This window comes from Streptosporangium sp. NPDC000095, assembly GCF_042899335.1.
Lineage (GTDB): Bacteria > Actinomycetota > Actinomycetes > Streptosporangiales > Streptosporangiaceae > Streptosporangium.
The window spans coordinates 112,565-170,235 of sequence record NZ_JBIAZS010000008.1; the positions used below are offsets into that span (position 1 = coordinate 112,565).

46 protein-coding genes and 1 pseudogene (2 of these 47 running past the window's edge) are annotated in these 57,671 nt (G+C 69.5%); 21 read left to right on the top strand and 26 right to left on the bottom strand.

Annotated elements, in window-relative coordinates; translation table 11 throughout:
- The 6 genes from murF to ACFY3V_RS19400 form a co-directional block, all read right to left on the bottom strand.
- On the bottom strand, positions 1-1,378 hold the 5' portion of the coding sequence (murF, locus tag ACFY3V_RS19375) for a UDP-N-acetylmuramoyl-tripeptide--D-alanyl-D-alanine ligase (protein WP_362907590.1). The gene continues 2 nt to the left of window position 1, outside the view; 1,378 of the gene's 1,380 nt are visible here — the first part of the coding sequence; its start codon is at positions 1,376-1,378; only part of the stop codon is in view: it crosses the left edge, with 1 base visible at position 1.
- Positions 1,375-2,331 carry a D-alanine--D-alanine ligase family protein gene (locus ACFY3V_RS19380; protein ID WP_362907588.1) on the bottom strand — a complete coding sequence of 319 codons (957 nt, stop codon included), beginning with the start codon at positions 2,329-2,331 and terminating at the stop codon, positions 1,375-1,377. The genes murF and ACFY3V_RS19380 overlap by 4 nt, the downstream gene beginning before the upstream one ends.
- A 246-nt stretch (positions 2,332-2,577) precedes the next feature.
- A complete protein-coding gene (vanY-N, locus tag ACFY3V_RS19385) occupies positions 2,578-3,150 on the bottom strand; it encodes a D,D-peptidase/D,D-carboxypeptidase VanY-N (RefSeq protein WP_389774938.1) in 573 nt (190 codons plus the stop codon).
- A 498-nt stretch (positions 3,151-3,648) separates the two neighbouring features.
- Positions 3,649-3,843 carry a ferredoxin gene (locus ACFY3V_RS19390; RefSeq protein WP_362907584.1) on the bottom strand — a complete coding sequence of 65 codons (195 nt, stop codon included), beginning with the start codon at positions 3,841-3,843 and terminating at the stop codon, positions 3,649-3,651.
- Positions 3,844-3,881: 38 nt separating this feature from the next.
- Complete coding sequence (locus ACFY3V_RS19395) at positions 3,882-5,087, bottom strand: cytochrome P450 (RefSeq protein ID WP_389774942.1); 1,206 nt, start codon at positions 5,085-5,087, stop codon at positions 3,882-3,884.
- A 160-nt stretch (positions 5,088-5,247) separates the two neighbouring features.
- Complete coding sequence (locus tag ACFY3V_RS19400) at positions 5,248-6,213, bottom strand: ketopantoate reductase family protein (RefSeq protein ID WP_389774945.1); 966 nt, start codon at positions 6,211-6,213, stop codon at positions 5,248-5,250.
- 92 nt (positions 6,214-6,305) lie between these two features.
- Between ACFY3V_RS19400 and ACFY3V_RS19405 the strand changes: the two genes are divergently transcribed.
- Positions 6,306-6,875, top strand: a complete 570-nt coding sequence (locus ACFY3V_RS19405) for a TetR/AcrR family transcriptional regulator (RefSeq protein WP_389774948.1) — start codon at positions 6,306-6,308, stop codon at positions 6,873-6,875.
- A gap of 99 nt (positions 6,876-6,974) precedes the next feature.
- On the opposite strand, the gene ACFY3V_RS19410 is transcribed toward ACFY3V_RS19405, so the two are convergent.
- A complete protein-coding gene (locus ACFY3V_RS19410; protein ID WP_362907341.1) occupies positions 6,975-7,553 on the bottom strand; it encodes a TetR family transcriptional regulator in 579 nt (192 codons plus the stop codon).
- A 94-nt stretch (positions 7,554-7,647) separates the two neighbouring features.
- Here ACFY3V_RS19410 and ACFY3V_RS19415 point away from each other — a divergent pair, with 94 nt between their 5' ends.
- Positions 7,648-8,700 (top strand): NAD(P)-dependent alcohol dehydrogenase, encoded by a 1,053-nt coding sequence (locus tag ACFY3V_RS19415; protein WP_362907339.1) that lies wholly within the window; start codon positions 7,648-7,650, stop codon positions 8,698-8,700.
- Between the two features lie 205 nt (positions 8,701-8,905).
- Here the strand turns inward: ACFY3V_RS19415 and ACFY3V_RS19420 are convergent, their stop codons facing one another.
- The 3 genes from ACFY3V_RS19420 to ACFY3V_RS19430 all read right to left on the bottom strand — a co-directional run bounded on the left by ACFY3V_RS19420 (position 8,906) and on the right by ACFY3V_RS19430 (position 15,269).
- On the bottom strand, positions 8,906-12,484 hold the full coding sequence (locus ACFY3V_RS19420; protein ID WP_389774953.1) for a condensation domain-containing protein: 3,579 nt from the start codon (positions 12,482-12,484) through the stop codon (positions 8,906-8,908).
- Positions 12,481-14,988: an amino acid adenylation domain-containing protein gene (locus tag ACFY3V_RS19425; RefSeq protein ID WP_389774956.1), complete on the bottom strand. Its 2,508-nt coding sequence runs from the start codon at positions 14,986-14,988 to the stop codon at positions 12,481-12,483. Before ACFY3V_RS19425 ends, ACFY3V_RS19420 begins: the two co-directional genes overlap by 4 nt.
- Before the next feature lie 68 nt (positions 14,989-15,056).
- Positions 15,057-15,269 carry an MbtH family NRPS accessory protein gene (locus tag ACFY3V_RS19430; protein ID WP_350950330.1) on the bottom strand — a complete coding sequence of 71 codons (213 nt, stop codon included), beginning with the start codon at positions 15,267-15,269 and terminating at the stop codon, positions 15,057-15,059.
- A 118-nt stretch (positions 15,270-15,387) separates the two neighbouring features.
- Here ACFY3V_RS19430 and purF point away from each other — a divergent pair, with 118 nt between their 5' ends.
- The 4 genes from purF to ACFY3V_RS19450 are packed head-to-tail and all read left to right on the top strand — an operon-like array spanning position 15,388 to position 19,973.
- Positions 15,388-16,938: an amidophosphoribosyltransferase gene (gene purF / locus ACFY3V_RS19435; RefSeq protein ID WP_389774959.1), complete on the top strand. Its 1,551-nt coding sequence runs from the start codon at positions 15,388-15,390 to the stop codon at positions 16,936-16,938.
- 32 nt (positions 16,939-16,970) lie between these two features.
- Positions 16,971-17,690, top strand: coding sequence for a methyltransferase domain-containing protein (locus ACFY3V_RS19440; protein WP_389774961.1), 720 nt, complete (start codon positions 16,971-16,973; stop codon positions 17,688-17,690).
- Entirely contained in the window at positions 17,687-18,904 is a 1,218-nt protein-coding gene (locus ACFY3V_RS19445) for a DegT/DnrJ/EryC1/StrS family aminotransferase (protein WP_389774964.1), read from the top strand. Before ACFY3V_RS19440 ends, ACFY3V_RS19445 begins: the two co-directional genes overlap by 4 nt.
- Positions 18,905-18,956: 52 nt before the next feature.
- Positions 18,957-19,973, top strand: a complete 1,017-nt coding sequence (locus ACFY3V_RS19450) for a hypothetical protein (RefSeq protein WP_389774967.1) — start codon at positions 18,957-18,959, stop codon at positions 19,971-19,973.
- Positions 19,974-20,136: 163 nt separating this feature from the next.
- On the opposite strand, the gene ACFY3V_RS19455 is transcribed toward ACFY3V_RS19450, so the two are convergent.
- Complete coding sequence (locus ACFY3V_RS19455; RefSeq protein ID WP_389774970.1) at positions 20,137-21,561, bottom strand: cation:proton antiporter; 1,425 nt, start codon at positions 21,559-21,561, stop codon at positions 20,137-20,139.
- A gap of 274 nt (positions 21,562-21,835) precedes the next feature.
- Here ACFY3V_RS19455 and ACFY3V_RS19460 point away from each other — a divergent pair, with 274 nt between their 5' ends.
- From ACFY3V_RS19460 to ACFY3V_RS19470, 3 genes are read left to right on the top strand one after another with little or no spacing between them, the layout of a single operon-like run.
- The gene (locus ACFY3V_RS19460; protein WP_350950324.1) at positions 21,836-22,552 is read left to right on the top strand and encodes an LmbU family transcriptional regulator; all 717 of its coding nucleotides are present in this window, start codon (positions 21,836-21,838) and stop codon (positions 22,550-22,552) included.
- A gap of 14 nt (positions 22,553-22,566) precedes the next feature.
- Positions 22,567-24,339, top strand: coding sequence for a non-ribosomal peptide synthetase (locus ACFY3V_RS19465; RefSeq protein WP_389774973.1), 1,773 nt, complete (start codon positions 22,567-22,569; stop codon positions 24,337-24,339).
- Positions 24,336-25,091, top strand: coding sequence for a thioesterase II family protein (locus ACFY3V_RS19470; protein WP_389774975.1), 756 nt, complete (start codon positions 24,336-24,338; stop codon positions 25,089-25,091). Before ACFY3V_RS19465 ends, ACFY3V_RS19470 begins: the two co-directional genes overlap by 4 nt.
- 19 nt (positions 25,092-25,110) lie before the next feature.
- On the opposite strand, the gene ACFY3V_RS19475 is transcribed toward ACFY3V_RS19470, so the two are convergent.
- Together ACFY3V_RS19475 and ACFY3V_RS19480 are read right to left on the bottom strand one after the other, a co-directional pair.
- Entirely contained in the window at positions 25,111-26,469 is a 1,359-nt protein-coding gene (locus ACFY3V_RS19475) for an MFS transporter (RefSeq protein WP_362907319.1), read from the bottom strand.
- A 25-nt stretch (positions 26,470-26,494) separates the two neighbouring features.
- A complete protein-coding gene (locus ACFY3V_RS19480; RefSeq protein WP_362907317.1) occupies positions 26,495-26,689 on the bottom strand; it encodes a hypothetical protein in 195 nt (64 codons plus the stop codon).
- 36 nt (positions 26,690-26,725) lie between these two features.
- On the opposite strand from ACFY3V_RS19480, the gene ACFY3V_RS19485 reads away from it, so the two are divergent.
- From ACFY3V_RS19485 to ACFY3V_RS19495, 3 genes are read left to right on the top strand one after another with little or no spacing between them, the layout of a single operon-like run.
- Positions 26,726-27,349, top strand: a complete 624-nt coding sequence (locus ACFY3V_RS19485; RefSeq protein ID WP_362907315.1) for an FkbM family methyltransferase — start codon at positions 26,726-26,728, stop codon at positions 27,347-27,349.
- On the top strand, positions 27,346-28,578 hold the full coding sequence (locus ACFY3V_RS19490; RefSeq protein ID WP_389774980.1) for a cytochrome P450: 1,233 nt from the start codon (positions 27,346-27,348) through the stop codon (positions 28,576-28,578). Before ACFY3V_RS19485 ends, ACFY3V_RS19490 begins: the two co-directional genes overlap by 4 nt.
- A 12-nt stretch (positions 28,579-28,590) precedes the next feature.
- The gene (locus tag ACFY3V_RS19495; protein WP_389774983.1) at positions 28,591-31,956 is read left to right on the top strand and encodes an amino acid adenylation domain-containing protein; all 3,366 of its coding nucleotides are present in this window, start codon (positions 28,591-28,593) and stop codon (positions 31,954-31,956) included.
- Positions 31,957-32,227: 271 nt separating this feature from the next.
- Here ACFY3V_RS19495 and ACFY3V_RS19500 read toward each other — a convergent pair whose 3' ends face one another.
- Positions 32,228-34,165 carry a B12-binding domain-containing radical SAM protein gene (locus ACFY3V_RS19500; RefSeq protein ID WP_389774986.1) on the bottom strand — a complete coding sequence of 646 codons (1,938 nt, stop codon included), beginning with the start codon at positions 34,163-34,165 and terminating at the stop codon, positions 32,228-32,230.
- Positions 34,166-34,339: 174 nt separating this feature from the next.
- On the opposite strand from ACFY3V_RS19500, the gene ACFY3V_RS19505 reads away from it, so the two are divergent.
- A complete protein-coding gene (locus ACFY3V_RS19505; RefSeq protein WP_362901508.1) occupies positions 34,340-35,107 on the top strand; it encodes a hypothetical protein in 768 nt (255 codons plus the stop codon).
- Positions 35,108-35,413: 306 nt separating this feature from the next.
- On the opposite strand, the gene ACFY3V_RS19510 is transcribed toward ACFY3V_RS19505, so the two are convergent.
- Together ACFY3V_RS19510 and ACFY3V_RS19515 are read right to left on the bottom strand one after the other, a co-directional pair.
- Positions 35,414-35,635, bottom strand: a complete 222-nt coding sequence (locus ACFY3V_RS19510) for a DUF6203 family protein (protein WP_389774990.1) — start codon at positions 35,633-35,635, stop codon at positions 35,414-35,416.
- Positions 35,628-36,419, bottom strand: coding sequence for a TetR/AcrR family transcriptional regulator (locus ACFY3V_RS19515; RefSeq protein WP_362901504.1), 792 nt, complete (start codon positions 36,417-36,419; stop codon positions 35,628-35,630). The genes ACFY3V_RS19510 and ACFY3V_RS19515 overlap by 8 nt, the downstream gene beginning before the upstream one ends.
- 76 nt (positions 36,420-36,495) lie before the next feature.
- Here ACFY3V_RS19515 and ACFY3V_RS19520 point away from each other — a divergent pair, with 76 nt between their 5' ends.
- The gene (locus tag ACFY3V_RS19520; RefSeq protein WP_389775287.1) at positions 36,496-38,868 is read left to right on the top strand and encodes an ATP-binding cassette domain-containing protein; all 2,373 of its coding nucleotides are present in this window, start codon (positions 36,496-36,498) and stop codon (positions 38,866-38,868) included.
- Positions 38,869-39,098: 230 nt separating this feature from the next.
- On the opposite strand, the gene ACFY3V_RS19525 is transcribed toward ACFY3V_RS19520, so the two are convergent.
- On the bottom strand, positions 39,099-39,869 hold the full coding sequence (locus tag ACFY3V_RS19525) for a hypothetical protein (protein ID WP_389774994.1): 771 nt from the start codon (positions 39,867-39,869) through the stop codon (positions 39,099-39,101).
- 455 nt (positions 39,870-40,324) lie between these two features.
- On the opposite strand from ACFY3V_RS19525, the gene ACFY3V_RS19530 reads away from it, so the two are divergent.
- The gene (locus ACFY3V_RS19530) at positions 40,325-41,554 is read left to right on the top strand and encodes a cytochrome P450 (RefSeq protein WP_362901500.1); all 1,230 of its coding nucleotides are present in this window, start codon (positions 40,325-40,327) and stop codon (positions 41,552-41,554) included.
- Positions 41,555-41,830: 276 nt separating this feature from the next.
- On the opposite strand, the gene ACFY3V_RS19535 is transcribed toward ACFY3V_RS19530, so the two are convergent.
- On the bottom strand, positions 41,831-42,262 hold the full coding sequence (locus tag ACFY3V_RS19535) for a DUF397 domain-containing protein (RefSeq protein WP_362901498.1): 432 nt from the start codon (positions 42,260-42,262) through the stop codon (positions 41,831-41,833).
- Entirely contained in the window at positions 42,262-43,101 is an 840-nt protein-coding gene (locus ACFY3V_RS19540) for a helix-turn-helix transcriptional regulator (RefSeq protein ID WP_362925592.1), read from the bottom strand. Before ACFY3V_RS19540 ends, ACFY3V_RS19535 begins: the two co-directional genes overlap by 1 nt.
- Positions 43,102-43,319: 218 nt before the next feature.
- Between ACFY3V_RS19540 and ACFY3V_RS19545 the strand changes: the two genes are divergently transcribed.
- On the top strand, positions 43,320-43,850 hold the full coding sequence (locus tag ACFY3V_RS19545; RefSeq protein ID WP_389774999.1) for an ATP-binding protein: 531 nt from the start codon (positions 43,320-43,322) through the stop codon (positions 43,848-43,850).
- A 133-nt stretch (positions 43,851-43,983) separates the two neighbouring features.
- Here ACFY3V_RS19545 and ACFY3V_RS19550 read toward each other — a convergent pair whose 3' ends face one another.
- Positions 43,984-45,354 (bottom strand): PHB depolymerase family esterase, encoded by a 1,371-nt coding sequence (locus ACFY3V_RS19550; protein WP_362901522.1) that lies wholly within the window; start codon positions 45,352-45,354, stop codon positions 43,984-43,986.
- Between the two features lie 953 nt (positions 45,355-46,307).
- On the opposite strand from ACFY3V_RS19550, the gene ACFY3V_RS19555 reads away from it, so the two are divergent.
- Positions 46,308-48,203, top strand: a complete 1,896-nt coding sequence (locus ACFY3V_RS19555; RefSeq protein WP_389775002.1) for a ricin-type beta-trefoil lectin domain protein — start codon at positions 46,308-46,310, stop codon at positions 48,201-48,203.
- A gap of 399 nt (positions 48,204-48,602) precedes the next feature.
- On the opposite strand, the gene ACFY3V_RS19560 is transcribed toward ACFY3V_RS19555, so the two are convergent.
- Both ACFY3V_RS19560 and ACFY3V_RS19565 read right to left on the bottom strand, forming a co-directional pair.
- Positions 48,603-48,773, bottom strand: a complete 171-nt coding sequence (locus tag ACFY3V_RS19560; RefSeq protein WP_389775005.1) for a hypothetical protein — start codon at positions 48,771-48,773, stop codon at positions 48,603-48,605.
- Positions 48,773-48,919 carry a transposase gene (locus ACFY3V_RS19565; RefSeq protein ID WP_389775008.1) on the bottom strand — a complete coding sequence of 49 codons (147 nt, stop codon included), beginning with the start codon at positions 48,917-48,919 and terminating at the stop codon, positions 48,773-48,775. The genes ACFY3V_RS19560 and ACFY3V_RS19565 overlap by 1 nt, the downstream gene beginning before the upstream one ends.
- Before the next feature lie 101 nt (positions 48,920-49,020).
- Here ACFY3V_RS19565 and ACFY3V_RS19570 point away from each other — a divergent pair, with 101 nt between their 5' ends.
- From ACFY3V_RS19570 to ACFY3V_RS19580, 3 genes and pseudogenes are all read left to right on the top strand, one after another.
- Positions 49,021-49,623: a hypothetical protein gene (locus ACFY3V_RS19570; protein ID WP_389775011.1), complete on the top strand. Its 603-nt coding sequence runs from the start codon at positions 49,021-49,023 to the stop codon at positions 49,621-49,623.
- Between the two features lie 299 nt (positions 49,624-49,922).
- Positions 49,923-50,834 (top strand): annotated as a pseudogene (locus tag ACFY3V_RS19575) (ankyrin repeat domain-containing protein); the annotation flags it as partial.
- A 303-nt stretch (positions 50,835-51,137) separates the two neighbouring features.
- Positions 51,138-51,899 carry a Mut7-C RNAse domain-containing protein gene (locus ACFY3V_RS19580; protein ID WP_389775014.1) on the top strand — a complete coding sequence of 254 codons (762 nt, stop codon included), beginning with the start codon at positions 51,138-51,140 and terminating at the stop codon, positions 51,897-51,899.
- 215 nt (positions 51,900-52,114) lie between these two features.
- On the opposite strand, the gene ACFY3V_RS19585 is transcribed toward ACFY3V_RS19580, so the two are convergent.
- From ACFY3V_RS19585 to ACFY3V_RS19600, 4 genes are all read right to left on the bottom strand, one after another.
- The gene (locus ACFY3V_RS19585) at positions 52,115-53,476 is read right to left on the bottom strand and encodes a family 16 glycosylhydrolase (RefSeq protein ID WP_389775017.1); all 1,362 of its coding nucleotides are present in this window, start codon (positions 53,474-53,476) and stop codon (positions 52,115-52,117) included.
- Positions 53,477-53,857: 381 nt separating this feature from the next.
- Positions 53,858-55,162 carry an aspartate--tRNA(Asn) ligase gene (gene aspS, locus ACFY3V_RS19590; RefSeq protein ID WP_389775020.1) on the bottom strand — a complete coding sequence of 435 codons (1,305 nt, stop codon included), beginning with the start codon at positions 55,160-55,162 and terminating at the stop codon, positions 53,858-53,860.
- Positions 55,163-55,495: 333 nt separating this feature from the next.
- Entirely contained in the window at positions 55,496-56,653 is a 1,158-nt protein-coding gene (locus ACFY3V_RS19595; protein ID WP_389775023.1) for an acyltransferase, read from the bottom strand.
- On the bottom strand, positions 56,650-57,291 hold the full coding sequence (locus tag ACFY3V_RS19600; RefSeq protein ID WP_389775026.1) for a TetR/AcrR family transcriptional regulator: 642 nt from the start codon (positions 57,289-57,291) through the stop codon (positions 56,650-56,652). The genes ACFY3V_RS19595 and ACFY3V_RS19600 overlap by 4 nt, the downstream gene beginning before the upstream one ends.
- A 110-nt stretch (positions 57,292-57,401) precedes the next feature.
- On the opposite strand from ACFY3V_RS19600, the gene ACFY3V_RS19605 reads away from it, so the two are divergent.
- Positions 57,402-57,671, top strand: the 5' portion of a protein-coding gene (locus tag ACFY3V_RS19605; RefSeq protein ID WP_362901475.1) for an MFS transporter. 1,383 nt of this gene lie beyond the right edge of the window; 270 of the gene's 1,653 nt are visible here — the first part of the coding sequence; the start codon lies at positions 57,402-57,404; the stop codon falls past the right edge of the window.

Consider the following 57,671-nt stretch of genomic DNA (forward strand, 5'->3'; position numbering starts at 1 on the left):
AGGCTCCGGCCAGTGCACGGGCGCAGGCACCGAGCCCGATCTCGCTGGAGGCCTTGACGAACACCACGTCTCCCGGTTCGAGAAGCGCGGTGGCCAGTCCGAGTGCCTCGGTCACGTCCTGGGCGGTGTGGACGGCCACGCCCTGTTTCGAGGACTCCGCCGCCTCCGCGATCGCGAGCGGATCCCCCGGTCCGACCGCGATCAGCACGTCGAAGCGGAGGTCGGCGACGAGTCGGCCGATCTCCGCGTGCCGGGTACGGGAGGCGCCGGCCTGCTGTCCCATCGCGCCGAGCACGGCGACGGTACGGCGGGTGCCGGCCAGGGCCTTCACCGCCCGCAGCCCGGCCCGCATGGATTCGGGGCTGGCGTTGTAGGCGTCGTCGACGACGGTGACGCCGTCAGGTCGTTCGACGATCTCCAACCGGCCCGCGGAGCGCCGCCGTGCGGCGTTCAGCCCGTCGGCGATCTCGGCGACGCCCAGGCCGAGTACGGTGGCGACGGCGGCGGCCGCCAGGGCGTTGCCCACCTGGTGCTCACCGATGAGGCCGAGCTCGACCGGGGCGCGTCCTGAGGGCGTGACCAGCTCGAACGCGGTTCGCGCACGGTCTGCCATCCGCACGTTCTCGGCTCGCACCCGCGCCTGTGCCGACCCGCCGTACAGCAGGACCTGGGCCCTGGTACGGCCGGCCATGCCCATGACGTACGGGTCGTCGGCGTTGAGCAGGGCGGACCCGTCCGCCGGGAGTGCCTCGACCAGTTCGCCCTTGGCCTCGGCCACGTCGGCCGGCCCGGCTCCCATGCGCTCCACATGCGCGCTGCCGACATTGAGCACCAGCCCGACGCGGGGCGGTGCGATCCCGGTGAGATACCTCAGGTCGCCCTTGCGGCCCGCCCCCATCTCCAGCACCAGGTATCGGGTGGTGGCATCGGCACGCAGCACGGTGAGCGGCAGCCCGAGCTCGTTGTTGAACGACCTGTCGGTGGCGACCGTCGCGGCGTGCCGTTCGAGCACCTGGGCCAGCAGGTCCTTGGTCGTGGTCTTGCCCACGGAGCCGGTGATACCGATCACGGTCGGGCTGATGCGTTCGAGCAGGTGCCTGGCCAGCAGGCCGATCGCGAGCTGGACGTCCTCGACCACGAGGGCGGGCACGCCGACGGGTCTTGAGGCCAGCACGGCGACGGCGCCGCCCGCGACGGCGGCGGCCGCGTGGTCGTGACCGTCGACGCGGGCGCCTGCCGTCGCGACGAACAGGCCGCCGGGCACCACCTCGCGGGAGTCGACCGCGGAGGGCGCCGTCACCGGTGCCTGCGGGTCGCGCACGTCGTGCAGGCTCGCGCCGACGACCCGCGCGATTTCGTGCAGCGTGATGGGGATCATGAGCCGCTCCTCGCGAACGCGAGGTCGATGAGGCGGCGCAGCAGATCCGGGTACGGGACACCGCTCGCGGCCCACGCCCTGGAGTAGACGGAACGTGACGTGAAGCCGGGCATGGTGTTGATCTCCAGTACGTACAGGCGTCCCGTGTCCTCCTCGTAGAGGAAGTCGACACGGGACAGGCCGTAGCCGCCGATCGCCCGGAAGGCGCGCAGGGCCAGTTCCCGCACGTCACCGACCACCCGGTCCGGCAGCACCGCGGGGATGGTGACGATCTCGGCCTGGCTGAGGTATTTGGCCTCGTAGTCGAGCCAGTCGCCGGGCACGATGAGCTCGCCGGGCACCGAGGCGTCCGGAGTGTCATGGCCACCGAGCACGCCGCAGACGACCTCGCGCGCGTTCACGCCCTGCTCGACGACGACCACCCGACCGTAGGCGAGCGCCAGATCCACGCCCGCGCGCAACTCCTCCATGGAGGTGACACGTGAGATGCCGATGGAGGAGCCCATGCCGGCCGGTTTGACGTACATCGGCCAGTCGAGCGACTTCACCAGCTCCCAGTGGTCGGTGGCGGTGACCCATTCGTGCTCGGTGAACCACACATGCGGCGTGACCGGAATGTCCTCTGCCAGGAACGCGCGCCGCATCGCGACCTTGTTCATGGCCACGGCGGAGGCCATGACACCGCAGCCCACGTACGGGATGCCCAACGTCTCCAGGTGACCCTGCACGACGCCGTCCTCGCCGAACGGCCCGTGCAGCGCGGGGAAGACCACGTCCACCAGACCGCGTCGCAACTCCACCGGCCACCTGCCCCTCCGGTCGATGATGACCGCGACGGGCTCGTACAGATCCCTCGGCAGAGCGTTGAGCACGGCCTGCGCCGACTGCAGCGACACCTCGTGCTCGGCGGACGGCCCACCGGCCAGCACGGCCACGCGTACGCGTTCGGTCACGATCGATCAGCCTTCCTCGACGGCACGGAGAGAGCCGGCTCCCCCCTGGAGAGCGGGCCCCATCCACTGTCGGGCGACCGTGTCCCCGCCTCGTCAGCGCCATGTCATGGTCGTGTCACGGCCGGCGGCCTTGGGTCCCGATGCGGGACGAGCCGGCCGTCCCCCGCTGACCATCGGGGTCCGTGCCCGCCGGACCGACCGGTTCGACTTCCCCGAATCGCCCTCCATGCGCTGACCAGGACCGGACTACAGCCGGTCCGTGCGCTCGCCGGCGTACCCCACGCCGGGGTGGGGCAGTCGCCGTGGCGGCCCGCCACCGCTGTCCGGGCGGTACTCGAAGTGCCACCACTCGTTGTCGTAAATTCGGTACAGGTCGTAGCGGGCGCCGTGTTCCTCCAGCCAGCGCGCGCCCTCGTGGGGGCGCACGTCCAACGCGACGCCCCTGACGTGGCCGGACTCCGCAGGTGGCAGCACGAGCATGCGCGCCAGCGCCGGGGAGCCCGCGCGGCGCACCTCCTCGTCGAACATCCGTTGCTGCACACGGGGATCGCGGTATCCCGAGGTGAGGCCGATGAGCCGGCCGTGACGCCAGAGCGCCCGGGTGCGTGCCGCGGTGAACGCCGCCAGGGCACCCTCGGTGAGCCCGGTGAGGTCCTCGGCGGGGAATCGCATCCGCAACGCCCAGCGGCAGGCCAGTTCACGGGCGCGGCCGGGGCCGCGGACGAACGCCGCGGGCAGCAGGAGCACGGCGAGCACCAGCGTGACCACGGCGTACAGCCGGTCACGGGGCCGAGTCGGGATCATGCGTGGCTCGTTCATGACGCACCACGATCGGCGCCGAATGTGCCCGCGTTGCCCGCCGCACGTCACCGTTCGTCGACGACGGCGACCGTCGGCGCGACCGTCTGCATGGCCGTGACACGACCATGACGCGGCGAGGACGAGGCGGGCACACGGCCGGTCGACAGTGGACGCGACGTTCCGTCCGCCGATCGGAACGTCGCGTCGAAGGTGACCAAGAAAAGGAGAAGGTTGTGGCTGACAACGGAGCATGGGACCGGCGTTCGCTGTCGCGGGGCGCCGCCGTGGTGGCCGGTGCCGTCGCGACCGCGCCACTGCTGGGCTCGGCGGCCACGGCACACGCCGGCGGCGGTGACGGGTATCGGCCTGCCGCTGCTCTCCGAGAACGGCCGCCGCCTGCTCCTGGCTCACCGGCTCTCGCGCGGCCACTGCCCTGTTCGAGCGGAGACGCGCCGTTCGGCGTCCCACACCGATCAGCGTGATCCTTTCAGGCTGTACGGCCATCCACGGATTGCCTCACTCCTCCAGGGAGAGTGCCTGGCCAGGGCACAGGTGCACCGCTTCGCGGGCCTTCTGGACCAGCTCGCCCTCCGGTGTCTCGTTCAGCACGATGACTGTGGCGTCGTCCTCGCTCTGGTCGAACAGCGCGGGCTCAGTGAGCACGCACTGTCCGGCACCGACGCACCTGTCGGTGTCCGCGATGATTTTCATGGCCCTCTCCTCCTGAGACGGGGATGGCGGTTCGTCCGCTACCAGGTCACCGGGAGCTGGTACAGGCCATAGATGTTCGCGTCGTCCTTGAACGGCAGCTCGTCGACATCCATCGCCAGCTCCAGCGTGGGGACGCGGCGGAACAGCGTGTCGAACACGATCTGCAGCTCCATCCGAGCCAGGTTCTGGCCCAGACACTGGTGCGGCCCGAACCCGAACGCAACGTGGTGGCGCGCGCCGCGCTCGATGTCGAGCTCGTCCGGGTTCTCGAACGCCCGCGGGTCCCGGTTGGCCGAATACCCGAGCGCCAGCACTCCTTCGCCGGCGCGGATCAGCTGCCCGCCGACCTCGACGTCCTCGACGCACAGCCGGGCCGTCGCCACGTCGATGATCGTGAAGTAGCGCAGCATCTCCTCGACCGCGTTGAGCGTTCTGCCCGGGTCAGCCTTGATCATCGCGAGCTGCTCCGGGTCGCGCAGGAACGCCACGGTCGACAGCGAGATCATGTTCGCCGTCGTCTCGTGGCCGGCCACGAGCAGCAGCAAGCCCATGCGGGCCAGTGCCGTCCGCCGGTAGGTGCCGTCCGCGCGCAGCTTGACGATCTGCCGCCCGAGCAGGTCGTCCGGCGGGTTCTCCTCCTTCTGCGCGATGAGGTCGGTCATGTAGCCCTGGATGGCCATCATGGCCGCCCCCCGCTCCTCGGGCGGCGTCGACTGCTTGATCACCTTCACCGTGTGCTCCTGGAAGAACTCATGGTCGGCGTAGGGCACGCCCAGCATCTCGCAGATCACCAGTGACGGGACCGGCAGCGACAGCGATTCCACCAGGTCACCGGGCCGCGGCCCGGCCAGCAGCGCGTCGATCTGCCCGTCGACGATCTCCTGGATCCGCGGCCGCAGCGCCTCCAACCGGCGCACCGTGAACTCGCCGAGTACGGCCTTGCGCGCCGGCCCGTGCTCGGGCGCGTCCATCGAGATCAGGAAGCGCTCCTCGTCCGGCCGCCGGAACGCCGCCTCGCCCTTGACCAGTGACGGGAAGTCCGGATGTTCCCGGTCGGCGCTGAACCGCCGGTCGTTCAACACGGTTCGCACGTCCTCGTGGCGGCTGACCACCCAGGCCCACCCGCCGTCGGGCAGACGAACCCGCGAGACCGGCTCTCCTTCGCGGATCTCCTCGTACGCCGGCGGCGGCGCGAACGGGCACGTACGGGCCATGGGGAACTCGTGCTTCTCTGCGGTGGTCATGACTTTCCTTCCACGACGTCACGGACGGGCGATAGAGGCTGGACAACGAAAAGCCGCATGTGAACGGCGGTTGGTCGACCGGTGCAACCGGGTTCGGCCCTGGGATGCGACGGACCAAGGAGCCGCAATGGACCACCGGGACCGACAGATATCGGTGGATTCAGACTCGTCCCGCCCCCTCGCGGGCGAAGTGCGGTTCCGCCGCTTCCAGTCGCGGTACCGAGATGCCCAACCGTCGTGCTTCGGCCAGGGTGTCCCGGCAGACCTCACGCGGCTCCTCGGCGTCGGGATCGGAGTGCGCCGTGAAACTCACGCGCGCGAGCGCGACATGAGCGGTCAGCCAGGCGAGCACGGGGGCCGTCAGCCAGGTGGGCACACGGAACAGCAGCACACCGCCCCGGTGACGTCGCAGGTCGACACCGCGCGCCTGCAGGAGCGGCAGAAGCTCCCGGCCGGCCAGCAGCCCTTCGCGCAGGTCGCCCCTTGTCCCGGCCAGCTTGGACAGGGAACCCAGCCGCAGGCCCTGTGAGAGCAGGCCGGCACCCGACGCGAAATGGACCCACAGCCAGCCGCGGAAGTCGGGCCGCTCCTTGAGCCGGAGTCCGGCCTCGCGAAACGCCTGGCGTACGGCCCGCTCCCGGTCGGTCGGGGGCGGGCCGAGGGTGCCGAAGACGACCGACGGCAGCAACGTCCCGCGGAGGACGCCGTCCGCGCCGAAGCCCCCACCGGCCTGAGGAAAGCCCCAGGCGACCTGCTCGGAGGGGAGGTCGCCGATCGCGGTCAGCGGCTCGGTCCAGACGTTGCCGAAGACCAGCACCGTGGCCCGGCCGACGCGCGGGGTCAGGAAGGCCGCCGCCTCGGCGAGGCGGTGGTGCGACACGCTGAGCACGATCAGGTCGAAGTCGTGGTCGGGCTCCAGCGTCTCGCGCAAGCGCACCGGCCACCTCTCGACGACGCGCTCCCCCCACGGCCGCCGTCGTGCGTCGAGCAGGTCGAGGTCTATCGCTTCGCCGTACGTCGCCGCGCGGCCGGGCCGGACGTAGAACTCGACGTCGTGGCCGGCCCGTTCCAGGGCCCAGCCGTAGATGGTGGCGATCACGCCTCGGCCGAACATCAGGATCTTCACGCTGCACCTCATGGGGTACGATTGATTTGGAGGTCATCTCCACTTATTTGAAGATATGGAGGCCATCTCCACTTGTCAACGCGAGGGAACGCATGACCGCCGACAAGCCACTGCGCGCCGACGCCCGGCGCAACCGCGAGGCCCTGATCGCCAAGGCCCGGGAGATCTTCGACACCGGAGACTTCTTCGACCTGCGCTTCGACGACTTCGCCCAGCTGGCCGGCGTGGGCACCGGCACGCTGTACCGCCACTTCCCCACCCGGGAGGCACTGGCCGAGGCGGTCTACCACGGAGAGGTCGCCGCACTGTGCGACCGCGCCCGCCGACTGCAGGCCACGCTGCCCGCGGCGGAGGCATTGGCGACCTTCCTACGCGGCATGGTCGACCACATAGACGCCCACGAGGGCCTGGCCCGGACATTGGCCACGCTCATGGCCGATCGCTCGAGTGCCCTCGCCGAGGGCAGCAGGGCACTGGAGCAGGCCGTCACCGACCTGGTGACCGCCGCCGTGCGAGACGGCGCCGTCCGCGACGACGTGGATCCCGGCTCCCTGATGATGGTGCTGCACGGCATCGGCGCGGCCCATGACCGCCCCGATTGGCGGGCCGAGGCCGACGGTGTCATCACCCTTGTGCTGGACGGGCTGCGCCGCCCGCTATGACAAGGTGCGACGCGAGGTCGCATGCCGCGAGCGAAGGATCCGGTCAGTGGTACGGCGGCGAAGATGCGGTCCGGGGCGGTCACCCGGGTCGCGGGCCGGTCAGGGAGTAACGGCGCGTGCGACGCAGTCGTGCAGCAGAGCGCGGCGGCGGTCGTGGTCGGCGGCGGGCTCGCCGGCCGTGGCGGCGTAGAAGGCGCTGACCGGTGACCACGCGCACGCCATGGCGATGATCAGGCCCATCAGGTCGGCGGGGTCGCCATCGCGCACGCGCCCGGCCGCTTGGGCGGCGGTGATGGCGGCGATCTTCGGGCCGTCGGCGGGGCTGTCGGTCAGGCGGCCGGTCGGGCGGCGCTCCAGCCGCAGCCAGGTCATGAGGCGCACCAGTTCCGGATGGCGCAGGTTCTCGTCGTACATGCCGACGGCCCAGCCGGGCAGGTCGTCGGCGTTGAGGGGGACCGCGGTCATGAGCCGGCTGGACAGGTCGGCGATGACCGCGTCGAACAGGCCGTCCTTGCTGCCGAAGTAGCCGTAGAGCTGAGCCTTGTTCGTGCGCGCCGCCGCGGTGATGCGGTCGATCCGGGCTCCGGCGATGCCGTACTGCGCGAATTCCTCGGCGGCCGCGTCGAGGATGCGGCGACTGGTCGCAGCGCCACGCGGGGTGGTGGGCAGTTCAGGCACGGGAGCACGATATCAGACAGACCAGTTGGTTTGCTTTCGCGACCAGAATAGGTACGGTGAGGCAGACCGAATGGTTTGTTTTTTTGGAGGATTCATGCGCACCACCATCGGCTGGCAGAGCACCGGCGACGGTTCCACGACGCTGGAACGGGTCGCGATCGAGCGCCGGGATCTACGCGATGACGACATCGCCGTGCGCATCGACTTCTGCGGTGTCTGCCACAGCGACCTGCACCGGATCACCGGCGCCCTGGGCGAGGGCGTCCTGGTGCCCGGTCACGAGTTCACCGGCACGGTCACCGCCGCCGGAGCCGCCGTCACCGGCTTCGCCCTCGGCGACCGGGTCGCGGTCGGTACCGTCGTCGACTCCTGCGAGGCCTGCGCGATGTGCCAGGCTGGGCAGGAGAACTACTGCTACGAGCGGCCCACCACCACCTACGGCGGGCTCGACCGCGTCGACGGCACCAAGACACAGGGCGCCTACAGCCGCGAGTACGTGCTGCGCGAGACGTTCGCCTACCGGCTGCCCGACACATTGGACGCGGCCGGCGCCGCACCGCTGATGTGCGCCGGGATCACCATGTGGGAACCGCTACGCGCGGCCGGGATCGGGCCGGGCAGTCGGGTCGCCGTGGCCGGCCTCGGCGGCCTGGGGCACCTGGGCGTGAAACTGGCCGCCGCGCTCGGCGCCGAGGTCACCGTCCTCAGCCGAACTCCGGGAAAAGCCGACGACGCCCGCAAACTCGGCGCCGCCGACGTACTGGTGACCACCGACGACGCGCGGCTCGCGGCGGCGCGCGGACGGTTCGACCTCATCCTCGATACCATCCCCGCCCCGCACGACCTGTCCCCGCTGCTGCGCATGGCGGTCATGGACGGCACGGTAGCCGTGCTCGGCTACCCGCTCCCCACCACCGTGTCGGTCATGGACCTGATCCAGGGCCGCAAGAAGCTCACGGCTTCCGGCACCGGCGGCCGCCGCCACACCGCCGAACTGCTGGGCTTCTGCGCCGAGCACCAGATCACCGCCGATGTCGAGGTGCTCCCCTCCACCCTCAACCAGGAAGCGCTCACCCGGCTCGGCCAGGGCGACATCCGCTACCGCTTCGTCCTGGACCTGTCCGACCTCGACCAACCCGCATCCTGACCACCCCCGACGCAACGGGCCGGTGGGTCACGACGGGGCCCGTCATCACCGGCCGGTGCGTCGCCGCTCAAAGCCCGTGACGCTCCCGTGGAGGACGAAGGACGGGGAACGTCGGGATTGGCGGGTTTCCCGACAACCCAATAGTGGGAAACCCGCCCCGATGAGGCGACCCCGCGAAGGAAGGTCGCCTCACCAAGGGGGTCGGTCAGCCGAGCAGCTCCGAGAGCCTGGTGTCCGGCTCCGCCACGGCGCGGGTGAGCAGCGCCGCCACCCGCGACAGGCGCTCCTCGACCTCCTTACGGTCCCACAGCTCGACGGCGTACTCCAGGTCGAGCACCACCTGCTCCCCCGCCATCCCGGCGTACATCTCCAGCTCGTAGCGGTTCGCCCTGGTGTGTACGTAGTCGAACCCCACCTCACACCCGGCCAGCTCGGGGATCGCCGGTCCGTCGCCGGCCCAGTCGGACGTCACCTGGAACAGCGGCATCCTGCGCGGGTCCGGGTGGATCTTCAAGGCCCGCACCACCTCGTTGAACGGGGTGCTCTGGTGGGCGTACGCCTCCAGCACGGTCCTGCGCACCCGCCCGGCCAGCTCGGTGAAGGTGGGGTCGCCGCCGCAGTCGACGCGCAGCGCCACCATGTTGACGAAGCAGCCGACCACGCCCTCCAGGCCGGGCAGCGGCCGGTTGTCGGCGGTGGTGCCGATCACCACGTCGTCCTGGCCGCTCCACTGGGCGAGCATCGCCGCGAACGCGGCCGTTACCAGCATGTAGGGGGTGGCTCTGTTCTGCCTGGCCAGCGCGAGCAGCCGCCGTGACTCCGCGTGCGGCAGGCGGTGGGCGATCATCTCGGTGTCGCGGCTCTCGCGTCGCCCGCCGCGGGTCCTGGGCAGGACCAGTTCCGGCGCCTCGCGCAGCCGCTCGCGCCAGAAGCGTTCCGAGGCCGCAGCCTCGGGGCCGCCGAGCCAGGCCTGTTCCCAGGCGACATAGTCGGCGAAGCGCAGGTGCGGAGCGGCGGGGGTGGCGTCCCGCTCGGAGTACAGGCGGCCCAGCTCGCCCACGAGCAGCCCGATGGACACGCCGTCGGTGACCAGGTGGTGCTGAACGAGCGCGAGGACGTGGTCGTTCTCGCCGAGCCGGTAGAGGGTGGCCCTCACCAAGGGCGCGGCCGACAGGTCGAAGCCGCGGTCGGCGTCGCTCGCGGTGCGGCGGGCCGCCTCCGGCGCGCGTTCCTGCTCCGGCAGGCCGGTGAGGTCCTCGACGGGCACCTCGACGCGTACGCCGGGGTCGAAGCGCAGCACCGGCACGTCGCCGACGAGCGCCACACGGGCGCGCAGGTTCTCGTGTCGCGCGACCAGCGCGTCGAACGCGCCGCGCAGGGCGTCCACGTCGAGCGGGCCGCGCACCCGGTAGGTGACGGCGGCGATGAAGTCGCGGGCGTCGCCGCCCGCGAGCTGCTCGTTGATCCAGATCTGCAGCTGCGCGGTGGACAGCGCGCTGGTGTCGGGCTCCTCGCCGTCCCGCTCGATCTCCCCGACGTCCTCGGTCTCCCCGACGGGGAGCGGACGGCTCGCGCGGCCCGCGTCGCCGAGGGTGTGCTCCAGTGTGGGATGCCTCGCCGCCATGTAGTCGGCGAGGTCGGCGGGGGTGCAGTTCTCGAAGAGGGCCATGAGCGGTACGCGCACGGCGAGCACGGAGGCGATCTCACGCACCAGGCGGGCCGCGAGCATGGAGTGGCCGCCCAGGGCGAAGAAGTCGTCGTCGGGCTCCACCTCGTCGAGGTTCATGACGCGTGCCCAGATGACGCAGAGCGCGGCCTCCAGGGCGGGCAGCTCGGTCCGCTCCGCGCGCTTGCCGGCGTCGGGCAGGCTGCCGGTCTCGACGCGGCCGTCCTCGGCGCGCGGGATGTGGTCCACCGGCACGACGACGGCGGGCACCATGTACTGCGGCAGCCGCTCGACGAGGGTGGCGCGCAGCTCGTCGGGCGGCGGCTCGGCGACGGCGTAGGCGACCAGCTCGCGGCCCGCGCCGCCCTCGACCGCCACGACGGCGGCGTCGCGGACGGCGGGGTGCGCGCGCAGTGCCTCCTCGACGTCCTCCAGCTGCACCTGGAAGGGGCCGATGCCGACCAGGCGGTCCTCGCGCCCGCGTTCGACCACGCGCCCGTCGGGCCTGCGGATGGCGAGGCGTCCGCTGGGACCTGCCACGCCCTCGCCGCCGGAGCGGTGAACCAGCCGGCCGACGGCCCCGGCGGGCAGCACGTTGCCGTCGTGGTCGAGCACGGTCACGTCGCCCTGGGTGAGGGTGACCAGCTCCTCCGGGCCGATCATCGGGATGTCGGCCAGGGTCCGGGTGGGGTCGTCGGCGACGGCCCGCAGCACCCGGTCGTAGTGGCGCATCACCCGGGCGATCGTGGCCTCGTCGAAGAGGGCGTCGTCGTACTCGACGAAGAGGTCGACCCGGTCGCCCCGGCGTACCGCCTCGACCGCGACGTCGAAGCGGGACCGGCCGCGTGTCACCTCGACCTCGGCCGCGGGCACGCCGCCGACGGAACGCTCGGCCGCCCCGGCGTCCCACATGGTGAAGACGACCTGCACGAGCGGGGTGTGCCCGGCGTCTCGCTCGGGCTGCAGGAACTCCACGAGTTTTTCGAAGGGCACGTACTGGTGGTCGAAGGCGTCGAAGGCGGCCTCGCTGACCGCGTCGGCCAGGTCGGTGAAGGGCATCTCGCCCGCCGGGCGCAGCCGTACGGGCACGATGTTGGCGAAGAAGCCGAGTGCGCCGTCGAACCCGCGTCCGGGGCGGCCGGGGGCGCCGGTGCCGAGCACCATGTCGCCGCGTCCCGTGTAGCGGTAGACGGTGGCGGTGAAGGCGGCGAGCAGCACGGTGAAGACGGTGCCGCCGACCCGTTCGGCGACCTCGCCGAGCGGGCCCGTGAGGGCGGGGTCGAGCGGGAAGCGCTCGCGCCTGCCCTCGCCCGCACGGCGGCGCGGCCGGGGCCGGTCGGCGGGCAGTTCGAGCACGGTGGGCGCTCCGTCGAGTTCCCGCCGCCAGTGGTCGACGTCGGCGGCGAGGCGGCCCCCGCTGAACTGTTCGCGCTGCCAGCGGGCGAAGTCGCCGTACTGGGCGGGCGGCTCGTCCGGTGACTTCTCTCGCGTCCCGTCCGATGGCTCGCCGGGCGGCTCGTCCCGTGAGCCGTTCCGCGAGCCGTTCCGCGACTCGCCGGAGGGCTCGTCACGTGGCCCGCTCGGCGATTCACCGGGCGGCTCATCGTGTGATCCGCCATGCGGTCCGCTCCGGGGCCCGCCGGGGAGTTCTCCCCGGTAGGCGGCGTCCAGTTCGTCGAGCAGCAGGTTCATCGAGAACCCGTCGCTGATGATGTGGTGGACCCCGAGCACCAGCGCCTGCCGATCCGCGCCGAGCGTGACGAGCGAGGCGCGCAGCAGCGGTCCCGAGGCGAGGTCGTAGGGGGCCTCGGCGACCTCGCGGGCGTACTCCATGAGCGCCTGCTCGCCGCCGACGGTCGCCTCGCGCAGTACGGGACCCCGCTCCCAGACCGCCTGCACCGGTTCCGCGCCCTGGTAGACGAAGGTGGTGCGCAGCACGTCGTGCCGCGCGACCACCTGCTCCAGCGCCCGCCCGAGCCTGGCGGCCTCCAGCGTGCCGTCCAGGACGAGCACCTTCAGCTCGTTGTACGAGCCGTTGCCCGGATCGTCCTGCTCGACGAACCAGAGCTGCTCCTGAAGGTAGGACAGCGGGGCGGTGCGGACGGGCAGGCCGGTCACGACGGCCCCTCCGTCTTTCTCGCGATCACCCAGAGGAAGCGTGACTCCCCGAGCGGGGTCCGTTGCGCCACGACCTCGTCGCGTTCGGGGACCAGGCCCGCCTCGCGCAGCAGGCGCAGGTTCTCCTCGGTGGGGAAGCCGGAGAAGAACATGGTCGAGCCGAACCACTCCTCCACCGCGCCGGGGATGTCCTCGGTCATGAGCGTGGCCAGCAGCAGACCGCCCGGCTTGAGCCAGCGGGCGATGCCCTTCAGCAGGGCGGGAAGCTCCTCCCTCGGCAGGTGGGTGAGGGTGTAGATGGACACCACCGCGTCGAAGGAGGCGTCGGGGAACTCCGCCTGGGCCATGTCGGCCTGGACGAGCGTCGCGCCGGGCAGGGTCTTCGCGGCGAGCCTGAGCTGCTCGGCGGAGATGTCCACGGCGGTGAGGTGGTGTGCCTCGGCCAGGCGGCGCGACGACTCGTGGCCGCCGCCGACGCCCAGCTCCAGCACGGCCGCGTCCTCGTCGGGCAGCATGCCGAGCAGGTGGCCGGTCCAGGTCATGCGGGGGCCGTCGGAGAACTCCGACTGGAAGGCGGCGTAGCGGTCGGCGATGTCGTCCCAGCCCTCGCGGACGATGTCCTTGATGTCGGAGCGGACCTCGGAGTCGACGGCGTCGGCGACCCCGGCGATGGTGGGCCGGTCGAAGAACTCGACGACCGGCACCTCGATGCCGAAGGTCGTGCGTACCTTGCCGAGGAGCTGGATGACCTGGATGCTGGTGCCGCCCAGCTCGAAGAAGTGGTCGTGCGGGCCGAGGGAGTCGACGCCGAGCAGCGGTTTCACGATCTCCTCGGCCACCCTGCGCCGGGTCGGCGTCCACTCGGCGTCCCTGGCGTCCATGGCGTGCTTGGTGTCCTCGGTGTCCTCGGCGTCCCTGGCGTTCTTGGTGTCGCCGGTCTCCACGGCGGCCGCGCGCCGCCCCCTCGCCTCGGCCAGGGCGTCGCGGTCGACCTTGCCGGCCGGGGTGAGCGGGATCTCGGGCACGTGGACGAACTCGTTGGGCACCAGCGGGGCCGTCAGCCACCTGGCCGCGGTCTCGCGCAGCTCGGTGACGCCGGGGGGTTCGGGGGCGGTGGAGACGACGTAGGCGATCAGGCGGGCGTCGCCGTCGTCGCGCGCCTCGGCCTCGACCACGGCGTGCGCGATGTCGGGGTGCCTGCACAGGGTCGCCTCGATCTCCTCCAGCTCGACGCGGACGCCGCGGACCTTGACCTGGCGGTCGGCCCGCCCGGCGAAGACCAGCTCGCCCTCGGGGGTCCAGCGCACCAGGTCGCCGGTGCGGTAGAGCCTCTCGCCGGGCGTGGTGGCGAACGGGTCGGGGACGAAGGAGGCCGCGCTCGTGCCGGGGCGGCCCAGGTAGCCGCGTCCGAGGCCGGGGCCTCCCACGTACAGCTCGCCGACCGTGCCGATCGGGACGGGACGCATCGACTCGTCCAGCGCGTAGGCCCGGTGGTTGGGCATGGCGCGTCCGATGGGCGGCGAGGCGTCCCAGTGTCCCTCGCACTCCTGGGTGATGACGCCGACGGTGGTCTCGGTGGGGCCGTAGCTGTTGACGAACCTGCGTCCGGCCGCCCAGCGGGTGGTGAACTCACCCGAGTAGCTCTCGCCTCCGACGGCGACGACCCGCAGGTCGGGGAAGTCGCCGGGCTCCAGCAGTCTCAGCACCCCGGGGGTGCCCATGTAGACGGAGATGCGGCGCTCGCGCAGCAGGTCGCGAAGGCGCGTCGAGGAGGTGCGGGTCTCGGTGGAGGCGACGTGCAGGGCCGCGCCCGACAGCAGCGCTCCGAAGGCGTCGAAGGTGGAGACGTCGAAGGCGATCGAGGAGAACTGCACGAAGCGGTCCTGGGGAGAGAGCCCGTACAGGTGCTGGGCGCCCCTGACGAACGCGGTGACCGCGCGGTGCTCGATGAGGACGCCCTTGGGGGCCCCCGTGCTGCCCGAGGTGTACATGACGTAGGCGAGGTTGGCCGGATGCGGCCGGACCTCGGGGTCGCTCTCGTCGTTGCCGGGGTGGTCGTCGACGTTGACCACGCACCACGGGCCGGGCGGCACCTCGGCCTCGGTGGTGGAGTCGGCCAGCACCACGGCGGTGTCGGCGTCGCGCAGGATCGCCTCGACCCGTTCCGGCGGGTTGCCCTCGTCGATCGGCACGTACGCGCCACCGGCGGCGAGTGTCCCGAACATGGACACGACCATGCCGGCCGAGCGGCGCTGGTAGACGGCGCAGCGGTCCTCGGGGCGCAGGCCGAGGGCGAGCAGGTGTCCGGCGAGGCGGTTGGCGGCGCGGCGTACCTCGTCGTAGGTGAGGGTCGTGCCCTCCTCGTCCGTCAGCGCCGTGGCGTCGGGCGACCTGGCGACCTGGGCGGCGAACCGTTCGATGACGGTCGCCGGCTCGTCGGCCAGCTCGGTGCGGTTCCATTCCTCGACGACCAGGCGCGCGTCGTGCTCCTGGATCGTGTCCATCGGCTCCTCCTTAGGGGGACCGTCCTCGGGGGACCGTTCGTCGGCGTGCTCCTCGGCGGGCGCGCGGGTCAGGGTCGCTCGCCGTCCATCCAGCGGCGCAGGCTCAGGGGACGCATGTCCGTCCAGACCTCCTCGATGTGGGCCAGGCACTCCTCACGCGTGCCGTTGTGGCCGACGCTGCGCCAGCCCTCGGGAATGTCACGGTCGGCCCACCATATGGAGTACTGCTCCTCGTGATTGCGCACCACCGTGTACTCGGCCGTATCCACTGACTCTGCCATTCGACTCTCCTTTGCCTCATTCGCCATTCGACACGACGTTGCAATCAAACAATGCCATGGTCAAGCAGAAGCGATTTAACGCACTTTCCGCGAAATGTTAGGGTTTTGAAGGGGAGCTATGTGTGGAATAGCCGGCGTATCTGTTCTCGATGGGACCGCCGGGCGGCTGGCCTTCGACGGGCTCGTCACCCTGCAACACCGTGGCCAGGAGTCGTGGGGCATCGCGGTGGCCGGACCGGAGGGCGTGCGGGTCCGGCGGTCGCTGGGGTTCGCCTCGCGCTCGGACTGCGGTGACTCCGCCCGCGACGACTGGCCCGCCGGGAGGCTCGCGGTCGCCCACACCCGTTACTCCACCACGGGCGCCACGCTGCTGGAGAACTCCCAGCCCTTCGTGCACGAGGCGCGGCGCATCGCGCTGGCGCACAACGGTGATCTCACCAACGCCGCCGAACTGCGCGCCCGGCTCGGCCGCGAGGGCTACGCGTTCCGCTCGACCAGCGACTCCGAGGTCATCCTCGCCCTTCTCGCCGGCGCCCTGAACGGCCTGAACGGGCCAGACGGTTCGGACGGCCCGCACGGCGCGGCCGCTCAGGATCGTCTGAACGGCCTGAACGACCTGAACGCCGTTGATGGCCCGGCCTCTCAGGACAGTGATTACCCCGACTCCGACCCGATCGTGGTGGCGGTCGCGCGGGCCATGCGGGTGCTGCGCGGCGCGTACTCGGTGGTGTGCGCCGTCGGCGACCGGCTCGTGGCCTTCAGGGACCCGCACGGCATCCGTCCCCTGGTCGCCGGGTTCGCCGAGGGCAGGGCGGTCGTCGCCTCGGAGACCTGCACGCTCGACGCGCTCGGCTGCTCCGGGCAGCGGGAGGTGGAGCCGGGCGAGCTGCTCGTCCTGCGCGACGGCCGGCCGATCGGGACGTACCGCGTGGCGGCCCCCGCCCCGCGCGGCTTCTGCGTGTTCGAGCACCTCTACCTGACCAGGCAGGACTCCAGGATCGGCGGCGCCAGGACCGGCGCGACGCGGATGGCGTTCGGTGAACGGCTGGCGCTGGAGTCCCCGGCGGACGCCGACCTGGTCGTGGCCGTCCCCGCCTCCGGTGTGCCCGCCGCCAGGGGGTACGCGCGGGCGGCCGGACTCCCGCTGGCCGGGGCGCTGGTCCGCGACGAGCAGGTGGGCAGGACGTTCATCGAGCCCGACCGGCGGCGGCGCGAACGCAAGCTGCGGCGCAAGTTCTCCATCGGCTCGCCGGTGGACGGGGCCAGGGTCGTGGTGGTCGACGACTCGATCGTGCGCGGGTCCACCATGCGGCGCATCGTCACGCTGCTGCGCGAGTCGGGGGCGAGCGAGGTGCACGTGCGGATCGCCGCTCCGGCGCTGATCGCGCCCTGCCACTACGGGGTGGACATCGTCGACACCGGTGAGCTGGTCGCGACCGGCCGCGAGACCGGGGAGGTGTGCCGGATCATCGGCGCGACGAGCCTGGCGTACCTGTCGGTGGCGGGCATGCGTCACACGGTCGGCAGCGCGGCGGGCGAGGGATTGTGCGAGGGCTGCATCACCGGCGAGTACCCCACCCCGGTGAGTCAGGGACGCGACAAGTTGAAGCTCGTACCCGCACAGGCCCTGCGGCACGCGGCGCCTCCGGCGGCCGTCCACCCCCGTTGACGGTGATCAAGGCCGCGCCTAGCCTCCGCCAAATGGAACCCAACACACAGCACACACAGCACATGCGGCCGACCGGCTACGACGACGACGGTGGATGCGACGCCCGGTACACCAGGACCGCCTGCCTGTGGGGACGCAGGCCAGACCGGATCTCCGACGCCCTGGCAGACGCGCTCTCCCTGCCGGCGGCCCCCGAGGAGATCGGCCCGCCCGCCTCGCCACCCGGCGCGGGCGCGCCCGCCGTCCTCGACGTGGGGTGCGGTGAGGGACGCAACGCGGTGCGGCTCGCCCAGCGGGGCGCGCGGGTGCTCGCGATGGACGTGTCGGCCGCCGCGCTGGAGAACGGCGCGCGGGCGTGGGGTGACGCCGGGGGGATCGAGTGGCGGCGGGGCGACGCGCGCACCGCCGATCTGGAGCCCGCCGCGTTCGAAGGGGTGCTGGCGTGCAGCGTCCTGCACTGGCTGGAGGACGAGGAACAGGTCGCCGACGTCGTCGCCGGACTCCAGGCGGCGACCAGGCCAGGAGGGGTGAACGCCCTGCTCATGTTCAACCGCGGCCACGCCTACGTACCTCCCGCCGGCGAGATGCGCATGCCGGTCCTGCTGCCCCACGACTGGTATCTCGCCAGGTACGCCGGGTGGACCGTGCTGAGCGCCACCGACACCGACTCCACGCACACCCACAAGGGCCACGAGGAACCGCACACCCACGCGGTGACCAGGCTCGTGGTCCGCAAGGGGGCGGTCGCGTGAGCCCGCCGCACCCGCTCGAATGGCCGGTCTACGACGACGGCGTGGCGGCGAGGGTCGCCGAGCTGGTGACGCTGGGGCGCACGTTCGACTACGACTACGGCCCCGAACTGGCCGAGCTGGAGCGGTCGTTCGCCGAGCGGCACGGCCGCGCCCACGCCCTCGCGCTCACCTCCGGCACCGCGGGACTGCTCGCCGCCTACTTCGCGCTGGGCATCGGCCCCGGCGACGAGGTGATCGTCCCGGACCTCACGTTCTTCAGCACCGCCTCACCGCTGTTCCTGCTGGGCGCGGTGCCGGTGCTCTGCGACGCGGGCGGCGCCGACGGGAACGTGGCCGCGGCGGACGTGGAGGCGCTGGTCACGTCCCGTACGGTCGCGATCGTCGTCACTCACCTGTGGGGCCACAGCTGCGACATGGACGCCCTGCGCGCGGTGGCCGACCGGCGCGGGCTCGCGCTGGTCGAGGACTGCTCGCACGCCCACGGCTCCACCTTCCGCTCCCGGCCCGTGGGCTCCATGGGCGACATCTCGGTCTTCAGCGTGGGCGGCAGGAAGCTGATCTCGGGGGGCATGGGCGGCATGCTCCTCACCGACTCCGAGGACGTCTTCGCCCGCGCCTGCCTGCTGACCAACTTCCGGCACCGCACCGACCTCACCATCGACGCCGCCCGCTACCAGCCGTTCCTGCTCACCGGGCTCGGCGGCAACTTCCGCATCTCCACGCCGGGGGCCGTGCTCGCCCAGAGCCACCTCGACCGCCTGGACGAGCTGGTGGAACGCAGGGGGGGCAACATGTCCGCCCTGTCCGCGGGGCTCGGCGCGCTGCCGGGCGTGCGCCCCTCCCCTGTCGCCGAGGGCGTCACGATGGGGGCGTGGTACGACGGGGTCGTCGAGGTGACGCCGGAGTGCCCGTTCAGCCGGGACGAGCTGGTGAGTGCCGGTCAGGAGCGCGGCCTGAAGGTGCGCGCCCCGGCCACCCGGCCGCTGCACGTCTTCCCGCTCTTCCAGGGCACCGCGCCCGACTGGTCACCGGCGGTCGCCGCCGCCGTGCGGGCCGCCGCGGCGGTGAACGACCGGCCGTTCCCGCGTTCCACGGAATTGTTCGCCAGGTGGATGAAATTGCCGGTGAACTTTCTTTGGGAACCGAACTCACCACTGGTCGGCGCGTATCTCGAGGCGTTCGACGACGCATTCTCGATGGCGCGTACCGCGTAACGTCATTCCTGTTTCCAGCGTCGATTCCGGAGTAATCCACATGAGCCGACAAATGTCTCCCGTCATCCATGCCGTCGCCCCCGCCAGCCTGGAGAGCTGGTTCGGTCACTTCGTCGACCTCGGCCCGCGGGACCGGGTCGTCTTCACCGGCGAGGACCACCGCGTCGACGTGGCCCCGCTGCTCGACGCGATCGGCGAGACGCCACGGGCGACGGTGGTCTTCCACTCCAGCCACACGACACTCGGCCGCGACCAGCTGCTCGCCTTCCGGCTCCGCGAGCTCGGCCACGGGGCCGAGTGCCAGTCACGGCTGTGCGCCTCGCTGGGCAGCGACAAGATCCTGATGAAGGAGTTCTTCGACCGCTACCGCCTGGTCTCCCCGCCGTGGGCGCGGGCCGGTGAGCCGCTGCCCGAGACGGGCCCCGACACCCCCGTGGTCATCAAGGACCGGCACGGCACGCAGAGTGTCGGCACCCGGCTGACCCGGGCGGACGAGTGCCGCCTCGCCCCCAACGAGCTGGGCGAGTTGTATGTCGACGGGATCGAGTACTCGGTGCTGGTCTACCGCGACGAGCACGGCACGGCGACGTTCCCGCCGGTGTGGAAGGGGGCGACCTCGCCCGACCTGATCCCGCCGTGGCGGCGGCTGCGGCTGTGCCCCGGCCCGACGCTCGGCGGCACCTGGGAGCGCAAGCTGCGGGCCGTCGGCAAGCGGCTCGCCGACCTGGCCGAGGCGCACGGCTACCTGGAGGTGGAGTTCCTGCTGACCAGGACCGGGGAGGTGCACCTGCTGGAGATCAACCCCCGGGTGTCGGGCACCATGCGGCTGGCCGCGATGGCGACCCGGCTGCCGATCTTCTCCCTGCACGCCCGGCCCGAGCTGCGCGACCACCTGTACGCCGCCCGCTTCAGCGGCGAGATCCCCTACAGCGGTGACCCGATCACCGACGCCGACGGCGAGGTGTTCGCCACCTCCCGGCTCACCGTCGCCGGGGAGAGCCCGCAGGAGGTCCGCGCCAAGCTGCGCGAGCTGGGCACGGAGCCCCGGGTGCTGCCCCGCGCCTCCTGACCCCGCTCCCCCACCTCCCCGCCCCTCCTCTCGTCGCACCCGTTCATGGCTTCCCGCCTCCCCTGTTCTTCACCGGCCCCCTGCTCTCTCCTCGCCGGCTTCCCGCTCTCCCCCTCCCCGATTCCCCGATTCCGGCCTCCCGTTCTCGGCCCCCGATCTCGGTTCAGGCGGATCGGGGCACCGCTCCCGCCGCCTCGGGCTCCCCTCGGCTCCCGTCCGACGCCTTCCCGTCGCGCCGCGCGTCCCACCGGTCGAGCAGCCCGAGCAGGGGCGCCGTCGCGGCCGTGGAGACCAGCGCGACGATCACCAGCATCGTGAACAGCACCTGGGTGATGATGCCGAGGCCGAGGCCGATGCTCAGGATCACCAGCTCGGTCACCCCCCGGCAGTTCATCAGCACCCCGAGCCGCACGGCCTCTCTCCCCGGCACACCCATCGGCCTGGCGATGACCATCACGCCGCCGACCTTGCCCACCACGGCGACGGCGAGGATCAGCAGGCACCATCCCCACATGGCCAGGTCCTGGCTGAGCAGCCCGATCTGGGTGTTGAGCCCGACGAAGGCGAAGAAGGGCGGCAGCAGGAAGGAGGTGGTGAAGTCCTGGGTGCGCTCGCGGACCCGCCGCAGCCGTACGTCGCCGTCGCGCGGGAACAGGACGCCGAACAGGAAGGCTCCGAAGATCAGGTGGATGCCGATCAGCTCGGTCAGCAGTCCTGAGACGAGCAGGCCCACGATGACGACGGGCAGGGTCGCCTCCTGGGAGAGCCCCCGGCGCAGCAGCCGGGTCAGCAGTGGCCGTACCACCCCGACCATGACGGCGGCGAAGGCGACGGTGAGACCGAGCGTGCGCAGCGCCTCGGCGGGCGAGGAGCCCTTCGCCATGGTGACCGCCACGGCCAGCAGCAGCCACGCGGTGACGTCGGCGATGGCGGCGCAGGTGACGGTGAGCGCTCCGGTCGGGGTGTGGAAGAGCCCGCGTTCCAGCAGGATCCTCGCCAGTACGGGAAACGCGGTGACACTCAGCGCGGCCCCGACGAACAGCGCGAAGACCGGGAAGTCGACGGAGGCGGTCGCCAGCGGCGTGTAGATCAGCAGGGCGAGCGCGACCCCGAGCGCGAACGGGATCGCCACGCTCGCTTGGCCGCAGAGCGCCGCGACCCGGCCCCGGCCGCGCAGCAGGTCGCCGCGCAACTCCAGCCCGACCAGGAACATGAAGAAGGCCAGCCCGAACTGGGCCAGCAGGTTCAGATACGGCATCACGGCGCTGGGGAACAGCGCGCGGTAGGCCTCGGGCCACACGGCGCCGAGCAGGGAGGGGCCGAGCACGATGCCCGCGGCCATCTCCCCGATCACCCGGGGCTGGCCCAGCCCGCGGAAGACGGCCCCGCCGAAGTGGGCCAGCGCGACGACCACCGTGATGGACAGCAGCAGCAGAGGGGTGGCCGGCACCTCCTGCTCCCGCCCCGGCTCCACCGAGGGCACCGGGACGGGACCGGTGGCCGTCCCCGGGTCGAGTCCCAGCATCAGCAGCGCCAGCACGGAGGGCAGCACGATCGCGAGACCGTACGCGACCAGAGAATGACACAAAGTGCGCGTATTCGCGGACCGAAACCTTGGATACGGCATGATCGATTCCATTTCCGAGAGGTTGAATTCTGAACCGGCGCGTATATCACAGAGCAAAAAAAATCGCCAAGCTGATTGGAGACTCAGCTGGTCAACGGCGTGTTTTCGCATTTCCGTTGTACCTCAGGAGGGCCGTCTCGAAATTACTCATGATCGAAAGTGCGCTTTCCGGAACGACGGGTAAGGGACAGACCTGACTCACTCCAAGTGCACAGAAATCCGGAGGAACAGTCGCATGCAGGTGCTCTCCCCCAACCGAGAGGCGAACCGCCAAGTCCCCCCATCCTGTGATGAGAGGCCTCCCGTCCCGGCACCGCGCCGCAGTAGCCCACAGGGCTCCAAGCTGGCCCTGGACGCGTCCGCCAAGCCCCGGAGGACCGGGCTGCAGCTCCCGTCGAGCCTCCCCTTCGACACCTGGCGGCGGATCGGTCACCAGATCTCCCTCATCGCCGACTCCTCCGCCTGGTGGCTCGGCGACTGGCTGGTCTACGGCGAAACCGAATACACCGACCGTTACAAGAGAGCGGTCGAGGAGAGCTCCCTGGATATCCAGACCCTGCGCAATTACGCCTGGGTCGCGCGGCGATTCCCGGTATCCCGCCGGCGAGACAAGCTCAGCCTTCAGCACCACGCGGAAGTGGCCGCGCTTCCCGACCACGAGCAGATGCTCTGGCTGGACCGCGCCGAACGCTTCAACTGGTCCAGAAATCGTCTCCGCAGCCAGATCAAGGCCCACCGCACCGCGGCCCTTTCCGCGTCGGACCGGGCCGCGCAGGCCGCCAAGGAGAAGGCCGTCATCCATATCGACGTACCGGTCGACCAGGAGCAGTCGTGGCGTGACGCGGCCCGCCGGATGAACCGCAGCGTGGAGGAGTGGGCGAGGCTCATCCTCAACCAGGTCGCCACCGGTGAGATCCCCGCACGCGAGCTCCGCGACGCCAAGGCCGGGTGAGGAACGGAGGACAGGTGGACGCCGTCCACACGCTGTTCGAGAAGAAGGCGTCCGAGGCACCGAACAGGACGGCCCTGGTCTCCGGGGCCGTCCTGTTCACGTATCGAGACCTCGACGCCCGTGCCAACGGCCTCGCCCGCTCGCTCCTGCGACGCGGCGTCGGCCCCGAGACCCTCGTCCCCCTGCGGCTTGACCGCTCCCCCGACCTGCTCGTCGCGTTGCTCGCCGTCTGCAAGGCGGGCGGCGCGGCGGTGCTGCTCGACCCCGGCTGGCCCGAGGACCGTGTCGCCGCGGTCCTCGACGGCTGCCCCGTGGTGATCGACGGTCCTCTCGACGCCGAACCCTCCGGCGAGAGTCCCGGCGTCCCCGTGCACGAGGACCAGCTCGCGTACGCGGTGCACACCTCCGGGTCGACGGGGCGACCCAAGCTCGTCGGGGTGACCCACCGGGCGATCGCCCACCGGGTCGCCACCCACGCCGAGGCGTACCGCATCACCCCCGCCGACCGCTCCAGCTGGCTGGCTCCCCCGGCCTCGTCGGTCTCGGTGGTGGAGTTGTGGCCGTACCTGTGCTCCGGCGCGAGCGTGCACGTCGCCGACGCGGCGACCGCGGGCTCACCACCGGAACTGCGCGACTGGATGGTCGCCTCGGGCATCACCCGCGCGTACGTGAACATGCCGCTCGCCGAGTTGCTGTACGGCCTGCCGTGGCCCGAGCGGACGGCGCTGCGGCTCATGACGGTCGGCAGCGACGCGGTGCGCGTGTGGCCCTCGCCCGACCTGCCGTTCGAGGTCGCGGTGGAGTACGGCTCCGCCGAGGCCAACGGCGTGACGAGCTGCCTGGTCCCGCTGGAGGACCGCCTCACCTCGGTCACCGCCGACGAGGCCGCCAGGCGCGCCCGGCCCCCCATCGGGCGCGCCTGGCCCGATGTCGGCGTGCCCGTCCTCACCTCCGGCCTGACTCCGGTCGCGGCCGGCGAGGTGGGGGAGCTGTTCGTCTCCGGTCCCGAGCTCGCCCGGGGCTACCTGGGCGAGCCCGCCCGCACCGCGGAACGCTTCCTGCCCGATCCCTCGGGCGGAGGAGACCGTGTCTACCGGACCGGTGACCTCGTGCTGGAGCGGCCGGGCGGGCGGCTCGAGCACCGCGGCCGCGTCGACCAGCAGGTCAAGATCCGTGGCCATCGGGTGGAGCCCGCGGAGGTGGAGGCCGTACTGCTCGAACACCCCGCGGTGCGCGAGTGCGTCGTGACGGGCGTGCCCGGTCCCGGGGGCGACCTGAGACTGTGCGCCTACGTCGTCCGGGACGGCACCGCGGACGGCACCGTGCGCGAGACCTGGGCCGGGGAGCTGCGTGCCTTCACCTCGGCGCGTCTGCCCGCACCGATGGTGCCGGTCGCCTGGACCGCGATGGAGCGGCTGCCGCTGAACTCCAGCAACAAGGTGGACCGGCGCGCGCTGCCCGCGCCCTCCTGGGGCGATCCCCGCGGAACCGATCACCCGGGAGCCGGCGCCCCGAGGGAAGCCGCTCCCCCCGGAGACGGCGGGCACGAGAAAGAGACCGACCTCGTGACGGCGGGGGTGCTGGAGCTGTGGGAGCAGGCGCTCGGGGCGCGCGGCGCGCTGGGCGACCACTTCATCCGCTCGGGCGGCGACTCCCTTTCGGCCACCCGTCTCGTCGACCGGATCGGGACGCGCTACGGCGTGCGGATCCGGCTGCGCGACTTTCTGCGGGCGCCGACCCCCGAGACCCTCATCCGGAACATCAAGGCGGAAGGAAAGGCGAGATGACCGAGAGAAAGCGGAGGAAGAGCCGCCCCACGTGGCTGTTGCGCACCCCCGCCCCCGAGGCGAGGGCGAGGCTGTGGTGCCTGCCGTACCCGGGGGCGGGGGCGTCGATGTATCACAGCTGGCCCGCCGAGGTGGACGGGATCGAGCTGTGCCCCGTCCAGCTGCCCGGCAGGGAGAACCGGCTGCGCGAGCCGTTGTTCGAGAGCTACGCGGCCGTCGCCGCCGAGATGCTGGAGGGCCTGGAGCCCTACCTGGACCGGCCGTTCGGCTTCATCAGCCACTGCGGCACGGTCTTCATCGGCTACGAGGCGACACTGCTGCTCATGGAGCGCGGCGGCCCGCTGCCCGGCCACCTGTTCGCCTCCTCGATGGTCCCGCCGCACCGGGCGTCGTGGCCGAGCATCCTCAAGCTCGACGAGGAGCAGGTGGGCGCGCTGGTGTCGGACCTCATGCGGGCGCGTGGCGCCGAGCCGATGCCCGAGCTGGTGGAGATGGCCGCGGACGTCATGCGCGCCGACGTGGCCGCCTACGGCCGCTTCGACAAGACCGACCCGGTGGAGCTGCCGTGCCCGATCACCGCGATCGGCTGGTCGGGCGATACGCAGATCCCCCCGGAGCAGATGGCCGGCTGGGAGTCCTACGGCGAGGCCCGCTACACGGTGCTGGACGGCGGGCACTGGAGCTACCTCCAGGCGCCCGCCGCCCTGCTGGACGAGATCTCGCGGAGCATGTCCGCGCGTGTCCCCGGTTGAACGAGTCGAACCGTTGACCTCAGACGCCCTTGCCGTCCTCGCGCCCGCCGGGTCCTTCGGCCTCGGCGGGCTCCTCGTCGTCCCGCAGGAACTCGGCGTCCTCAAGCCTGCGCAGGTGCGGCACCGGGGAGCGGAACAGCAGGATGATCCAGGGCAGCAGGAACGCGGCCCCGGCGTAGATGGCGGGCTTGATGCCGATCAGCTCGCCCAGCACGCCGGCCAGCATCGCGGACAGCGGCAGGATGCCGAGGTAGACCGCGCGGCTCGCGCCGATGACCCGGCCCCGCAGGTGGTTGGGGATCACGTACTGGAAGAGCGTGAGCTGGCCGATGTTGCCGGCCACCACGCCGAACACGGTGACGAACCAGATCACCGAGAACAGGGTGATCTGCAGCCACTGCGGACCGGCCACGAACGGCGTGAAGCACAGCACCCGGAACGCGATCAGGGCGGCCATGATGCCTCGGCCGTAGCCGAGCTTCTCGAACAGCTTGCTCGCGAAGACGGCGCCGACGACGCCGCCGATGCTGCCCATCGCGTAGATGAAGCCGATCCAGGTGCCCGACAGCTGCAGTTCCCTCGCCGCGTACAGCAGGAACAGGGTCAGGATCATCATCGACCCGAAGTTCGCCCCGGCGGAGTTGATGATGAGCGGCCGGGCGTAGTCGTTGCGGTAGGTGACCTTCAGGCCGTGCTTGATGTCGTGGAGCATCGCCGCGACGGCGCCGCGCCCGCCGCTGTCCTTGCGCTCGACGGGCGGCTCGACGTGACGGATGCGCGACAGGGCGAAGGCGGAGATGAGGAAGGCGATCGCGTCGCCCAGCATCACGTACGCGGGCCGGAACAGGTCGATGAGCACGCCGCCCGCGCTGGATCCCGCGATGGCGCCCACCGACTCGGTCGCGGCCATCCGGCTGTTGCCGGCGACCAGGTGCTCCTCGCTCAGCAGGGTCGGCATGTAGGCGGCGTAGGCGATCCCGAAGACCACCGACAGGCCGCCGACCACGACCGCGACCACGTAGAGCACCCACATGTCGAGGAAGCCGACGAAGGCCGCGATCGGGATCAGCATCACGATGCCCGCCCGCCCGAGGTTGGAGGCGACCATCAGCGGCCTGCGGCGGTAGCGGTCGATGAGCACGCCGGCGACCAGCGTCAGCAGGAGCGCGGCGATCGTACGCATCGTGTTGAGCAGGCCGACCTCGAAGGAGGTGGCCTGCAGCATGAGGATCGCGGTCAGCGGGAGTGCCAGGGTGGTCAGCTCGGAGCCGAGGACCGAGACCGACTGGCCGGCCCAGAGCCGGTTGAAGTCGGGGTTTCGCCAGAGAGAGGGCGGCTTTTCCTCCGGCGCCCTGACTTCTGTTCCCTGAGTGTCCATGAGATCGTTCCGTCCTTGTCGGGTTTCACCTCTGGTTGACTGTAATAAGGTTTTTGTTAAGGGTGATGATATGCGAAATCACCGAAGAGGCACACTGGAAAACAATCAGCGAGTGCGCCAGATGACACTCCCCGACGGTCATGTGGTATTCCAGCTCAATCCCGCCGAGACCAGCCTGCAGTATCGCAGTATCGTGGGCGACAGAAGCTACTTCAGGCATGATGTTCGCCTTGAGCCTGGAATGACGGTGTTCGACGTGGGAGCCAACATCGGAATCGCCGCGCTGGCGTTTCATTGGGAATGTCCGGGCACCCGGATTCTCGCGTTCGAGCCCGCCAGGCCGCTTTACGACGCGTTGTGCGCGAATCTGTCCGCCCACGGCCTGAACGCCAGGGCGTTCGACTGCGCGCTCTCCCGCGCCCCGGGGACGGCGGTCATCACCGTCTACCCGGAGACCACCGCGATGTCGGGGATGTACACCGACGTCGACCACGACGCCGAGGTGACCAGGACATTCCTCGCCAACAGCGGTTTCGCCCCCGAGGACGTGACCGACATGGCCGAGGGCAGGCACGTCACGGAGAAGCAGGAGTGCCAGGTGCGGACGATCTCCGAGGTGATGGCCACCGAGGGCGTGGACCGCATAGGGCTGTTGAAAATCAACGTCGAGAAAGCCGAATGCGATGTCCTGGACGGAATCGCTCCCGGCGACTGGGAGGCGGTCGACCAAATCGTCATGCAGGTCCACGACATCGACGGCAGACTCGCGTCCGTACGCGACGATCTCACCGGCCGTGGATTCCAGGTCGACATCGGCCAGGATCCCCTGCTGAAGGACACGGACATCTTCGACGTGTACGCACGGAGGAATTCCCTATGACAGTGGACACGACCGTGAATCTGAAAAATCTGGATCTGGCGGATCCGGACATCTACACGGCCCCCGACTCCGGCCTCGGCGTCCTGCATTACCTGCAGGAGCACCGGCCGATGTTCTGGAACGCCAGGTCGGACGGGCCGAGTTTCTGGGCTTTCACCAAATACGCGGACGGCGTCGCCGTCTATCTCGACAAGACGAATTTCACCTCCGAGCGGGGCATGCAGGTGGGGCAGACCGAGTCCGCCGCCCGCGCCGCCGCCGGCAAGATGCTCATCGTCACCGACGGCCGCCACAGCCAGCTGCGCGACGTGATGAACCCCGCGCTCACCCCCCGGGTGGTACGCCGCCTGGAGGGCGCGATGCGCGAGACGGTGGGCGGGATGCTCGAGGAGAACGCCCAGAAGGACTCCTTCGACTTCGTCGACACGGTGGCGGGCAGGCTGCCGCTCTCGGTCATCTGCGAGCTGCTGGGCGTGCCCCGCGCCGACTGGGACCTGATGATCCAGTGGACGCGCACCGCGTTCGGCTCCGCCGCCTCCGACGACGTCATCTCCGACGCCGAGAAGGCCGAGGCCAACGCCAACATCTTCGCCTACTACGCCGACCTGCTGGCCGAACGGCGCGACGACCTCGGCGACGACGTGATCAGCGTGCTGATCCGCGGCCGGATCGACGGGACCCCCCTCACCGACGAGGAGATCCTGCTCAACATCAACGGCCTCATCACCGGAGGCAACGAGACGACCAGGCACGCCTCGGCGGGGGCCGTCATCGCCCTGGTGGAGAACCCCGACGAGTGGCGACGGCTGCGCGAGGACCCCTCGCTCATCCCGACCGCCGTGGAGGAGGTGCTGCGCTGGACCGCCCCCAGCCTCAACGTCATGCGCACCGCGCTGCGCGACACGAAGATCGGAGATCAGACCATCCGGGCCGGTGAGCGGGTCAGCGTGTGGCACCCGGCCGTCAACCGCGACGAGGACGCCTTCCCCGACGCGCGCCGCTTCGACGTCGGGCGCACCCCCAACAGGCACCTCACGTTCGGCCTCGGCAAGCACCTGTGCATCGGCGCGGCGCTCGCCAGGTTCGAACTGCGCGTGCTGCTGGAGGAGCTGACCCGCCGGGTGGCCCGCATGGAGCTCACCGGGCCGGTGAAGCGACTGCGCTCGAACCTCATGTGGGGCGTCGACCGCGTCCCCGTCCATCTCGAACTCGACCACGCCGGACACTGATTGGAGCACCCCATGCCGGACAGCAAGACTTCGCTGTCGCCGATCCAGGAGAGCGGGTGGAGGTCCTACCGGGCCAAACCCGCAGGTGACCACACCGACCAGGTCACGCTCGCGGCGCGGTTGCGCGGCCCCGTGGACAAGAAGGCCCTCATCACCGCGCTGGAACACGTGCTGGAGGCGCGCGAGGACCTGCGGCCGGCGTTGCCCGGCGACTCCGGGGCCGAGCCCCGGCGCGTCACCGTCCCTTCGCCGGTGGAACTGGGCAGGCACGACGCGAGCCGCCGCGAGGAGGCGCTCGCCCGGCTCGTCTCCGAGCAGGCCAACCGGGGCCTCGACCTGGAGAACGGCCCGCCGGTGCGGATCGCCCTGGCGCGGATGGCCGACGACGACCACGCGCTCGTCGTGACGGCGCACCGGCTCGTGGCCGACGAGCGCGTCCTGGCGGGCCTCGCGCGGGAGATCTCCCTGGCGTACGAGAACGCCTCGGGCGCCACGCTCCGCGCCTCCTCCAACGGCGCCCCCGCCTTCGACGCCTCCTCCAACGGTTCTCCCGCCTTCGACGCCTCCTCCAACGGTTCTCCCGTCGGCCATGCCTCGCCCAACGGCTCCTCGAACGGTTCCTTGAACGACTCCCCCACCGGCCACGCGTCCGCGGGCGGGCACGTCCCCGACGACCACCGCTCCCCCGCCGGCCCGGCCGCCCCGGCCGACGGCCACGCCTCCGTCGACGGCACCGGCGCGGAGGCCGCGGACCTCGCCTACTGGCGTGAGCGGCTCGACGGCATGCCCCCCGCCCTGGACCTGCCCTCCGACAGGAGCCGTCCCGCCGTACCCGGTTTCACCGGTGCCCAGGTGACCTTCACCGTCCCGCCGGAGACGGCCGCGCTGGTCGAGACCATGGCCCGCGAGGCCGACGCGGAAAGCGCCACCCGGGCCGCGCGGGCGATGACGCTGTCCCGCTGGTCGGGGCAGGCGGAGACCGTCCCGCCCGGCGAGACCGACACCCGGGCCGTCACGCTGGCCGCGTGGGCGGTCGCGCTGTGCCGCTGGTCGGGCCAGGACGAGGTCGTGGTCGGCGTACCCGTGCCCGCCGCAGAGCGCGCCCCGGCGTTCCCGATCCGGATCGGCTGCGAGGGCGACCCCTCGTTCACCGCCGTCGTCGCCCAGGTGCGCGACGCGCTGGACGAGGCGGCCGCGCACGGCTCCTACCCCGCGCACCGGCTGGCCGAGGAGCTGGAGCTGGACGCCTCCAGTGGCGTGCAGCCGTTCTACCAGGCGGAGTTCGACCAGGCAGCCCCGGCCTGGGGCGCGCTGCGGCTGCCGGGCGTCCAGGTCTCGCCCCTGGTGGCGGGCCGTTTCCCGCTCGCCTCGGACCTCGCGCTCGTCCTGGTGCCCGGCTCGCTCGACGGGGAGATGCGCTACGGGCTCGACCTGTTCGACGCGCCGGGCGCCAGGACCATGGCCGAGCAGTACGTCACCCTGCTGTCCGACGCCGTGCGCGACCCCGCGCGGCCCATCTCGTCGCTCTCGCTGCTGGACGCCGAGCAACTGCGGCTGGTGGTCGAGGAGTGGAACCGCACCGAGACGCCCTTCGACGAGGAGGCCGGCATCGGCGCCCTGTTCGAGGCGCGCGCCGCCGCCGCCCCCGACGCGCTCGCGGTGCTCGCCGGTGAGCGGCGGCTGACCTACCGGGAGCTGGACGAGCGCGCCAACCGGGTCGCCCACCGGCTGATCCGCGACGGGGTGCGGCCGGGCCACATCGTCGGCTCGATGACCGGCCGCTCGGCCGAGGCGCTCGTCGCCTTCCTCGGCATCGTCAAGTCCGGCGGGGTCTACCTGCCGCTGGATCCGGCGCTGCCGCCCGACCGGCTGGGCTACATCCTCGACGACAGCGGGGCACGGCTCGTCCTCACCGGCGCCGAGCACGCGGGCCGGGTGCGCGACGACCGGGTGCGCACGATCGAACTGGACGCCGAGTGGCGCACGATCGAGGCGGAGGAGCCGGGCACGAGTCCCGGCCTGACGCCCGCGCCCGACGCCCCCGCCTACCTCATCTACACCTCGGGCTCGACCGGGCGGCCCAAGGGCGTGGAGGTGCCGCACCGCGGCGTCGGCAACCTCGCCTCGGCCCTGTCCCGGGAGTTCTCCCTGACGTCCGACGACCGGGTGGCGCTGTTCGCCTCGCTCAGCTTCGACGCCTCGATCTGGGAGATCACGATGGCGCTGCTGAACGGGTCGGCACTGTGCGTGCTGGACCCGTCGGCCATGACCCCGCAGGAGACGGCGAAGGCCATCTGCGAGCAGGGGGTGACCGCGGCCACGTTCCCGCCGACCTTCCTCAGCACGCTCAAGGGCGACGAGCTGGACACGGTGCGGCTCATGGTCGTCGCGGGCGAGCACTGCCCGACCGGGCTGGTGCGGACCTGGGCTCCCGGCCGTGTCTTCGTCAACGCCTACGGGCCGACGGAGACGACCGTGTGCGCCACGATGGGGACCTGCGACCCCGCCGCCGCGTACGCGCCGCCGATCGGCCGGCCGCTCGCCAACTTCCGGGCCTACGTGATGGACCGCTGGCTCAACCCGCTCCCCGCGGGCGTGCCCGGCGAGCTGTACGTCGGCGGCACCGGCCTGGCGCACGGCTACCGGGGCAAGCCCGGCCTGACCGCGCAGTCGTTCATGCCCGACCCGTACGGCCCTCCCGGCGCCCGGCTCTACCGGACCGGCGACCTGGCCCGCTACCTGCCCGACGGCCGGCTGCAGTACGTGGGCCGGGTGGACCACCAGGTGAAGATCCGCGGTTTCCGGGTGGAGCCCGCCGAGATCGAGGCCGCGATCACCCGCTATCCGGGGGTGCGCGAGGCCGTGGTCAGCGTGCGCGACGACCGGCTCGTCTCCTACGTCGTGCTCGACGACGCCTCCAGGATCATCGCCGACCGCAGCGGCCTCACCGGCGAGCTGCACCGGTTCCTGCAGGGCTCGCTGCCCGCGTACATGCTGCCCTCCTCGTACGTGACGCTGGACGCGATGCCGCTCACCTCCTCGGGCAAGGTGGACCGCCAGGCGCTGCCCGAACCCGGCGGCGACGGCGGTGACGGCGGTGACGACGACTTCGACGCGCCGCAGACCGCGACGGAGCAGACGATCGCCGAGATCTGGGCCGAGGTGCTGAAGCTCAGGCGGATCGCCCGCGAGGACGACTTCCTGGAGATCGGCGGTCACTCCCTGGTGGCCGCGCAGGTGATCACCCAGGTGCGGGAGAGGTTCGCGGTGAACGTGCCGATCCGGGTGCTGTTCGAGAACCCGGTGCTCGCCGACTTCGCCGAGGCGGTGGACGGCGCTCTCGCCAAGGCCGAAGCCAAGGCGGAGGCGAAGGTCTGAGCCGTGGGGCCCGGGCTTCGCGCCCGGACCTCGGGCGGCGGGACATCCCGCCCGGCGGGATGCCCGGCCCCCTGACCCGCGCATGACGAGGGCCCGTGAGGATGATCCTCACGGGCCCTCGTCATGCGTGGCCTCGGTCCTTCGTCACCCGCGGCCACGACCCTCATCGCGTACGGCCGCGGTGACCTTGGCGGCCCCGGCGACCCCGCGCCCTCGCGGGCGGCCCGGCGGACGGCTCCGCGCCTCTGCCGGGCAGCGCGACGGGAGGTGCTCAGCGCCGCCCGGGAAGCGCGGCGGTCTCGGACTCGGGCCGCCAGGTGGGGAGATACTCCCGCAGCCGCAGCACCATGCCCTGGCAGTAGGAGGCGTTGTGCTCCAGGCTGCGTTCCGGCATGAACGGCAGCTTGCGCCCGCGCGGGTGGTCGAGCTCGAAGCGGGTCAGAAGCTCCTGGCCCGCCTCCAGGCCGGTCACGTCGAGGTCGATGAGCAGGGCCGCCAGATCGGCGGGCATGTCCACGACCGAGGTCGTCTTCCCGCGCGCCCCGGCGCGCGACTCGACGCCCAGCTCGGTGAAGTCGTAGCGGGGCGGCTTCGGCTTGGCCAGGTAGATGTAGGGCCGGGCCAGCAGGTCGAGCTCGAACGCCGCCCGCGCCCCGGCGTCCCGCCACCAGGACTGACTGCGGGCGAAGTCGACGAGCAACGCGTCGAACTCCTCGCGGTGCGAATGCAGGACGAGATGCGCGACCATCCCGAAATTATGGAAGTCATAGTTCCAGAGTTTCTCCACGGAATCGCGGAAGAAAGTCGCGACCTCGGTGTCCGTACGGCTCTCGAAATATGTCGCGGCGTCGGTGAAGAAATCCTCGAAACTTCTCCTGCCCGACCTCTCCAGATAATTGGCGAGATAATACAGGCCGCGCAGGTTGTAGAGCGAGTGGACCGCGTAGTAGAACCACGTTCCACGCTCGCACTCCTCGCGGCTGACCCAGTTCGTGCCGACCACGACATCGGCTTCCGTGACATCACTGGGAACGCGTTCGACCTGCACTCCGAGAAGGTCGCGCTTCGCGTGGATGGAGGTGTTGTGAAGAAGGAGCTGCGGATAGACGATCAGCGTGTCGGCACGCAGCCGGCACAATTCCGCGACCCCTTCCTTGTAGGAGTCGAGGGTTTCTCCGGGAAGCGGCCAGATCAGCTCGATGTAGGAGCTGATGCGCTTCTCCCTGAGCGTCCTCTGCAGCTCGGTGTAGGTCGCGGGCTTGATGTTCGAGCGGTCGACCAGTTCGAGGGTCTTGGAGCTCATCGACTGCAGCGAGATGGGCTGGCTGGTCAGCAGGCCGCCCTGCACGAGGATCTCGGTGATCTCGGCCATGCGGTCCGGCTTGTTCTTCGCCGCGGCCATCGAGACCATCACCGGGTAGCCGTTCTCCTCGCTGCACTCCACCAGGTGGCGGGTGAGCTCCACGTCGCGCGGGGCCATGCCCCAGTTGGCGTCGGCGATGAAGATCGACACGAAGTTGTTCTTGCTGATCCAGGTGATGTCGTCGCGGACCCGCTGGTCCTCGAACTTGTGCACCTTGTCGTTGGTCGCCGCACCCCAGAAGCAGAAACCGCAGCTGAACGGGCATCCGCGGTTGGTCTCCAGGATGGCGGTGGTGTACTTGCCCTCCTCGAAGACGCCGGAGGTGAAGGGCGAGGGCACCTCCATGAGGTCGCGTACCCGCTCGGCGGCCTCGGTGGTGACGAGCTCCCCCGACCGCCAGAAGCTGATCCCGTGGACGGCGGCGAAGTCGGGGTCGTCGCTGAGGACCTGCCTCAGGTACTGCACCATCGTCTTCTCGCCCTCGCCGTTGCAGACGACGACGTTCTCCTGCTCCGGGGGGACGTACTCGTGGGCGTGCTGCATGACCTGCGGGCCGCCGAGGATGAACTGGGCCTTCGGGAGCCGCTCGTGCAGCGCGGCCAGCACGGCACGCGCGAATCCGATGTTCCAGATGTAACAGCTGATGGCGTACACGTCGCTGCGCCTGCCGAGGAGTTCATCGATCACTTCCTCCCGGTTCGCGGACACGGGTGCGGAGAAGATCTCGAACTCACATCGCGGCCCCACCTCGGGGTCGCGCTGTGCGTAGGCCTGCATGTAACCGGAGGCGAGGGGCAGGATGGCCTCGAATGCAGACAGCTCGACGAATGTGACTTTGGTGTTCATGACGCTCGTCCCTGCGTAGTCTGAGTAATCGCTGAAGCCGGTCGGATGGAATCCGCTTATGGTTTCACAGCGGGAGTGGACGAACAACGCACGCCATTTGCGTCCGCCAATCGCGTGTTACGGTTCTGAAAACCTCGATGACCACGGACTCGATAACCACGGAGGAGAAAACGCATGCCGACTCCCAACTACGAGACCGGCCACCGGAAGCTCTCACTCGACGATCGGATCGCGGAGCATCTCGAAAAGACCTTTCAGGACCCCTGGGAAATCCGTAAACTTTCCCATGATTTCCGCAGGAACGGCTATGTCAAGCTGCGGAACGTGGTCTCCGGCGAGATCAAGGATCTCGTCTCGAACGAGGTGGACCGGCTGCTCGACCTGCACGCGCGCCGGATCGACATCAACCTCAAGGAGACCAGCAACTCGCCGAGGAAGATGAGCACGGTCAGCCAGCAGTCCATCGCACAGGACAGCACCCTGATCCCGGAGCTCTATGACTCCGCCACCCTCAAGGACTTCCTCGGCCGGCTGGCCAACGAGCCGGTCGTCGCCTGCCCCTGGGACGAGGAGAAGTACGTCATCATCCGCCAGGAGAAGCAGGGCGACACCCACGGCTGGCACTGGGGCGACTTCAGCTTCACCCTCATCTGGATCATGGAGGCGCCGAGCAGCGAGTACGGCGGCATGCTCCAGTGCGTCCCCCACACCAACTGGGTGAAGGAGGACCCCCGGGTCCACGACCACCTCATCAAGCAGCCGATCAGCACCTACGCCCACGAGACCGGCGACATCTACTTCCTGCGCTCCGACACGACGCTGCACCGCACGGTCCCGCTGTCGGAGGACCGCACCCGGATCATCCTCAACACCTGCTGGGGCAGCGAGTCCGACGCCAAGAAGGAGCAGTCGCACGAGACCATGGAGGCGATGTTCAGCTGAGCCTCCCGGCCCCGGCGGCTCCGGGACACCTGGGAGATCCGGAAGCGGTACGGGGAACACGGGAACGACGAGAGGGCCCGGTCGATGATCGACCGGGCCCTCTCGTCGTTCCCCCTGTCCTCTCGCCCCGCTGTCCTCTCGCCGCTCGCCCCATCGAGCGTCCGCTCGGTCCTACAGGTGTCCTGCCGGTGCCTTGACGGTGAGGCGCGGCAACGGTCGACGCCCCGCCGAGCCCCGTCCGACCGGCGCCTGCCGAGACGACCGTGCCCGTGCGCGCGAGGGCCGGGGCGTCGACCCCGGAGGTTTTCAGCGGCGGCCAGAGCGGACCGGGCGCCCGCCTCCCCGCGTCGCGTACTCCCGCCCTCGCCCCGCCTGCTCCTGCTCACGCTGCCTGCGCCGCCGTCCCAGGAACCAGCCCGCCCCCAGGATCGCCAGACCTATCGGTGTACGAGACAACCTTCGTGCCACTACGACCTTGAAGAACTTTTTCATAGGGGCCCCCTGCCCCTCAGCGGCCCGATTAGGCATCGGCTTCGCCCATGGCCGCCTCGATCCCGTCCAGGAGGATGACGAGCCCGGCGGCGAAGGTGTCTCTCCCCTCCTGTTCCAGGTAGGGGACGGTCTCGTCCTGAGCCTGGTAGGCGCCCTCGCCCTCCATCCAGGTCAGCGTGGGGAACCGCTCGGCGAAATCGGGGGCGACCTCCGTCAGCAGGGCCGAGCGGGCGTACCACCACTCCTCGTCGGACAGCCCGGTCGCCGCCGGGGCCTGACGCGCCTCCGCGACCGTCTGCGCCGCCCCGCGCACGAAGCAGGAGAGCGTCCCCGCGACGCGCCGCAGCGTCCCGGCGTCCAGCCCGGTCTCCCGGAGGATCCGCATCAGCTCCTCGATCATGACGTACTCGTTGGGACCCAGCACGGGGCGGGCCTGCGACACCTGCAGCATCCACGGATGCCGTATGTAGAACTCCCACGCCTCCCGCGCCCAGGAGGTCACGGCCGCCCGCCAGCCCGCCTCCAGGTCGTGGTGGGTGGACAGTTCGGCGAGGGCCCGGTCGTACATCAGGTCGACCAGCTCGCTCTTGCTGGGGACGTAGGTGTAGAGGGCCATCGCCGTGCGTCCGAGCCGCTCGCCCACCGCGCGCATGGAGAGCGCGGCCATCCCCTCGGAGTCGGCGATCGCGACGGCCGTGTCCACGATGAGGTCCACGCTCAGCGCGGGCTTGGGCCCGGGACGCGCCTGGTCCGACCTGGTGGTACGCCACAGCAGCGCCATCGAACGGCGCGCGTCGCCCTGTCCGGCGAAGACGACCACTTGCAACTCCTTACGGCATAAACTAACTTTGCCGGGCTAACTCTTTACACCCTAAGGATATCGCGTGAGAAGGTTCGTGTTCCCACCCGCCACACCGGTCGGATCAGGCGGCCCGCGGCGCCGCCCGGCCGCCGCGGACAGCCACGACGTGATCGAGGTTCGCGGCGCCAGGGAGAACAACCTGGCCGACGTCTCGCTCGACATTCCCAAGCGGCGGCTCACCGTCTTCACCGGGGTCTCCGGCTCCGGGAAGTCCTCCCTCGTCTTCGGCACCATCGCGGCGGAGTCGCAGCGTTTGATCAACGAGACCTACACGGCCTTCGTCCAGTCGTTCATGCCGAGCCTCGGCCGTCCCGACGTCGACGGCCTGCGCAACCTGAGCGCGGCGATCGTCGTCGACCAGGAGCGGATGGGCGCCAACTCCCGCTCCACGGTCGGCACCGCGACCGACGCGCAGACGATGCTGCGGATCGTCTTCAGCCGGATCGGCACCCCTCACGTCGGCACCTCGAGCGCGTTCAGCTTCAACAGCGCCGAGGGCATGTGCCCCGAGTGCGAAGGGCTCGGCCGGGTCTCCGACATCGACGTCTCCCAGCTCGTCGACGTCGACCGCTCGCTCAACGAGGGGGCGATCACCGCCCCCAACTTCACCGTGGACTCGTGGTACTGGCAGGGCCTGGCCCACTCGGGGTTCTTCGACCCCGACGTCAAGCTGAGGGACTACACCCCCACCCAGTGGGAGGACTTCCTGCACAAACCCGCCACCAAAATCAAAATCGGCACGATGAACACCACCTACGAGGGGCTCCTGGTCAAGGTACGGCGGCTCTATCTCGTCAAGGACCGGGAGTCGATGCAGCCCCACATCCGGGCGTTCGTGGACCGGGCCGTGACGTTCACGAGCTGCCGCGCGTGCGGCGGCAGCAGGCTCAACCCCGCCGCGCTCGCCTCGAAGATCGACGGCCGCAACATCGCCGACTGCGCGGCGATGCAGATCAGCGACCTGGCCGACTTCGTCCGGGGCATCGAGGACACCTCGGTGGGGCCGCTCGTCGCCACCCTGCGCAACACGCTGGAGTCACTGGTGGAGATCGGCCTGGGCTACCTGAGCCTGGACCGCGAGTCGTCCACCCTGTCGGGGGGCGAGGCCCAGCGGGTGAAGATGGTCCGCCACCTCGGCTCCAGCCTGACCGACGTCACCTACGTCTTCGACGAGCCCACGGTCGGGCTGCACCCACACGACATCGAGCGGATGAACAACCTGCTGCTGCGCCTGCGCGACAAGGGCAACACGGTCCTGGTCGTCGAACACAAGCCGGAGACGATCGAGATCGCCGACCACGTGGTCGACCTCGGCCCCGGCGCCGGCTCCTCCGGCGGGCGGATCTGCTTCACCGGCGACGTGGCCGGGCTGCGCGCGTCGGACTCCCTCACCGGCCGCCACCTGGACCACCGGGCCCGCCTGCGCGAGAAGGTACGGCAGCCCAGCGGGCAACTGTCGATCACCGGCGCCCGCCTGCACAACCTCAAGGACGTGAACGTCGACATCCCGCTCGGCGTGCTCACCGTGGTCACCGGCGTCGCCGGCTCGGGCAAGAGCTCGCTGATCCACGGCTCGCTCCCCCGCAGGGACGACGTCGCGGTGGTCGACCAGGCCCCGATCCGGGGCTCGCGCCGCAGCAACCCGGCCACCTACAGCGGGCTGCTCGACGCGATCCGCACCGCCTTCGCCAAGGCGAACGGGGTCAAGGCCGCCCTGTTCAGCGCGAACTCCGAGGGAGCCTGCCCCAACTGCAAGGGCATCGGCCTGGTCTACACCGACCTGGCGATGATGGCCGGGGTGGCGTCGGTGTGCGAGCAGTGCGAGGGCAAGCGGTTCACCCCCGAGGTGCTCACCCACAAGCTGCGCGGCAAGGACATCAGCGAGGTGCTCGCGATGTCGGTGGCCGAGGCCCGCGACTTCTTCGCTCCCGGCGCGGCCTCTTCCGCCGCAGCCTCTTCCCCTGCGGCCTCGAAGGCGAGCTTCGGCGCGGCGCGGGCCGTCCTCGACCGTCTCTCCGACGTGGGCCTGGGCTACCTCGGCCTGGGCCAGCCGCTCACCACCCTGTCCGGCGGCGAACGACAGCGGCTCAAGCTCGCCATCCGGATGGCGGAGAAGGCCACCACGTACGTGCTGGACGAGCCGACCACCGGCCTGCACCTGGCGGACGTGGACCAGCTCCTCGCCCTGCTGGACCGGCTCGTCGACGACGGCAACACGGTCGTCGTCATCGAGCACCACCAGGCCGTGATGGCCCACGCCGACTGGATCATCGACCTCGGCCCCGGAGCCGGACACGACGGCGGCCGGATCGTCTTCACCGGCACCCCCGCCGACCTCGTCTCGACGGGAGACTCCCTCACCGCCCGGCACCTGCGGACCTACCTGGGCGGGAACACCACCCGATAGGCACATGGGGAGAGCTCTCCGGAACGCGGGACGTCACCTCGCGCCGTACCGTCCCGACAGAGGTCGCCGCCCGGCATTTCCCGGGTCATCCCGCCCGGCACGTGTTTCCGGTCACGCCGCCCGCTCCCCGCCGCTCACGACCACTTCGCGCCTGGTCACACGAACCCGGGCGAAAAGCCGGACGGCAGGCGGCCTCGCGCCGCCTACCGTCCGGCCCTGACAGGTCTTCTTCAGGACGGGCGCGGTCCTGCCAGGAGCTCGCCGACCTGGACGACCGCGAACTCGACCTGGCTCTGTCCCTCCTCCCAGTTGGCGATCAGCGTGCACCCCTGCTCGGCGAGCAGGTCGCCGCCCGACCGCTCGGTTCGCAGGTACATCAGTCCCTCCTCGCCCTCGGTGCAGAAGAAACTCAGGTGGGCGGACAACTCGGGTGGCGTGAGGCCGGCCAGCGCCTCCTGCCACTCCTCGGCCGCCTCGGTCTCAAAGGGAAGAAGGCTTTCCGGGCCCGTGCCGAGCGCGGTGGCGACCCGCATCGCGTCGAAGAGCGTGCCGTCCGAGACCAGCCGCGGATAGCAGACAGTCCACGTGTCGCGCAGATCGGACGCGGCGAGGTCGTACCGTGCGGACAAGGAAGCCAGGTCACCGCCCAGGACGAGCCGACCCGCGAAACACGCCGCCGCGAGATCCTCCTCGAACTCCGGCGGCAGCCCGGTTTTGTCGAACTCGAAGACCGACCGGCTCGCGTCGAACTCCGGCAGCGGCTCCTCCAGGTCGAAGATCGGGCAGTCCCAGACGACCGGCTCGGCGCCGCGAAGGGCCGCCGGGGTCACCCAGGCGGTGTCCCGCGCGAAGCCGAGCTCGTTGATGAGGTCGCCGCCGAAGAACGTCGCATAGACGGCGTCGGCGTCGAAACTCGCCAGCGGACGGCCGAGCAGGATCTCGAAGGCGCCGGTCAGCTGTTCCCGCCATGGGCCGGAAACGGTGGTGGAAGCGGATTTCATCCCGGGACCATATAGGCCAGGACCGTCATTCCACCCCGGGTCCGTCGGAAGCGGACCGGATCGTCAATCTGGTCGTCGGCCACGGGGCCTATGCCGAGCTCACGCAACGGAACGTCGACGCCGGGCACCTGCGGACCTGCAGGGGAAAGACGGCACACAGCTGAGACGTGCGTCACACCCGGCTTCCTGTCACGTATGGCCGGGCTACCCGGTCAACTGTGTGCAGGACATCGACCATCACCTTCGTCAACGCCTGCGACCGGATCAATGCCATCGGCCGGCCGCCTTGAGCACCACCAACCCGGCCGTTCGGCCAGGACCGGATCACTCAAGACACGGCCTAAGACAGACCCCGCCATTCCGCATCGGACCGACGTGGCGAGGCAGAGCGACCCAGTGTGCCCGTGAGGTCGCCTTCTCTCTGCTTCGCCGCCACGACCTGAAGGAGAAGACGCATGTCCCAGCCTCTCCCGTTCGTCATCGATCCCACCGGTGCCGACCGGCACGCCGAATACCAGGCCCTGCGGGCTCGTGGTCCGGCCACCCCCGTGGACATCCTCGGCCTGCGCGCCTGGGCGGTCACCGACCCTGCCCTTCTCAAGGCCCTGCTCACCAGCCCCGACGTCTCCAAGAACGGCCGCGCTCACTACCCGGCCTTTCAGCAGACGATCGGCACGTGGCCGCTCGCCCTGTGGATCGAGGTGCAGAGCATGCTCACCGCGTACGGCGCCGACCATCGCAGGTTACGGCGAATGATCGCCCCCGCCTTCAGCGCACGCCGCATCGCCGAACTGAGGCCGACCGTCCGATCCCTGGTCACCGAGTTGGTCGACGCCCTGGCCGCGCTGTCCCACGGCCAGGTGGTGGACCTGCGTGAGCGGCTGGCCTACCCGCTGCCCATCGCCGTGATCGGCCACCTGATGGGCGTACCCGAAGACCAGCGGGACGATTTCCGGCAGCTCGTCGACAACGTCTTCGACAGCACGCTCACGCCTGAGCAGGCCAAGGCCAACACCGCACGTCTTTTCGAGGCCACCGACCAGTTGATCGCCACCAAGCGCGACAACCCCGGCGACGACATGACCTCCCTCCTCATCGCGGCACGCGACGAGGAGTCGGACGGCGCCGGCCTCACCGATGTCGAACTGCGCGACACGATGATTCTGATGATCAACGCGGGGTACGAAACGACCGTCAACGTCATCGACCAAGCCGTCCTCGCGATGCTGACGTCCCCCGGCCAGCTCCACCTCGTCCGCACCGGCGAAGCCACCTGGGAGGACGTGGTGGAGGAAACCCTTCGCGCCGAGCCCGCCATCAAGTATCTGCCGCTGCGCTTCGCCGTGACCGACATCAAGCTGCCCGACGGGCAGGTCATCGCCGCAGGAGACCCCATCCTCGCCGCGTACGGGGCCGCCAACCGTCACCCCGACTGGCACGGGCCGGACGCCGACACCTTCGACGTCACGCGCAAGGTGAAGGACCACCTGGCGTTCGGCTACGGCGTGCACTTCTGCCTCGGCGCTCCACTGGCCCGCCTCGAAGTCGCAGAAGCCCTGCGTCAGCTCTTCGAGCGTTTCCCCGCCATGTCACTCGCGACACCGGCCGACACATTGCGTCCGATACCCACCCTCATCAGCAACGGTCACCAGGAACTCCCCGTACACCTACACGCCGTCGAGTAGCACGGCCGAGTACCACCACCTGCTCCGAAACCCCGGACAGGGACCCCGAAGCACCGGAGCCACCTTCGTCGTCACCACTTGCGTCTCGGTATCCGTGCGAACTCATGGCATCGTGAGAATCTGAGCCCGAGGCGACCATGCGGCGATGCTTGCGGCGAGTACTCGTAGACGGGTGAGAGTCCCCACAGCAGCGGGGACCCTCACCTCAAGCGGCCACCGGACAGAACCAGCGGATCTCAGATGAAAACTCGCCTTAGCCTGCGGAGTCTGATCAGCTCAGGCGAGGTGGTCGAATTCGCCGTCTCTGGCTCCGGACAACCACGCGTTCCACTCGCCTGGAGTGAACACGAGCGTTTCCTCCGTGGGGGTGAGACGCATCGCTATGTGGGCGTCGACGAACGCGATCGACAGGTGGGTGTCGCCGGGGTTGGGAGTGGACAGCCATTCGGCGGCGGCCAACCCGAGGGCTGCTGCTGCCGGTTTGGGCAGGTGGGATGGTGTTTCGGGAAGTTGAGAGGGCAGGTCGTAGGAGCCGTTCCGCGCCTCGGTCACCAGGGATCTCCAGGCATCGGGGGTGCACAGGAGCCGGGGTCCTTCCGGGTTCTTGGAATCGCGGATGGCGACCCCGGACGGCATCGGCTTCATCTGGACACACTGCTGGCCACTGCCGCTGTAGCTGCTGGTGATCCAATTCTGATCATCGGTCATCAGATCGCCTTTCTCACGTCCTTGATCAGCGTCACCGACTCATCGGGGGCGAGGGCTTTCTCACGCGCGACCTCGACGGCCCGGTTATATCGGGCGACGTCACCGGGTGCCTCCACGAAGATATCTCCGAAAAGTCCCTCCTGATAGGCCACGGGAGGGTCTTCCTTGTCAGGAAAGTCCAGAATGGTGAATTCGCCGTCCAAACCGGAGTAACTGCCTGCGGCGAGAGGGACGACCTGAAGGGTGACCGCCGGGTGCGCGGCGACGTCGATCAGATGGTCGAGTTGGGCGCAGGCGATCTGGGTGCCGCCGATCTTTCGCCACAGGATGGCTTCGTTGAGGATGACGCTTATCTGGGGCGGTTCGGCACGAGTAAGAAGTCGGCGCCGGGTGACCCGCGCCTCGACACGTCTGCGGATCTCCTGCTCGGAGCCGTCCAACAGGGTCCCCGCGATCAGGGCGTGGGCGTATTCGGGGGTTTGCAACAGTCCCGGAATGTTGTGAACAAGGAAGGTGATCGCTGAGGCGTCGTCCTCCAGGACGAAGTACGACCCACCCTTGTACATGTCGCTGTAGGCCAACCACCAACCGCGCTTCCATGCCTCTCGGCAGAGCTTGCCGAGCGCTTCGGCCTGCGGGGAGGCTACGCCATAGACGCCGAGGAGCAGTTCGAGGTCTTCCAGAATGAGGCGGCTCTCTCCGTTTTCGACGCGGTAGATCTTCGAACGAGACCAGCCGAGTCGTTTGGCGACCTGTTCTGGGGATAGGCCAGATTTCTCACGAATGCCGCGTATTTCTCGCAGGAGCCGGCGTCCTCGGACCGACAGGCTGTATCGCATTTTCGTCACCTCTATGTCCGCTTATGTGATGACTTCTCGTGAACGCTGCTTGACGCTTCAGTCGCGAATTTGGGATTTCTCATCAATCAGCAGTTGCGGATTGAGGAAGTCTCGCATAATGATAGCCAACACAGCACGCTCCGTAGCGAGAAAGTCACGCTGAGCCCTGGCGGGCTCGACTGCGGAACTGCCTTCGTTCCCACCCGTTAGGAGCAACGATGCTCATCGAGCATGTTCCGGACCCCGGCGAGTACGGCAGAGCCCACAACCGCTTCCGAATGGTCGCCTGGTGCCTGCCTCCCGGCAACGCCGCCCGGCGGGCCCGGGAGTTGTTCCGCGACCAGTTGGGCAAACTGCTCCCGGCCCCTGACGTGCTCGACGACCTGGAGATCGTCGTCTCCGAACTCGTCACCAACGCCACCCGCTACGCCCCCGCCCCCTACGAACTACGCCTCCTGCACGACCACAACCTGCCCGTCCGCGCCGAGGTCGTCGACGCCGGAGCAGGCACCACCCTCATCGACCACCTCCTACGCCGCCCACCCACCGTCCCCGAACACCTCGACGACCTCGAACTCGGCGGCCGGGGCCTGCGCATCGTCACCGAACTCACCCACGGCCACTGCGGCACCCAATGGACCCGCCTGTGCGGCACCGGCCAACTCGGCACCGCCGTCTGGTTCGACCTCCCCACCAACCCTCAACCCCCAGACCTCCGGGGCAGCCGGGATCGTCCCCCGATCCCCTGACCCCGGAGCCGGTCCACGCCCACCACTCCCCGTCCCAGGCGTGGACCACAACGGAGGCCGACGTCCACGGACCCGCTTTCCCCCGGTCCGGGACGTCGGCCTCCCCATCCCCGCAGCGTCGGGGACGCGTCGGTCAGATCCGCGTCCACTTCTGGTTGGTGGCGCCGGTGCAGCTCCAGATCTGCACCCTGGTGCCGTTGGCGGTGCCGTATCCGGAGACGTCCAGGCACTTGTTCGCTCCGACCGCGGTGATGGTGCCGTCGGCGTTCAGGCGCCACTTCTGGTTGTTCTGCCCGTTGCAGTCCCAGATGATCACCGCGGAGCCGTCGGCGGTCCCGGCGCCGTTGACGTCCAGGCACTTGCCGCCGTAGACCCGCAGCTCACCGGCGGCGGTGGAGGTCCACCGCTGGTTGGACTGCCCGCTGCAGTCCCAGATGTGCACCGCGGCACCGTTGGCCTGCGAGGCGCCGACCACGTCCAGACACCGCCCCGACCCCACACCCCGCAGAGCACCCGTGCCCCCCGAAGGTGACGGCGACGGGGACGGGGAGATGGACGGTGAGGGGGACGGCGTGGAAGAGCCGCCGCCGTCGAGGCCGAGGAAGGTGATTGCATAGGCGAGCTGGCCGCTCATCGGCAGCTGGTGGCCGACCCCGCTGATGCTGATCCCCTCCACCGTGGCCTGGGCCGAGGTGACGCCGTACCTGGTCCGGGTCCAGTTCGACTGCGGACGGTCGGTGAACGCCGGAGTCTGGCTCAGCCCGTGCAGGTTCGTCCACTGCTTGATCTCTTCACCGAAGTTGTTGTAGTGCAGCGTCGTGTCCGTGCTGCCGTGCCACAGTTGCATCCGTGGGTAGCGCCCGGTGTATCCGGGATACATCGACCGGGCCTGGTCGCCCCACTGCTGCGCCGTCTTGATGAGTTGCCCGCCCGAGCACTGACTGTTCCACAGCGATCCGTTCGTGGTCGCGAAACACCCCGCGGGAACTCCGGAGAACGCCGAACCGGCGGCGAACACGTCCGGATACTGGGCGGCCAGCACGTTGGTCATCATCGCCCCCGAGGAGAACCCGCTGACCACGATCCGTTCCGGGTCCACGTTGTAGCGCTGCCGCGCCCAGGTGACCATCGCCATGACACCGGTGGAGTCGCCGCCGCCGTCGCGCCGCAGCGCGGCGGGGGTGGACACATCAAAGCATTTCTCGCTGCGGGTGACCTCCGGAACCACGATGACGTATCCGTACCTGTCGGCCGCGGTCACGTAGTCGTGCCCGTTGCCGTTGAAGATCGCGCCGGCCGACCCGCCGCAGTAGTGGGTCAGCACCAGCAGTGCGGGCCGTGCCGCGACCCTGTCCGGCACGTAGATGTACATGTTGAGGTTCGTCGGGTTGGTTCCGAAATTCGTCACCCGGGTCAGGGCCGCGGCGGACGCCGACGGTAGCCCGACGAGAACTCCGGCGGAGGCCAGGCACAGGACGACGGCCGCCAGCACCGCTCTGATCATGCGTTTCACTCGTTCGCCTTTCGTTTCCGGTCGACCCGCGCCGGTTGAACCCGCTGCTCCTCACCGGGACACCACGAAGGGACGCATGGCGAAGCGAGGTTGTGGATGTCGACGTGGACCGCCATGATGCGGAGGGCCGCGAAGCGCCTCCACACTGCGCCCGTGTGATCCGGCCACAGAGGTTCCGGAAGGAGCGCGTCCCCGGGGCCTCGCCTCTAATTACGGTCGGAGTCACGAGGCCCGTCAAGACCTTAAGCCTGCTTATTTCACCATTCGCACACCGAGGGTCCGGCCACGGTTAGCCGTTTTACCCCTTCAACAGCGGTGATGCCCAGCCCCACAGGTATCCGCGCCGACCATCCTCATATGAACCGTTCAGATATGTCGTACTCATCGGACAGCGTGGGCTCCTGAGGCAACCTCGCGTCGAACCGTGCGGGTTCGAGCGGCCGGGCGCACTTCGCCGTGGAGTGTTCTCCTCCATGGCCGCACCCCGGACAGGGCCTCCGCGATGAAACTTTCAGTCATCCGAAGATCGACATGGTCCCGGGTCCGGCTCGCACCCCGATTTCCTGCCGCACCGTATGGCGTGATCATTCTACCGACGGCCGTCGGATCGGCTCCTCTCCCGTGCACCCGTCGGCGGGCCGTCATCGCCGGTCCGTGACGACCTGCGTCACCCCGTGGATTCCGGGCCGGATCATCGAACCGATTCGCCTCAACCACCGAATCCGGGGCTGAGCATGACCCGGCCGACGCCCGACAGAGGTCAGCAGCGCCCGAAACCATGCGTTTACTTCTATAACACACGTTGTTGACATCACTGACAGCGAAATCTAGGCTGCGGTCGAATCGATTCGACTTAGGGACATCCCGGTTTTCGAGCCCCCACCCCCCACGAAGCCATTCCACTCACATGTGCGCGCAGCACTCACGAGTGAGGAGAGCCGAAGATGAACGTTGGCGACATCGTCCGCCGAGCCCGACTGTGGCGTCTCACGCCATCGCTCCCAGCCCATCCGCCCCGCCCTCACGCGTCTGAGACGCCAGAGGCGGACATCACCCCCGGCAGGCGGCACAGAGGCCGCCGCGCGATCGCCGCCTTTCTCGCCGTCGGCGCCCTCGTCGCGGGCCCCGTCGTGACGTCCGCCACGCCGGCCCAGGCCGCGGACCAGTCCATCGCCGTCGACTTCTCCGCCGGCGGTGGCACTCCGACCTACCGTGCCTCCGGCTGGATCTACGGCATGACCGAGAACGCGTCGGGCCCGCCCAACCAGTACTTCACCGACGTGAAGTTCCGGTACATGCGGGCCGGTGGGGCACAGCTTGACAGCCCGGGTGGCTGGGTGTCGGGCAAGTACGACCGACGGTGGAACGCCACCCGTGCCCAGTTGCTGCGCACCCGGTCACTGGGCGGGGAGTTCATCCTGCTCGTCCACGACCTGTGGGGCGCCGACGGCTACCCGATCTCGCGCTTCCCCGGCGACAACGGCAACTGGACGGACTACGACAACTTCCTCACCCGTCTGATCAACGACGTGCAGGCCACCGGCGCCCCGGTGCAGTGGGACCTGTGGAACGAGCCCAACATCACCCTGTTCTGGAACCGCCCGATCTCCCAGTACCTCGAACTGTGGCGCCGCACCTACCAGCGCGTCCGGGCCGCGTTCCCGACGCAGCTCATCGTCGGACCGAGCTGCGCGTGCGTGCCGTCCACCGGCCACGCCTTCTGGAACCAGTACCTCGACTACGTCAAGGCCAACAACGTGGTTCCCGACATCATCAGCTGGCACTCCCTGCCGGGCGACCCGGTGGCCAACGTGGCGGCGGCCGACACCACGTTGAACTCCCGTGGCATCCCGCACCCGCGGCCCTACCAGATCAACGAATACGGGGCGTCCAACGAGCAGAACCCCGCCGACGGCGCCTGGTACATCGCGCGCCTGGAGCGGGCCGGCGCCGACGGCCTGCGCGCCAACTGGGCGGGCGGAGGAAACCTGCACAACGACCTCGGCAACCTGCTCGTCCGCAACTCGTCGGGCCAGTACCAGCCGAAGGGCGAATGGTGGGCCTACCGCTTCTACGGCTCGCAGACCGGCCAGATCGTGTCCGTCACCCCCAGCGCCTCGTACGACGCGTTCGCCACCAAGGCGGCGGGGACGGCCAAGATCCTGGTCGGCGGCGGCACCACGACCGGCAACATCGCCGTCAACCTGCGGCGCCTGGACGCCACCAGCGGCATCGTGGAGAACAACCAGGTGAGGGTCGTCGCCGAGCGCATCCCCTACAACGGCGGCGGCGCCGTCACGGCCCCGGTCACCGTCCAGAACTCCGTGGTGACCCTGTCCGGCAACGGCACGACGGTCAACCTGCCGCACACCGCCATCGACGACTCCTACACCGTCACGCTGCTGCCCCCCTCCGACCCGGGCCCCGGTCCCGGCCCTGGCCCCGACCCCGGGTCGACGTCGGTGTTGCGCAACGTCAACGCCGGCCGGTGCCTGGACGTGCCGAACTCGACCACCACCAACGGCACCCAGCTCCAGCTGTGGGACTGCGGCAGCGGCACCAACCAGCGCTGGACCTCCACCTCCGGTAAGCAGCTGCAGGTGTACGGCAACAAGTGCCTGGACGCCTCCGGGCAGGGCACCGCCAACGGCACCCAGGTGATCATCTGGGACTGCAACGGCGGAACCAACCAGCAGTGGAACATCAACGGCGACGGCACCATCACCGGCGTGCAGTCCGGCAAATGCCTGGAGGCGAGCAACTTCGGGACCGGCAACGGAACCAAGGTGCAGCTGTGGTCGTGCACCGGCACGAGCAGCCAGAAATGGACCAGGAGCTGACCCACCGGCACGTGGAGTGCCTGGACTCCATCCTGACCTGGCCGCGCCTGCCATCGCGGCGGGGACGACGGTGAGAGGCCCGGCGGCGAGATCCTTCTCGCCGCCGGGCCGGTTGAGGGGCACCGTCGGCCATCAGGAAGTTCTTCCAGGTGAGCGGTCATTCTCCAGGGCTGGAGCTCGTGGAACGCGTCGTGGGTGAGCGGGATCTGTCCAAGAGTGAACCGCTGCAACAGCGCCGCCGCATTCCCGGGATGGTTGCGGCGCACCGCCAGTCAGGCCGGCCCGCTGCCGGGCTGCTCCATCCCCCTGAGCAGGTCGAACAGGGGCCTCGGCTCCGGGCGGATGCGGCCGGTTCCATGTCGGCCGGAGTGCAGGAGGGGATGTCGCAGAGCGCGGACATCACCTGCATGGACAGCCGTTGGGAGTGCCGGAGACCAGGTGGTGGACCTGAGAGGCCGACAGGTCGATGCCGCGCTCACGTAGGAGCGGCACCAGTTCGGTGGCCGTGTAGATGCGCCGGCCGGCCATGATCTCGCGTAGTTTCCAGGTGTAGTCGACCTTGCGTTTCATCATTTGTTCCCCGTCTGGTCCTGGAGTGCGGCGGCGACGGCGTCTAGGTGCCGCGCGATCGACGTGATCGTCCGCTCGCCCTCCAGCACCATGCGGACGGCTTCTTCCTTGAACTCCAGCGAGAACCGCCTACGACGCCTCGCCACACACCTATCCCTTCCAGGCTGTGGATTAGCAAATCCTGATTGAATGCCGTCCCGTACCCTTGGTACGGGACGGCATTCACCCTATTTCCGAAAGGAGAAAAATGGCTAGTCGCCACCTCTATGATTTGCTTGAGGCTCATTGGGGAGGACCCATTGACACCTTCGCTGCCGTGTGGAGCGAAGGCCTCAGTGTAGAGGAAACCGCTTCCAGGATCGAGGCTGACCTCAATAGCGCATACAAGGTCACTCTGGCCAACCTGGCAGAAGGGTTCGAGGGTGATCAAATTCCCGATGACTACGAAGGGATAGTCTTGATTGGGGAATTCGAATCGTGGTCGCTGACCCTTCAGGTGCAATGGTTAGATGTAACCGAAAAGAAAGTATTGTCTACGCTCTCACGCGATGGCGGTTGTGCAATTGGCATCAACTGGCATAGCGGGGGTGACAATCATCGCATCTTCCATGCAGTTGATGGGTTGACAGTCGACGATGCTCCCATGATGTATATTCCCGAGTCCTTAAAGCCTTACGCTCACGGACTAACAATGCCGGAAGACTGGGACGTTCCTGTTGACCAGGGATCCCCAACGGAAGAAATGGTTACAACAAGCCTGATCCTCATCGGCCGAATAGTCGGCCGGGAGATTGACCAAGAATGGCTTGAGGTCCCACACATGAGGTTTATTATTCGCCGAAATATTTGACTGATTTACTTTTAGCGCCATCTGGTTGCCGAGGCATTCAAGCGGACATGGACGGCACTAGCAACGCATTCGCCTCCACAGTAGTCCAATGGAAAAATGTTTTCCGGCAGCGTAGCGTCGAGCCATTAAATTTCGCCTCGGCCCTCTGTCTTTCAGCAGAGGGCCGAGGCGAATCGGCAGCTAGTTCGAATATGACATAATTGCCTTATGCGTGAAATGCTAATCCGAGGAGCGTCATGACGGATTTCGGGCCTACAGGATGGTCTGGCATCAAAGGGTACGGCTAGGGTGATCTTGAGGCGGTTCGCGTTAGGCTGGAAGCGGGTGCCGATCCGAACTCGGGCGTCTACGCCTTCGGCGGCTACGACGGAAAACCTTTGCACCTCGCGGCCGAATGGGGAACCCCTGAGTCGGTGACCGAGCTGGTCCGTCGCGTCGACGACGTGGACGCCGAGTACGACGACCGGACCGCCCTGTGGGTGGCTGTCTTCGCCCGCCGTCTGGATAACGCCCATGTTCTGGTCGCCGCCGGAGCGGACCCGTGGCGGCCCATGATGGCGGGATGGTCTCCTGGACGGCTCGCCCTCGCCGGTCCGGCGCCCGACCTGTTCCCCGTCCTCGCAGGGCACCCCGGCCTGTCCCCTGCTGAGGCCGCGACGGTCGCGGAGGCACGACGCTTGATCGCCGCGCTGGGGAATGCCGGCGAAGAGACCGTGGGCGTGGCGTGCGTGGCGAACATCACCGCCAACGAAGCCGCCCGGCGGATGGAAGCCCAGCCGGTTGATGAAGCCGATATCGAGGCGGTCCTGGATGATCCGTGGTCTAATCCCGATGGCAGCCTGGGAATCGTCGGGGTCACCGACGTTCCCGGCGGATGCGTCGTCACCCAGCCATGGGGATACGCCCCCTCCACTCCTGAAGTGATCCTGCCGTTGTCGGTGGGAACGGTCTGCTACAGCATGTTCGCCAACCCCAAGAGCGGCAACCAAGGAGCTGTGAGTCGCGACGGCGTCCTCGAGGACTCGGATACACATCCCGGTGGCGGCGACGCCGGTGGACACCTGACAGCTGACGAGATTCTCGCTGAGTACCTATACCAGGGCCAGGCCGTAGCCTATTGCTGCGCTGCGGCGGGACTGCGAGTGCCCGACGCGCGGGCCGTTGTCGGCCCACCGGATCTGTGGTTGCGGCTGCCAGAACGAGATCGTTGAAGCTGGAGCGACCAGTCGGCCTTGGCGACGTCTGTCAAGGCTGCTTAAAATCCACCTGCGGCACCTACTTCGTCGAGAACCGCCTACGACGCCTCGTTACACACCTACCCTCTTCCAGACTTCTGGCGGCTTATAGAGCCAACTGCCCGGAACTTGTAGGTCACCTCAGCTGGGTAGTCATTAGCGCGGTCTCCTGGATCAACGCCCACGAAATCCAACCGAGCGACGTGCTCTGTCGAGCGGTCCCGCAAGCCGTCGTTTAATGCGTGTCGGGACTCCTGGGGCGGATGGCATGCTGAAGGTGTGAGCGAATCCGATCTCCACCTGCGTATCGCCCCCGAGTTGCTGCTGTTCCTGCCCGCGCGACGGCGACGCGAGTGGCAGCGGGTGACACCGGACGGGACGTCGACTCTGGGCCATGTCGTGGAGTCGATCGGCGTTCCGCTGCCCGAGGTGGGGCCGCTGATCGTCGAAGGCGCGGAGGTCGGCACGTCCTATCAGCCCGTCGCCGGTGACGTGGTCCATGTTCACGCCGTGCCCCGCCCTCAGCGGGTGCCGCTCGAACCCGGCCAGGACGCGCCCCGGTTCCTGCTCGACGTCCACCTGGGCACTCTCGCGCGACGGCTCCGGCTGCTGGGCGTGGACGCGACCTATCACAACGACATGGACGATCCCTCCCTCGTCGCCGAGGCGAACAGGGAACGCCGCGTGCTGCTCACCCAGGATCACGGCCTGCTGTGCCGCCGGGCGCTCTGGCTCGGCGCCTACGTACGAGGCACCAAGGCGAACGACCAGCTTCGCGACCTGCTGGAGCGGTTCGCGCCGCCGCTGCGGCCGTGGACCCGCTGCACCGCCTGCAACGGGGAGCTGGCCCCCGTCGACAAGAGCGAGATCGACCGCCTGCTGGAGACCGGGACGAGGCGCTCCTACGACGTCTACGGCCGATGCTCGGAGTGCGGGCAGATCTACTGGCGTGGCGCGCACAGCGAGCATCTGGAGGAGATCGTACGGTCGGCCCTGCGCACGACCCGCCAGGAGTCACAGGTCGGCGGGGAGTCGCGCTGAGGCGGGCCGGAGACGGCCTGCCCGGTTGTCGCCGGTCCCGGTCAGCTGGATGTCGCGGCGGAGTATGAGAGCTTCCGGTCACACTGCGGGATGTCGCGGCGCGGCATGAGGGCCTTCGGGGTGCCGCGCTGCGGATCTCGCCGATCCGCACCGGCCCCGAAGGCCCTCACCCCACTACGGCCGCCCCGCACCGGACCGGTGCGGGGACGACACTTCTAGCGCTGCCAGACGCGCACGTAGTCGACCTTGAAGTCGGCCGGGAAGGTGGTCGAGGCGTCCGGGTCGCCCAGCCAGCCGCCGACCTGGAAGTTGATCCGCAGGTGAAACTTGCGCTTGTAGCTCGCGTCGGAGCCGAAGGTCTCCTTCAGCCAGGCGGGCGTGTTGCCCTCCCGGCGCCAGATCTCCTTGCCGTCGATGTACCAGCGGATCACCCCGGGCTCCCACTCGGTGGTGTAGGTGTGGAAGCCGCCGCCCGGGTAACCGCTCGGGAAGGTGTAGCGGAAGTCGCTCTTGGTGGGCGTGTAGTCACGGAAGATCGCGGCGGTCGCGGCCTTGTAGTACTTGGCACCGCCGGGAAGCTCGGTGACGTCGATCTCGCCGTTGCCCCCGTCGTCCGGCCTCATCCAGAAGGCGGGCCACAGCCCCGTGGAGTTGGTCGGCCCGTTCGGCGACTTCGCGCGCACCTCGAAGCGGCCGTAGGCGAACGACGCCTTGCCCTTCGTGTCGAGGTAGGCGGTCGTGTAGTGACGGGTCGTGCCGGCGCACTTCCAGTCTTCCTTGAGTGCCCGCACCGTCAGGATGCCGTCGCGGACGAACTGGTTCTCCGGCCTGCTGGTGATGCAGGCGCGGTCGTAGTCCACGGAGCTGTCCTTGGGGTTCCACTTCTTGGTGTCGAGCGCGGTGCCGTCGAACTCGTCGGACCAGACGAGCTTCCACCCGGGCGGGTTCGTGGAGGTCGCCGTCGGTGTGACGGTCGGCTTCACGGTCGGTGTGGCCGTGGGCGTGACGGTCGGTTTCACCGTCGGCGTTGCCGTGGGCTTCGCGGTCGGCGTGGGGGTGGCCGTGCCGCCCGTGGTGTAGGTGACGACGAGGCGTGGCCGGATCGCCGCGTTGGAGTTGTCGGCGGAGGCCCAGTAGGTGCGGGTGTTCCTGGTCGACTGGCGGACGGCGAAGGTCACCGCGCCGTTGCCCGTGACGGCCGAGGAGACGTCCCAGGCGTTGTAGCCCTTGGTGACCGCGCTGGAGGAGTCCAGCGCGGAGCCGAGCGTCGGCCTGCTCTCCCAGGTTCCGGGGCTCGAGGCGCCGCCGCTCGCCTTGTGGGCGGTGGTCGTGGTCGCGGCGAAGGCGTTCCAGGAGTACAGCTCCAGGCGGGCCTTCACGTTGCCGGCTCCGGCGGGAAGGCCGGCGACCGTGAAGGCGACGACCGCCTGCCGCTCTCCGGCGGAGTTCCCCTCGCAGGACTGCGGGCAGGTCGCGAGCGTCGTCTTGGCGCTGCCGTTACCGTCCTGGGACACCTGCGAGTAGGAGGTGTCGGCCGACGGCTTGATCGTGACGCTCGGCGCCGCCGCCGAGGCCACGCCACCTCCCCAGATCGTGACGAAGGCACAGGTCGCGGTAAACGCCGCGACGAGGTGCCTTCTCGGGAGTCGCGAGCCTCTCGGCCGCGAGTTTCCCGAGCGCGAAACTGTCATCTTCTTCCCCCATGGAATGTCATCGGACCGCTGCTGCAAGCGGTCCATGATCATGTGAACGGGATGAAGATAACAGCGAAAATCAGGGGCTGTCGTTTTTTGAAAATTTGGACGGTTCCATTCTGATACTGCCGTTCACCAGCATCTTTGACGGAAATCTCACCCTGTCGGTCAGCTCTCCTTCGCCGCGCAGGAGTGACGAACCGCCGGTAGGTGCGGGTGGCCGACCGGCCTCCCGCACCTCCGCCACGACGGAGAGCGAGTCGTCTACGGGGCGAGCCGGTGCAGGTCCCGGGGGAAGAGCGTGACCTGGCGGATGTTCTGCACGTCGAGCAGGCGTGCCATGAACCTCTCCAGCCCGAAGGCGAAGCCGCCGTGCGGCGGCATGCCGGAGCGCATCGCGTCGAGATATCCCGAGTACGCCGACAGGTCGCTCTCACCACGCGCGGTCAGCGTTCGCACGTAGTCGTCGTGGCGGTGCATCCGCTGGCCGCCGCTGACCAGCTCCAGGCCACGGAATATCAGGTCGAACGCGCGTGAGTGGCCGGGGCGCGCCGGGTCCGGATGGGTGTAGAAGGCGCGATGCGCGGTCGGGTACCCCTCGACGAACACGAAGTCCGAGCCGTGCTCGCGCGAGGCCCACCCCCCGATCCAGCGCTCGTGCGCCGGTGCGAGGTCGGGCTCGTCGGTGATGTCCTCGCCGGTCGCCTTGCCGATCATCTCAAGGACGTCGGAGAAGTGCACCACCACGGGGTTCTCCGGCAGTACCGGCATGGTGACGTCGAGAAGGTCGAGCGAGGGACCGGCCGCCGCCCGGATACCGGCCAGCATGCCCGCGACCGTCGCGTGGCACGCGGCGATGACGTCGCGGTGGTCCTCGACGAAGCCCATCTCGGCGTCGAGGGACGTGTACGACGCCAGGTGGCGGGCGGTGTCGCTCGGCTCGGCGCGGAAGACCGGTCCGACCTCGTAGACCCGCTCGAAGACGCCGACCATGATCTGCTTGTAGAGCTGGGGCGACTGCGCCAGGTAGGCCGGGCGGCCGAAGTAGTCGAGTCGGAAGACGTTGGCGCCGCTCTCGGTCGCCGCGCCCACGATCTTCGGGGTGTGGATCTCGACGAACGACATGGCTTCGAGCACCGCACGGAAGCCGCCGACCGCGGCCGCGCCGATGCGGTGGACGGCGGCGAGCTTCGGGTGGCGCAGGGCGACCGGCGCGTGGTCGAGCATCGTCGGCAGGCTCGCGCGCAGATCGGGCCGATAGAGGTCGAACGGGACCGGTTGCGCGGGGTCGGTCAGTGCCTCGATCACCGGCGAGGTGATCTCGACTCCGCCAGGCGCGGACCGCTCGGCGGTGACCGTGCCGACGACGGAGACCGTCGTCTCCTCCGGCAGGGCCTCCAACTGGGCGCGGACGGTTTCCTCCGACACCACGACCTGGGTCAGGCCCGTGGCGTCGCGCAGGATCAGGAAGGCGACCGACTTCAGGAGTCGGCGGCGGTGAATCCAGCCCGCGACGTGTACGGTCTCACCGACGTGCGCGGACAGCTGGGTGGACAGGATGCGTTGCATGGTGGTGACCTCCTTGAGTTCGCAACGCGTCCCCTGAGAGGCGTGGGCGAGCGGGATCCTCGCGGTACCACCACACCTTCGCCACGCCGCCGGTTGGTGCGGCGCGGCCTCGGCAAACCCGTGACGTGGGCGATTCGGCGGGGCTCTACTGGGCCCGGAGGCCGTTCTTCCCCGCAGCTCGGAAGGGTCTTCGCGCCCCGGCCGGAGTCCGCCTTCGCAGCTGCCGGCGGCTCTCTCCGACTCCGGTGATCGAGGCTCTACTCGTCTTCGTCATCGCTGTTGATCGCCACTTTATCCGGCCTCCCTCGCACCTGCCCAGCTCATTTACCCGGTTCAGAGCACCTTGCGCGCACCGGGCAGGGCGCGGACCAGGTACGCCGTCGCCCAGCAGAGCGGCAGCGCGAGCGCGGTGAGCAACGCGCCCTTCGCGACCGCGGGCGCCTGCACGTCGCGAAGTGCGTACCCCAGGGCGACGAGCACCACCGGATGGATCACGTAGACGGCGTAGGCGTGCGCCGACAGGAACCGGCGGCGGCGCCCCTGGTGGCCGAGCCGCTCCCGGAACAGCACCAGCAGGCCGAGGATGACGCCGACGGCGAGCACCGACTCGCAGGTCGCCGCTGTCAGGGACGCCAGGGTGCCGTGGCCCAGGATCCCCTCTCCCGCGAAGATCAGGCAGAGGACGAGCACGACCGCGGCGACGGCCGCGACGGCGAACCCGGCCCGGCCGGCCGTTCTGGACAGGCCCTCCAGCCAGCCGCGCCTGGCCGCGACCAGCCCGACGACGAACAGTGCCACGTACTGCGGCAGGTAGGCGGGTGAGGGCAACCCCAGCACGGAGATCCCCATCGGCACCACGATGCGCCACAGGTAGGTGACGAGGGCCAGCCCGACGGTGAACCCGATGATCGCGACGGCGCCGGGCGCCCGCCCCGCGACCCGGGCCGGTTCGGACGCGCGCCGGTCCTCGCCGGTGAGGTGCCGCCAGAGGACGTAGAGCACGCTGAACACCAGCAGCACCTCGACGAACCACATCGGCCCGGGTGTGAACGAGCTCAGGTAGAACTCCCAGTAGGGCAGCTCACTCCCCCGCTGGACGGCGGCGTCCCTCGCGGCGGTGTACCGGCCGACGGTCACCAGGGGGCGGAGCACCAGCAGCCAGAGCAGCAGCGGGACTCCCAGGCGCAGCAGCCGCTCCTTCAGGAATCGCCGGGTCCCCCTGCGGTCGTAGGAGCCCGGCACGAAGAGCCCCGAGACGAGGAAGAAGGCGCCCATGAAGAACGCCTGGTTGAGCACGAGCAGGATGTCCAGCAGCGTTGCCGAGGAGTCGGCCGGGGGTTCGACGTAGTACCAGCGCGGCACGTTGCTGTAGGCGATCACGGAGTGGTGGACCACCACGAGTGCCATCAGGGCGGTGCGCAGGTTGTCGACGTAAAGGAGCCGCGGGCGGGTGCCGGACGGCGTGGCCGGCCGGTTGACGGACTGTGTCATCGATTCGACGTCTCTCCGCGAGGTTCGGCCCGAGCGGCGTGCTCGAACAGGTCCGCCAGTTCTTCCGCGTGCGCTTCCAGGTCGTGGTCGGGGTGGGCCACCCAGTAGGCGAACATGTCGTCGATCGCGGCCTGCACGGTGACGGACATCACGCGGGGGTCGAAGGAGCGGAACTCGCCGCTTTCCTGGCCGCGGCGGAACAGCGCCTCCCGCGCTTCGTAGATCGGCTCGTTGAAGGCGATGCCGTAGCGCGGCCTGCCGTCGGGGGTGCGGAGGTTGTTGAAGATCTCTCCGAGGGCGAGCAGTTGGGCGCGGTGGCCCCGCATGTACTCGGCGACGGCGCGGAAGCTCGCCCGCAGCTCGCCGGCGACCGTGGTCTCCTTGTCCGTCCGCGGCAGGACGAAATCGGCGATCTCGTGGTAGACCCGCTCGACGATCTGCTCCATCACCTCGGTCTTGCCGGCGAAGTGGTACGAGATCACGCCCTTGCTGATCCCGGCGCGCTCGGCGATGCGCGCCAGCGAGGTGTTGGCGTAGCCCAGCTCGGTGAAGGTCTCGATGGCGCTGTCGACGATCTGCTTGCGGCGGGCCTCCTCGATGAACGATTTTTGGCCACTCGACTTATTTTTTGGCCGCATGGTCAAAAAATAGTGCGAACGGCCAGAGGCCGCAACCCGACGGGTCGCGGAAATTCGGGGACAGGACGCGTCCGGGTAGATAGCCACATCGTGTTGCTATAGTTCGCGACATGTCGTCGCCAAATTCTCGTCAAAGTTGGCTGCCTCTCTTCGTGCTCGCGGTCGGTGTGTCGATGATCGTCATCGACGCGACGATCGTGAACGTCGCCGTTCCGGCGATAATCGACGATCTAGGGCTCACGGTCACCGACGTGGAGTGGGTCAACTCCCTCTACCTGCTGGTGTTCGCGTCCCTGCTCATCCCGCTTGGCCGCATCGGTGACCAGCGCGGCAGGCCGCAGCTGTTCGCCGCCGGCATCGTGGTCTTCCTGGTGGCGAGC

Bases quoted from the DNA above. Each gene is read 5' to 3' on its own strand.
- vanY-N (WP_389774938.1), bottom strand. From the start codon at position 3,150: ATGAACGAGCCACGCATGATCCCGACTCGGCCCCGTGACCGGCTGTAC.
- ACFY3V_RS19390 (WP_362907584.1), bottom strand. From the start codon at position 3,843: ATGAAAATCATCGCGGACACCGACAGGTGCGTCGGTGCCGGACAGTGC.
- ACFY3V_RS19395 (WP_389774942.1), bottom strand. From the start codon at position 5,087: ATGACCACCGCAGAGAAGCACGAGTTCCCCATGGCCCGTACGTGCCCG.
- ACFY3V_RS19405 (WP_389774948.1), top strand. From the start codon at position 6,306: ATGACCGCCGACAAGCCACTGCGCGCCGACGCCCGGCGCAACCGCGAG.
- ACFY3V_RS19415 (WP_362907339.1), top strand. From the start codon at position 7,648: ATGCGCACCACCATCGGCTGGCAGAGCACCGGCGACGGTTCCACGACG.
- ACFY3V_RS19425 (WP_389774956.1), bottom strand. From the start codon at position 14,988: ATGGACACGATCCAGGAGCACGACGCGCGCCTGGTCGTCGAGGAATGG.
- ACFY3V_RS19430 (WP_350950330.1), bottom strand. From the start codon at position 15,269: ATGGCAGAGTCAGTGGATACGGCCGAGTACACGGTGGTGCGCAATCAC.
- purF (WP_389774959.1), top strand. From the start codon at position 15,388: ATGTGTGGAATAGCCGGCGTATCTGTTCTCGATGGGACCGCCGGGCGG.
- ACFY3V_RS19440 (WP_389774961.1), top strand. From the start codon at position 16,971: ATGGAACCCAACACACAGCACACACAGCACATGCGGCCGACCGGCTAC.
- ACFY3V_RS19450 (WP_389774967.1), top strand. From the start codon at position 18,957: ATGTCTCCCGTCATCCATGCCGTCGCCCCCGCCAGCCTGGAGAGCTGG.
- ACFY3V_RS19460 (WP_350950324.1), top strand. From the start codon at position 21,836: ATGCAGGTGCTCTCCCCCAACCGAGAGGCGAACCGCCAAGTCCCCCCA.
- ACFY3V_RS19470 (WP_389774975.1), top strand. From the start codon at position 24,336: ATGACCGAGAGAAAGCGGAGGAAGAGCCGCCCCACGTGGCTGTTGCGC.
- ACFY3V_RS19475 (WP_362907319.1), bottom strand. From the start codon at position 26,469: ATGGACACTCAGGGAACAGAAGTCAGGGCGCCGGAGGAAAAGCCGCCC.
- ACFY3V_RS19480 (WP_362907317.1), bottom strand. From the start codon at position 26,689: ATGCCTGAAGTAGCTTCTGTCGCCCACGATACTGCGATACTGCAGGCT.
- ACFY3V_RS19490 (WP_389774980.1), top strand. From the start codon at position 27,346: ATGACAGTGGACACGACCGTGAATCTGAAAAATCTGGATCTGGCGGAT.
- ACFY3V_RS19495 (WP_389774983.1), top strand. From the start codon at position 28,591: ATGCCGGACAGCAAGACTTCGCTGTCGCCGATCCAGGAGAGCGGGTGG.
- ACFY3V_RS19500 (WP_389774986.1), bottom strand. From the start codon at position 34,165: ATGAACACCAAAGTCACATTCGTCGAGCTGTCTGCATTCGAGGCCATC.
- ACFY3V_RS19505 (WP_362901508.1), top strand. From the start codon at position 34,340: ATGCCGACTCCCAACTACGAGACCGGCCACCGGAAGCTCTCACTCGAC.
- ACFY3V_RS19510 (WP_389774990.1), bottom strand. From the start codon at position 35,635: ATGCCTAATCGGGCCGCTGAGGGGCAGGGGGCCCCTATGAAAAAGTTC.
- ACFY3V_RS19525 (WP_389774994.1), bottom strand. From the start codon at position 39,869: ATGAAATCCGCTTCCACCACCGTTTCCGGCCCATGGCGGGAACAGCTG.
- ACFY3V_RS19530 (WP_362901500.1), top strand. From the start codon at position 40,325: ATGTCCCAGCCTCTCCCGTTCGTCATCGATCCCACCGGTGCCGACCGG.
- ACFY3V_RS19535 (WP_362901498.1), bottom strand. From the start codon at position 42,262: ATGACCGATGATCAGAATTGGATCACCAGCAGCTACAGCGGCAGTGGC.
- ACFY3V_RS19540 (WP_362925592.1), bottom strand. From the start codon at position 43,101: ATGCGATACAGCCTGTCGGTCCGAGGACGCCGGCTCCTGCGAGAAATA.
- ACFY3V_RS19545 (WP_389774999.1), top strand. From the start codon at position 43,320: ATGCTCATCGAGCATGTTCCGGACCCCGGCGAGTACGGCAGAGCCCAC.
- ACFY3V_RS19550 (WP_362901522.1), bottom strand. From the start codon at position 45,354: ATGATCAGAGCGGTGCTGGCGGCCGTCGTCCTGTGCCTGGCCTCCGCC.
- ACFY3V_RS19555 (WP_389775002.1), top strand. From the start codon at position 46,308: ATGAACGTTGGCGACATCGTCCGCCGAGCCCGACTGTGGCGTCTCACG.
- ACFY3V_RS19560 (WP_389775005.1), bottom strand. From the start codon at position 48,773: ATGAAACGCAAGGTCGACTACACCTGGAAACTACGCGAGATCATGGCC.
- ACFY3V_RS19570 (WP_389775011.1), top strand. From the start codon at position 49,021: ATGGCTAGTCGCCACCTCTATGATTTGCTTGAGGCTCATTGGGGAGGA.
- aspS (WP_389775020.1), bottom strand. From the start codon at position 55,162: ATGCAACGCATCCTGTCCACCCAGCTGTCCGCGCACGTCGGTGAGACC.
- ACFY3V_RS19595 (WP_389775023.1), bottom strand. From the start codon at position 56,653: ATGACACAGTCCGTCAACCGGCCGGCCACGCCGTCCGGCACCCGCCCG.
- ACFY3V_RS19600 (WP_389775026.1), bottom strand. From the start codon at position 57,291: ATGCGGCCAAAAAATAAGTCGAGTGGCCAAAAATCGTTCATCGAGGAG.